General features: G+C 59.8%; 53 protein-coding genes and 1 tRNA gene (1 of these 54 running past the window's edge). 23 read left to right on the top strand and 31 right to left on the bottom strand.

The window, feature by feature from the left end; genetic code table 11:
* From B0E46_RS00285 to B0E46_RS00235, 11 genes are all read left to right on the top strand, one after another.
* On the top strand, nt 1–426 hold the 3' portion of the coding sequence (locus B0E46_RS00285) for a regulatory protein RecX (RefSeq protein ID WP_254424983.1). Its footprint begins 75 nt before the window's first position; only the last 426 of its 501 coding nucleotides appear in the window; the start codon falls outside the window, past its left edge; its stop codon occupies nt 424–426.
* An 85-nt stretch (nt 427–511) separates the two neighbouring features.
* Entirely contained in the window at nt 512–3,139 is a 2,628-nt protein-coding gene (gene alaS, locus B0E46_RS00280) for an alanine--tRNA ligase (protein WP_077553716.1), read from the top strand.
* Nucleotides 3,140–3,405: 266 nt separating this feature from the next.
* Entirely contained in the window at nt 3,406–3,609 is a 204-nt protein-coding gene (gene csrA, locus B0E46_RS00275; protein ID WP_077553715.1) for a carbon storage regulator CsrA, read from the top strand.
* Between the two features lie 77 nt (nt 3,610–3,686).
* Nucleotides 3,687–3,779: transfer RNA gene (locus B0E46_RS00270), tRNA-Ser, on the top strand.
* A gap of 181 nt (nt 3,780–3,960) precedes the next feature.
* On the top strand, nt 3,961–4,695 hold the full coding sequence (locus tag B0E46_RS00265) for a nitrous oxide reductase accessory protein NosL (RefSeq protein WP_077439592.1): 735 nt from the start codon (nt 3,961–3,963) through the stop codon (nt 4,693–4,695).
* Between the two features lie 1,100 nt (nt 4,696–5,795).
* Nucleotides 5,796–7,784: a pyridoxal-dependent decarboxylase gene (locus B0E46_RS00260; protein ID WP_077445415.1), complete on the top strand. Its 1,989-nt coding sequence runs from the start codon at nt 5,796–5,798 to the stop codon at nt 7,782–7,784.
* Nucleotides 7,777–8,895: a PLP-dependent cysteine synthase family protein gene (locus B0E46_RS00255; protein ID WP_077439594.1), complete on the top strand. Its 1,119-nt coding sequence runs from the start codon at nt 7,777–7,779 to the stop codon at nt 8,893–8,895. Before B0E46_RS00260 ends, B0E46_RS00255 begins: the two co-directional genes overlap by 8 nt.
* A gap of 67 nt (nt 8,896–8,962) precedes the next feature.
* Entirely contained in the window at nt 8,963–9,211 is a 249-nt protein-coding gene (locus tag B0E46_RS00250) for a hypothetical protein (RefSeq protein WP_139350364.1), read from the top strand.
* The gene (locus B0E46_RS00245; RefSeq protein ID WP_077439596.1) at nt 9,208–10,689 is read left to right on the top strand and encodes a UbiD family decarboxylase; all 1,482 of its coding nucleotides are present in this window, start codon (nt 9,208–9,210) and stop codon (nt 10,687–10,689) included. The genes B0E46_RS00250 and B0E46_RS00245 overlap by 4 nt, the downstream gene beginning before the upstream one ends.
* Nucleotides 10,690–10,968: 279 nt before the next feature.
* Nucleotides 10,969–11,967: a peptidase U32 family protein gene (locus B0E46_RS00240; protein ID WP_077445413.1), complete on the top strand. Its 999-nt coding sequence runs from the start codon at nt 10,969–10,971 to the stop codon at nt 11,965–11,967.
* Nucleotides 11,968–11,971: 4 nt separating this feature from the next.
* On the top strand, nt 11,972–12,862 hold the full coding sequence (locus B0E46_RS00235; RefSeq protein ID WP_077439598.1) for a U32 family peptidase: 891 nt from the start codon (nt 11,972–11,974) through the stop codon (nt 12,860–12,862).
* A gap of 36 nt (nt 12,863–12,898) precedes the next feature.
* On the opposite strand, the gene B0E46_RS00230 is transcribed toward B0E46_RS00235, so the two are convergent.
* The 9 genes from B0E46_RS00230 to B0E46_RS00190 form a co-directional block, all read right to left on the bottom strand.
* Nucleotides 12,899–13,558, bottom strand: coding sequence for a hemolysin III family protein (locus B0E46_RS00230; protein ID WP_077439599.1), 660 nt, complete (start codon nt 13,556–13,558; stop codon nt 12,899–12,901).
* Nucleotides 13,559–13,786: 228 nt separating this feature from the next.
* Nucleotides 13,787–14,995: a beta-ketoacyl synthase N-terminal-like domain-containing protein gene (locus B0E46_RS00225; RefSeq protein ID WP_077553713.1), complete on the bottom strand. Its 1,209-nt coding sequence runs from the start codon at nt 14,993–14,995 to the stop codon at nt 13,787–13,789.
* Nucleotides 14,995–15,510: a 3-hydroxyacyl-[acyl-carrier-protein] dehydratase FabA gene (gene fabA, locus B0E46_RS00220; protein WP_077445554.1), complete on the bottom strand. Its 516-nt coding sequence runs from the start codon at nt 15,508–15,510 to the stop codon at nt 14,995–14,997. The genes B0E46_RS00225 and fabA overlap by 1 nt, the downstream gene beginning before the upstream one ends.
* A gap of 124 nt (nt 15,511–15,634) precedes the next feature.
* Entirely contained in the window at nt 15,635–17,086 is a 1,452-nt protein-coding gene (locus tag B0E46_RS00215; protein WP_077553712.1) for an FAD-dependent oxidoreductase, read from the bottom strand.
* Nucleotides 17,083–18,108, bottom strand: coding sequence for a quinolinate synthase NadA (gene nadA / locus B0E46_RS00210; RefSeq protein ID WP_077439603.1), 1,026 nt, complete (start codon nt 18,106–18,108; stop codon nt 17,083–17,085). Before nadA ends, B0E46_RS00215 begins: the two co-directional genes overlap by 4 nt.
* A 48-nt stretch (nt 18,109–18,156) precedes the next feature.
* Nucleotides 18,157–19,017 (bottom strand): chorismate mutase, encoded by an 861-nt coding sequence (locus B0E46_RS00205; RefSeq protein WP_077553711.1) that lies wholly within the window; start codon nt 19,015–19,017, stop codon nt 18,157–18,159.
* On the bottom strand, nt 18,998–19,414 hold the full coding sequence (locus B0E46_RS00200; protein WP_077439605.1) for a putative zinc-binding protein: 417 nt from the start codon (nt 19,412–19,414) through the stop codon (nt 18,998–19,000). Before B0E46_RS00200 ends, B0E46_RS00205 begins: the two co-directional genes overlap by 20 nt.
* Entirely contained in the window at nt 19,411–20,667 is a 1,257-nt protein-coding gene (locus B0E46_RS00195; RefSeq protein WP_077439606.1) for a hypothetical protein, read from the bottom strand. Before B0E46_RS00195 ends, B0E46_RS00200 begins: the two co-directional genes overlap by 4 nt.
* A complete protein-coding gene (locus B0E46_RS00190; protein ID WP_077439607.1) occupies nt 20,648–20,932 on the bottom strand; it encodes a DUF2249 domain-containing protein in 285 nt (94 codons plus the stop codon). Before B0E46_RS00190 ends, B0E46_RS00195 begins: the two co-directional genes overlap by 20 nt.
* A gap of 899 nt (nt 20,933–21,831) precedes the next feature.
* Here B0E46_RS00190 and tatA point away from each other — a divergent pair.
* The 5 genes from tatA (at nt 21,832) to B0E46_RS00160 (ending at nt 24,999) form a co-directional block, all read left to right on the top strand.
* A complete protein-coding gene (tatA, locus tag B0E46_RS00180) occupies nt 21,832–21,999 on the top strand; it encodes a twin-arginine translocase TatA/TatE family subunit (protein WP_077553710.1) in 168 nt (55 codons plus the stop codon).
* A gap of 27 nt (nt 22,000–22,026) precedes the next feature.
* Nucleotides 22,027–23,174 (top strand): IS3 family transposase gene (locus B0E46_RS00175; RefSeq protein ID WP_168171101.1). Its coding sequence is split into 2 segments (ribosomal slippage): nt 22,027–22,270 and nt 22,270–23,174, totalling 1,149 coding nucleotides; the frame shifts between segments, so codons are not numbered across the junction.
* Nucleotides 23,175–23,303: 129 nt separating this feature from the next.
* The gene (gene tatB / locus B0E46_RS00170) at nt 23,304–23,888 is read left to right on the top strand and encodes a Sec-independent protein translocase protein TatB (RefSeq protein WP_168170403.1); all 585 of its coding nucleotides are present in this window, start codon (nt 23,304–23,306) and stop codon (nt 23,886–23,888) included.
* Nucleotides 23,885–24,646, top strand: a complete 762-nt coding sequence (gene tatC / locus B0E46_RS00165) for a twin-arginine translocase subunit TatC (protein ID WP_077439611.1) — start codon at nt 23,885–23,887, stop codon at nt 24,644–24,646. The genes tatB and tatC overlap by 4 nt, the downstream gene beginning before the upstream one ends.
* A gap of 86 nt (nt 24,647–24,732) precedes the next feature.
* On the top strand, nt 24,733–24,999 hold the full coding sequence (locus B0E46_RS00160; protein ID WP_077439612.1) for a DUF2249 domain-containing protein: 267 nt from the start codon (nt 24,733–24,735) through the stop codon (nt 24,997–24,999).
* Between the two features lie 206 nt (nt 25,000–25,205).
* Here B0E46_RS00160 and fdxA read toward each other — a convergent pair whose 3' ends face one another.
* The 11 genes from fdxA to hemN form a co-directional block, all read right to left on the bottom strand.
* Nucleotides 25,206–25,529 carry a ferredoxin FdxA gene (fdxA, locus tag B0E46_RS00155; protein WP_077439613.1) on the bottom strand — a complete coding sequence of 108 codons (324 nt, stop codon included), beginning with the start codon at nt 25,527–25,529 and terminating at the stop codon, nt 25,206–25,208.
* A gap of 241 nt (nt 25,530–25,770) precedes the next feature.
* On the bottom strand, nt 25,771–27,075 hold the full coding sequence (locus tag B0E46_RS00150) for a divalent metal cation transporter (RefSeq protein WP_254424017.1): 1,305 nt from the start codon (nt 27,073–27,075) through the stop codon (nt 25,771–25,773).
* A gap of 446 nt (nt 27,076–27,521) precedes the next feature.
* Nucleotides 27,522–28,508, bottom strand: coding sequence for a lipoyl synthase (lipA, locus tag B0E46_RS00145; protein ID WP_077439614.1), 987 nt, complete (start codon nt 28,506–28,508; stop codon nt 27,522–27,524).
* A 230-nt stretch (nt 28,509–28,738) separates the two neighbouring features.
* The gene (locus B0E46_RS00140) at nt 28,739–31,069 is read right to left on the bottom strand and encodes a cbb3-type cytochrome c oxidase subunit I (RefSeq protein ID WP_077439615.1); all 2,331 of its coding nucleotides are present in this window, start codon (nt 31,067–31,069) and stop codon (nt 28,739–28,741) included.
* Between the two features lie 609 nt (nt 31,070–31,678).
* Nucleotides 31,679–33,004 carry a hypothetical protein gene (locus B0E46_RS00135; protein WP_077445404.1) on the bottom strand — a complete coding sequence of 442 codons (1,326 nt, stop codon included), beginning with the start codon at nt 33,002–33,004 and terminating at the stop codon, nt 31,679–31,681.
* A gap of 392 nt (nt 33,005–33,396) precedes the next feature.
* Complete coding sequence (ubiM, locus tag B0E46_RS00130; RefSeq protein WP_077439617.1) at nt 33,397–34,632, bottom strand: 5-demethoxyubiquinol-8 5-hydroxylase UbiM; 1,236 nt, start codon at nt 34,630–34,632, stop codon at nt 33,397–33,399.
* 152 nt (nt 34,633–34,784) lie between these two features.
* Nucleotides 34,785–35,369, bottom strand: coding sequence for an SCO family protein (locus tag B0E46_RS00125; protein WP_168170404.1), 585 nt, complete (start codon nt 35,367–35,369; stop codon nt 34,785–34,787).
* 2 nt (nt 35,370–35,371) lie between these two features.
* Entirely contained in the window at nt 35,372–36,145 is a 774-nt protein-coding gene (locus tag B0E46_RS00120; protein WP_254424018.1) for a formylglycine-generating enzyme family protein, read from the bottom strand.
* 62 nt (nt 36,146–36,207) lie between these two features.
* Nucleotides 36,208–37,671 (bottom strand): copper-containing nitrite reductase, encoded by a 1,464-nt coding sequence (gene nirK, locus B0E46_RS00115; RefSeq protein ID WP_077553709.1) that lies wholly within the window; start codon nt 37,669–37,671, stop codon nt 36,208–36,210.
* 426 nt (nt 37,672–38,097) lie between these two features.
* A complete protein-coding gene (locus B0E46_RS00110) occupies nt 38,098–38,859 on the bottom strand; it encodes a helix-turn-helix domain-containing protein (RefSeq protein WP_077439620.1) in 762 nt (253 codons plus the stop codon).
* Nucleotides 38,860–38,888: 29 nt separating this feature from the next.
* Nucleotides 38,889–40,286, bottom strand: coding sequence for an oxygen-independent coproporphyrinogen III oxidase (hemN, locus tag B0E46_RS00105; protein WP_077439621.1), 1,398 nt, complete (start codon nt 40,284–40,286; stop codon nt 38,889–38,891).
* 408 nt (nt 40,287–40,694) lie between these two features.
* Here hemN and B0E46_RS00100 point away from each other — a divergent pair, with 408 nt between their 5' ends.
* Nucleotides 40,695–41,942: an NnrS family protein gene (locus tag B0E46_RS00100; RefSeq protein ID WP_077553708.1), complete on the top strand. Its 1,248-nt coding sequence runs from the start codon at nt 40,695–40,697 to the stop codon at nt 41,940–41,942.
* A 113-nt stretch (nt 41,943–42,055) separates the two neighbouring features.
* Entirely contained in the window at nt 42,056–42,493 is a 438-nt protein-coding gene (locus tag B0E46_RS00095; protein WP_077439623.1) for a hypothetical protein, read from the top strand.
* A gap of 264 nt (nt 42,494–42,757) precedes the next feature.
* On the opposite strand, the gene B0E46_RS00090 is transcribed toward B0E46_RS00095, so the two are convergent.
* The 9 genes from B0E46_RS00090 to ccoN all read right to left on the bottom strand — a co-directional run bounded on the left by B0E46_RS00090 (nt 42,758) and on the right by ccoN (nt 49,658).
* Nucleotides 42,758–43,165: a group III truncated hemoglobin gene (locus B0E46_RS00090; RefSeq protein ID WP_077439624.1), complete on the bottom strand. Its 408-nt coding sequence runs from the start codon at nt 43,163–43,165 to the stop codon at nt 42,758–42,760.
* Between the two features lie 98 nt (nt 43,166–43,263).
* Nucleotides 43,264–43,710, bottom strand: coding sequence for an azurin (gene azu, locus B0E46_RS00085; protein ID WP_077439625.1), 447 nt, complete (start codon nt 43,708–43,710; stop codon nt 43,264–43,266).
* 67 nt (nt 43,711–43,777) lie between these two features.
* Nucleotides 43,778–43,993 carry a cbb3-type cytochrome oxidase assembly protein CcoS gene (gene ccoS / locus B0E46_RS00080; RefSeq protein WP_077439626.1) on the bottom strand — a complete coding sequence of 72 codons (216 nt, stop codon included), beginning with the start codon at nt 43,991–43,993 and terminating at the stop codon, nt 43,778–43,780.
* Nucleotides 43,990–46,236, bottom strand: coding sequence for a heavy metal translocating P-type ATPase (locus B0E46_RS00075; RefSeq protein WP_077553707.1), 2,247 nt, complete (start codon nt 46,234–46,236; stop codon nt 43,990–43,992). Before B0E46_RS00075 ends, ccoS begins: the two co-directional genes overlap by 4 nt.
* Entirely contained in the window at nt 46,233–46,448 is a 216-nt protein-coding gene (locus B0E46_RS00070) for a hypothetical protein (protein ID WP_077439895.1), read from the bottom strand. Before B0E46_RS00070 ends, B0E46_RS00075 begins: the two co-directional genes overlap by 4 nt.
* A complete protein-coding gene (gene ccoP / locus B0E46_RS00065) occupies nt 46,435–47,340 on the bottom strand; it encodes a cytochrome-c oxidase, cbb3-type subunit III (RefSeq protein WP_077439628.1) in 906 nt (301 codons plus the stop codon). Before ccoP ends, B0E46_RS00070 begins: the two co-directional genes overlap by 14 nt.
* The gene (locus B0E46_RS00060) at nt 47,337–47,531 is read right to left on the bottom strand and encodes a cbb3-type cytochrome c oxidase subunit 3 (protein WP_077439629.1); all 195 of its coding nucleotides are present in this window, start codon (nt 47,529–47,531) and stop codon (nt 47,337–47,339) included. Before B0E46_RS00060 ends, ccoP begins: the two co-directional genes overlap by 4 nt.
* On the bottom strand, nt 47,528–48,181 hold the full coding sequence (gene ccoO, locus B0E46_RS00055; protein ID WP_077445398.1) for a cytochrome-c oxidase, cbb3-type subunit II: 654 nt from the start codon (nt 48,179–48,181) through the stop codon (nt 47,528–47,530). The genes B0E46_RS00060 and ccoO overlap by 4 nt, the downstream gene beginning before the upstream one ends.
* A gap of 10 nt (nt 48,182–48,191) precedes the next feature.
* Entirely contained in the window at nt 48,192–49,658 is a 1,467-nt protein-coding gene (ccoN, locus tag B0E46_RS00050; RefSeq protein WP_077439631.1) for a cytochrome-c oxidase, cbb3-type subunit I, read from the bottom strand.
* A gap of 227 nt (nt 49,659–49,885) precedes the next feature.
* Between ccoN and B0E46_RS00045 the strand changes: the two genes are divergently transcribed.
* Nucleotides 49,886–50,620 carry a YoaK family protein gene (locus tag B0E46_RS00045; RefSeq protein ID WP_077439632.1) on the top strand — a complete coding sequence of 245 codons (735 nt, stop codon included), beginning with the start codon at nt 49,886–49,888 and terminating at the stop codon, nt 50,618–50,620.
* A 92-nt stretch (nt 50,621–50,712) separates the two neighbouring features.
* Here the strand turns inward: B0E46_RS00045 and B0E46_RS00040 are convergent, their stop codons facing one another.
* Nucleotides 50,713–51,969 carry a site-specific integrase gene (locus B0E46_RS00040; protein WP_077439633.1) on the bottom strand — a complete coding sequence of 419 codons (1,257 nt, stop codon included), beginning with the start codon at nt 51,967–51,969 and terminating at the stop codon, nt 50,713–50,715.
* 524 nt (nt 51,970–52,493) lie between these two features.
* Between B0E46_RS00040 and B0E46_RS00035 the strand changes: the two genes are divergently transcribed.
* Nucleotides 52,494–53,423: an acyltransferase gene (locus tag B0E46_RS00035; RefSeq protein ID WP_077553706.1), complete on the top strand. Its 930-nt coding sequence runs from the start codon at nt 52,494–52,496 to the stop codon at nt 53,421–53,423.
* Nucleotides 53,411–54,346, top strand: a complete 936-nt coding sequence (panE, locus tag B0E46_RS00030) for a 2-dehydropantoate 2-reductase (RefSeq protein ID WP_077553705.1) — start codon at nt 53,411–53,413, stop codon at nt 54,344–54,346. The genes B0E46_RS00035 and panE overlap by 13 nt, the downstream gene beginning before the upstream one ends.
* A 102-nt stretch (nt 54,347–54,448) precedes the next feature.
* Here the strand turns inward: panE and B0E46_RS00025 are convergent, their stop codons facing one another.
* Nucleotides 54,449–56,485 (bottom strand): M13 family metallopeptidase, encoded by a 2,037-nt coding sequence (locus B0E46_RS00025; RefSeq protein ID WP_077553704.1) that lies wholly within the window; start codon nt 56,483–56,485, stop codon nt 54,449–54,451.
* A 174-nt stretch (nt 56,486–56,659) separates the two neighbouring features.
* Between B0E46_RS00025 and B0E46_RS00020 the strand changes: the two genes are divergently transcribed.
* Entirely contained in the window at nt 56,660–57,208 is a 549-nt protein-coding gene (locus B0E46_RS00020) for an N-acetyltransferase (protein ID WP_077553703.1), read from the top strand.
* Nucleotides 57,205–57,519 carry a non-heme iron oxygenase ferredoxin subunit gene (locus B0E46_RS00015; protein ID WP_077553702.1) on the top strand — a complete coding sequence of 105 codons (315 nt, stop codon included), beginning with the start codon at nt 57,205–57,207 and terminating at the stop codon, nt 57,517–57,519. The genes B0E46_RS00020 and B0E46_RS00015 overlap by 4 nt, the downstream gene beginning before the upstream one ends.
* The last annotated feature ends 152 nt before the right edge of the window (nt 57,520–57,671 follow it).

Genomic DNA, 57,671 nt, shown 5'->3' with positions numbered 1-57,671 from the left:
GCCCGTCGCGAGCATTCGCGGCGCGAGCTGAAGACCAAACTCCGCCAGGGTGGCTATGAGGGCGAGGAAACCGGCGCCGCGCTGGACCGGCTAGGCGAGCAGAAGTACCAGGACGACGACCGTTTCGCCGAGGTGCTGCTGCGCAACCGGATTGCGCAGGGTTACGGCCCGATGCGCCTGCGCGTGGAGCTGAAAAGCCATGGACTGGCCGATGCCCGGATCCGCGAGTTGCTCGACGCGGCCGAGGTCGACTGGGACGCTTCGGCCGCCACCCAGCTGCGGCGTCGCTACGGCGGTGCGGGCACGACGGACCCCGTCGAACGCACCCGTCGGGCGCAATTCCTCTTGCGCCGCGGCTTTCCGGCCGCCACAGTACGGCGTGTTACCCACGCCGACGTGGACGACGCTACCGACGATATCTCCTGAAATCCATCCTCCGCGGAGGATGGATGGACTGAACGCGGCGGTGCGGCCATGGCGTGGCCTTCTACCGTTTGCCGCCATGACTCGCATGAAAACTGCCGAAATCCGTTCTGCCTTCCTCGATTATTTCCGTTCCAAGGACCACACCATCGTGCCGTCCAGCTCGCTGGTGCCGTCCAGCGACCCGACCCTGTTGTTCACCAACTCGGGCATGGTGCAGTTCAAGAACGTGTTCCTCGGCAGCGAAAAACCTGGATACGTCCGGGCAGCGGACGTGCAGCGCTGCCTGCGCGCCGGCGGCAAGCACAACGACCTGGATGCCGTGGGTTACACGGCGCGTCATCACACCTTCTTCGAGATGCTGGGCAACTGGTCGTTCGGCGACTACTTCAAGCGTGACGCGATTCTGTATGCATGGGAATTGTTGACGAGCGTGTTCAAGCTGCCTGCCGAGAAGCTGTGGGTCACCGTCTATCACACGGACGACGAAGCGTTCGACATCTGGAACAAGGAAGTCGGCGTGCCGGCCGAGCGCATCGTGCGCATCGGCGACAACAAGGGTGCGCCGTTCGCCTCGGACAATTTCTGGCAGATGGCCGACACCGGTCCCTGCGGCCCGTGCACCGAGATCTTCTTCGACCATGGTGCCGAGATCGCCGGTGGGCCGCCGGGTTCGCCCGACGAGGACGGCGACCGCTATATCGAGATCTGGAACCTGGTGTTCATGCAGTTCGACCGCGCGCCGGACGGCACGCTGAGTCCGCTGCCGGCACCGTGCGTGGACACCGGCATGGGCCTGGAGCGCCTGGCCGCCGTGTTGCAGCACGTGCATTCCAACTACGAGATCGACCTGTTCGCGCACCTGATCGGCGTGGCCGGCGAACTCACCGGCACCAAGGATCTGGCCAACAAGTCGCTGCGCGTGATCGCCGATCACATCCGTGCCTGCTCGTTCCTGATCGTCGACGGCGTGCTGCCGTCCAACGAAGGCCGTGGCTATGTGTTGCGCCGGATCATCCGGCGCGCCCTGCGGCATGGCTGGATGCTCGGCGTGCGCGGCGACTTCTTCTGGAAGATGGTGCAGCCGCTGGTCGAGGAAATGGGCGAGGCTTATCCCGAGCTGCCGGCGAAGCAGGCGTTCGTGGAAGATGCGCTGCGCACCGAGGAACAGCGCTTCGGCGAGACGCTGGAGCACGGCATGCGCCTGTTCGATGAAGTCGCAACCAAGTCCGGCAAGACCATTCCGGGTGCCGACGCGTTCCGCTTGTACGACACCTACGGCTTTCCGGTCGACCTCACCGCCGATATCGCGCGCGAGCGTGGCCTCGAGGTGGACATGGCCGGTTTCGAGCAGGCCATGAACGAGCAGCGCGAGCGTGCCCGCGCCGCCGGTCGCTTCGAAGCCAAGGGCCTGATGCCGGCCGAACTGGCTAGCCAGCTCAAGCCCACGGTTTTCCTCGGTTACGAGGCGCTGCATGGCCAGGACGGCAAGGTGCTCGGCATCGTGCGTGGCGGCAAGCAGGTAGAGCAGCTGGGCGAAGGCGAGGAAGGTCTGTTGATTCTGGACCGCACGCCGTTCTACGCCGAGTCGGGCGGCCAGGTCGGCGATACCGGCGAGCTGCGTCATGCTGCCGGTCGTTTCGATGTCGGCGATACGTTGAAAATGGGCGGCGTGTTCTTCGGCCATGCCGGCCGCTGGCATGGGACGCAACCGTTGCGCACTGGCGATGTGGTCGAGGCCCGCGTGGATGCCGCCCGGCGCCAGGCGATCGTGCTCAACCATTCGGCGACACATCTGCTGCACGCGGCCTTGCGCGAGGTGCTGGGCGACCACGTCAGCCAGAAGGGTTCGCTGGTGGCGCCGGAGCGCCTGCGCTTCGACTTCGCGCACTTCAAGCCGATGAGCCATGACGAGCTGGCCCGGGTGGAGGAGATGGTCAATGCCGAGGTGCGCCGCAATGTGGCCGCCGAAGTGCACAACATGGGCTACGACCAGGCGATCGAGTTCGGCGCGATGGCTTTGTTCGGCGAGAAGTACGGCGACGAAGTGCGCGTGCTGAAGATGGGCGATTTCTCCACGGAGCTGTGCGGCGGCACCCACGTCGGCCGCACCGGCGACATCGGCCTGTTCAAGATCGTCAGCGAGGCTGGCGTGGCCTCCGGTGTGCGTCGCATCGAGGCAGTCACCGGTACCGGTGCGCTGGCTTACGTGGCCGAGGAAGAGCGCCGCCTGGGCGAGCTGTCGCAGTTGCTCTCCAGCAGCGGCGACGATGCCGTGGAGAAGCTGCGCCAGCTGTTCGACAAGCAGAAGAAACTCGAGCGTGAGCTGGATGCGCTGCGCAGCAAGGCCGCTGGTTCGGCTACCGCCGACCTGGCCGGCTCCGCCCAGGATGTCGGCGGCATCAAGGTCGTTGCCGCGCGCCTGGAAGGGTTGGACGCCAAGTCGCTGCGCGACAGCGTGGATCAACTCAAGCAGCAGCTCGGCGACTGCGTGATCCTGTTGGCCGGTGCGGCGGAAGGTCGCGTCTCGCTGATTGCCGGCGTGCATGGCAAGGCGCTTGGCAGGGTCAAGGCCGGCAGTGTGGTGGCACACGTCGCCGCACAGATCGACGGCAAGGGCGGCGGCCGGCCTGACATGGCGCAAGGCGGCGGAACGGATACACCCCAGTTGCCGGCCATCCTGCAGGCATTGCCGGATTGGGTCGCAGGCCAATAGTTGCCGAGATGCAACCTGAACCTGCCATTTCGCACGATTCAGGTAGATTGCGCACGATAATCGCGCTCAGTTAGTATCGGTGCGGTGTTGACGTTGCCTTGGAGCAGCGTCACCAGTCAGGACGCTATGGAGTGTTTTGGCTGTGAGCCGGGAAGGCGGTAGGGCCTTCGGCGGATCAATCGTCGAACTGCGGATGGATGGGCTCAGGGGTGAGATGCCGTCGATCTGCAGGCCTGTGACCAACAGCATTAATGGAGTAGGAAATCATGTTGATTCTGACCCGCAGGGTCGGTGAGACCCTGATGATCGGCGACGAGGTGACCGTTACCGTTCTGGGCGTGAAGGGCAATCAGGTGCGTATCGGCATCAACGCGCCCAAGAACGTGGCCGTCCACCGCGAGGAAATCTATCAGCGGATCAAGGGCGAAAACGAAGGTGGCGGTTCGCCGGAAGGTTCTGCCGAGCACTGATTGCGCAGCAAGTACTTTACCTGGAGCTCGCCGGTCAGTATCCTTCGCGGCTCCGCAGCAATGCGGGAACAAACCCCGGAGAGATGCCCGAGTGGCCGAAGGGGCTCCCCTGCTAAGGGAGTATAGGGTCAAAAGCCTTATCGAGGGTTCGAATCCCTCTCTCTCCGCCAATGAAGTGAGATAAGTTGTTGATTTCAAACAACTTATCTGTGAGACAGGACGGCTGGTATGCCATTGGGTATGCCAGCCGTTATTGTTTGTGGTTCTGTCTCGTTGAGGCTTGTTAGACAGACTATCCGCAGATAGTGCTTCGCGGCGTAGCAAGGGAGCGCGCCTATGAGGCGTGCTTGTATGAAAATGCACACGTCGCGCCCGCGCTGCAAGGGGAAGGGCGGGGCCCTCGAGTTCTTGTTGGTAGCCTTTGTTGTCCTTTCATTGGCTGCTTGTGAGAGCAGGCAAGCGCCAGCACCACAGGTCGCGGTGGACATCCATAAAGGCGATGTCTGCGCGGTCTGTGGGATGTACATCGAGGCCGGCCCCGGGCCGCGTGGGGAGGCCTATGTTCAGGGTGACAAGTTCCCCCTGAAATTCGGCTCAACCCGTGATTTCTTTGCCTATATCCTGCAACCGGAAAACATGACAAGGCTGCAGCATCTGCTGGTGCAAGACAGCGCCCGAATCAATTGGCAGCACCCCTCCAACGAGGCCAATACGTTTGTCGATGCGCGTAAGGCCTACTACGTGGCTTGGCAACCACTGAGTGGCTTGATGGGACCAACGTTTGCATCGTTTGCCTCCAGGCAGGATGCCGAGGCATTCGTTAGCAAGCACGGCGGAGAAGTATTGCGATTTCCCGACGTGACTCCCGAGCTGACCTCGATGCTTGGGTATAGCTGCCCGACTCAAGGCTCACCGGAATTTGCCTTGGCCAAAGCTTGTATTAGGCCACCTCATTCTGCTGATTCGCCGTGGGCTAAGCAGGAAGAACTCCCTGATCTGCTGCGCATGTCGAACTCTGCTCCGCATGAGATTGATTCAGGGCAGCGAAAGAGGCAGCTCCCTCTGCTTGACGGGAAATCGCACTGACATAGAAGGTACCTCTGTTGCGTGCGAACGCTAGGCTGATGCAATGGCGGCAGTATTCTGCCTGGTTACCGTCGGCTCGCTGACGTCAAATGCCTATTAGATTGGCGAGTGGCCTATTCGCGAATTCTTTCAATCTTGAACATTTGGCATCGAATCATCCTTGTAGTCGTGGTTGTGTTGGTTTTTGATGCAAGCAAGTTGAGCCGTATGGGCCGGATTTGGGGTCAGCTATTCGGAGGCTTAAGAAAAACATGAATGGTGAGGAAGGGCGGGATCTTGGGGCGCAAGACCAGTTGGCGGCATAGGCTCTGTCTGAAAGCAGTGTTGGACAAGACAATCGTGGAAGCATCAGCAAGCCTTAGGGGTGTCTGATGTTTGTTGCCAATATTGGCAAACTGATTTTTCTTGTGTTGATTGCGCTGATCGTTCTTGGCCCCGAAAGCGGCCCATCGCAGCGCACGCCGTAGGTGAGGCTATGCGTCGAACGCGGGCGGCTGGAATAGCGTTCGTGCCGAGCCCTGGTGAACCTATTCTAACGAAGCTTCGCCGTACGTTACGCGGATGCAGTTCGAGAAGCACCGGCAAGCCGATCCGACCAAACAAGCCGCCACTGATCACGATTATGAGGTGGAAAATTTAGGAGCAAGGTCAACCAGCAGCAGACCCTAGAGGTACTCGATTCAGCGAAAGTCACTTGGGATCGTTGACCACATCGAGTGCACGTTTGGTCAAGCGGTGTGTTCGCTAGCGACAGTCAGGCGAATCTGACGATCTTCACGCAAGTGAGATGCCGTCGTCAGTCGGTATCGCACAAGTTGCGCTGCGGTTGAAATTCCAAAGATATTGCTGTGGTTTGATCTGCATCAATGGGACTACGCCCTGTGTGGACCAGGATATGCACATTCTCTGAGATGTGCGATGAGCAGTGAAAATGTGAAAATTCACGTCATAGGCCATAGTGTGCTGACAGCGTTGGGTTGGGTTCCGCTCGAGCTATCTCGTGTGGATCGCGCGCGTGCGGATTTGCTCACTCAGCAGAAAGGTAAGGTCACGGTCGAATATTGCGATCTGACTTCTGGCAGGACATGCGAGAGGCTCCTATGAGCGCAGCACAGCCGTTCTCGGCATTGGAGTCACGCGACCACACGCTGGATGCTTGCTTTCTTGGTCCCTATGGTGAGAACGACGCACTTCTGGAAAGGTTGATCGTCGAGTTCCTGCGCGACCACGTGTATTGGCGGCGCAATTTTCATCCGGAGGATCCACCGGCTATTGCCACCGGCGCAGCCCAACACCCCGACTACCTCGCTTTTGAATCGCGCATGCGTCGCGAGCTCCATCTTTTGTCCGCGGCACTGAAGAAATCAGTGCCGTTCCACAGCCCTCGTTACATCGGGCATATGGCTTCGGACCTTCTGTTACCAGGGCTGGCAGCACAGATACTGACGCTGCCGTACAACCCCAATAACGTCAGCGAGGACGCTGCGCCGGTCACGGTTGATATGGAGGTGCAGGTTGGACTTCAACTGGCACGCATGCTCGGTTATCCGCACGATCCGGTGCAGCCGGCCTGTGCCTTCGGGCATCTGACCTCGGGCGGTACGTTGGCGAACTACCAGGCGCTGCGACTCGCACTTGCGCTAAAGGCATTCCCGGTTGCGCTTCGTGCGGCGCGTGTGCCGCAACTTGAATTGCCACCAGATGATTGGAGCGCCTTCAATCTTTCTCATGCTGATGGCATCGCAGTTCTGGAAGCGTGGCAAACCTGGCTGGCGGCGCAGCCGCCGACCGAGCGGGCGCACTGGCTGAAACGAGTGGACGATGAGCGCGTCGAACAACGCGGTCTGGTCGGCTTCTTCGCCGCGCACCCGCAGCTGCGCGTGCCACTAGTGCTGGCGCCGGTAACCGCGCACTACTCATGGAGCAAGGGGCTGAAGCTCCTAGGCCTCGGGCGCGACCAATTGGAGCTTCTGCCGACCCGAGGCATGCGGTTGGATCCTTCTGCATTGCGGGGCACCCTGGAACGCTGCGTCCGCATCCGGCAGCCGGTGCTGATGTGCGTGGCAGTGTTAGGCAGCACAGAGTACGGCACGATTGATCCGATAGATGAGGTTCTAGCTGCACGCACGGAAGCTCAAGCACATGGGCTCGGCTTTTCGGTACATGTGGATGCAGCTTGGGGTGGCTACTTGGCCACGTTGTTCCGTAACGAGAATGGCACCCTGCGCGGGCGAGAAGAGGTAGCCACTGAGTACGTACAGTTCCCAACGCCAGCGGTGCATGCGGCATTTGCCGCACTGGGCGACACTGACTCGGCTACAGTAGATCCGCACAAGCTTGGTTACTTACCCTACGGCACGGGCGCCTTCATTTGCCGTGACCATCGCGCGATGGCGTTGCTGGCCGAGCGCGCTGACTACGTGTTCCATACCAGCACGCCCAGCGACTACCTGGCTCGTTACCGTAGCCTCGGCCAGTTCATTCCAGAAGGTTCCAAGGCTGGCGCGGCGGCGGCCGCGGCGTATGTGACCCACAAGGTACTGCCGCTGGATCACCGCCATTTCGGCCGCTTGCCGCGCGCCACCATACGTGCCGCCGAGGCGTTCTACGCACGTGCGCAGCGGTTTGCACTGGATCTGGCTGACTGCGTGCACGCGCTGGTGCCGTTCGCGCCGGACAGTAACTTGGTCTGTCTTGCGCTCAATCCGCGCGGCAACACATCGCTGGCTGGTGCCAATGCATTCGTCGGTGCGCTGCACGACACCTTGCGCTGTGATCCAGGCCAGCCGCTGCAATTGAAGGAATTCTTCGGCTCGGTAACCAGTCTGCGGCCGGAGGAGCTGGGGCTGGTGGAGACGGCACGCATTCTCAATGCCTTGGGGTTGGATCTGGCTACTCTCAATCATGACGGCGAAAACAGACGCCTGCTGATACTGCGTCATACGCTGATGAACCCGTACCTGATCGATCATGAGAACGGCATCAGTTATATCGATCGCTACTTTGAATTCCTCGGCCGGCGCGTGCAGTCGCTGACCGTTACTGACGCCTCTCGCCCGACGTTGATCAGGAAGGCGGGCATTGGATAGGATCCTGAAATTGGTCAATCCACAACGCGAGTTCGAACGATGCTGGGTGCACAACGCGCTGGCGAAGCTGGCGCAGGAGTCGGCCCGCTCGGCCGACACGCATCTACTCAAGCTTAACTTCCCCGGCTTTCACGGAATCGACTTCTACTTTAAGGACGAAGCCGCGCACCCCTCCGGTAGCCTCAAGCACCGGTTGGCACGCTCGCTGTTCCTGTACGCACTGTGCAATGGCCGACTGTGCGAAGGGCAAACCGTGGTCGATGCCTCCTCTGGCAGCACTGCAATTTCGGAAGCATGGTTCGCGCGATTGCTTGGACTACCGTTCATCGCAGTGATGCCAGAGGGTACTGCGCCAGGCAAGATCCGCGACGTGCATGCGCTCGGAGGCGAGTGCGACCTCGTCAATGACCCGTCGCAGGTACATGAGCGGGCGATTGCGCACGCGAAGCGCGGCGCCTGTCATCTTGACCAGTTCGGCCTGGCCGAGCGGGCTACCGACTGGCGTGGCAACAACAATATCGCAGAATCGATCATCGGCCAGCTCGTTTTGGAGCCCAGACCGGTGCCAGCGTGGATCGTCTGTGGTGCCGGAACTGGTGGTACCTCCGCCACCATCGGGCGCTACCTGCGCTACCGTCGGCTCTATACGCAGCTGTGCGTAGCCGAGCCGACGGGCAGTGGCTTTGTGCATGGCTGGCGCAGCCGGGATCCCAACGTCAGGGCAAGCCAGCCGACGTTGATCGAAGGCATTGGCCGGCCACGGGTAGAGCCAGGATTTTTGTTTGATTTGGTCGATCGGGTGATCGAGGTACCCGATGCCGCCTCGATCGCCGCCGCTTGGCTTCTGGAGGAGCTGTTTGGCCATCGCTACGGAGGCTCGTCCGGTACAAATTTGGTTGCTTGCCTGAAGCTTGCCGCATCGATGAGGGCCCACGGCGAACATGGCAGCATTGTCAGCCTGCTGTGCGACCGTGGTGAACGTTACGCGCAGACGCTGTTCGATCGAAAGTGGCTGGCCGCACGTGGTATCGATATTTCGACGTGGGACGCCGCACTGCGCTCTACCCTGCAAGATGGCCGCTGGCGCATCCCGGGCAATGGCGCGATATGAAACGCAATCAATACGTCTACATGCTGCCTGCCGTCATATGCCGCCGCGCCGATTCGAGAAAGCCGACATGTCGTTAGCCAACTTAGGCTTTGGCCGCTTCGGCAGGACCCTGTGCGATCTGCTCATCTACGATGTGCAGGATGGGCGTGCCTATGATTCCTGTATGGCGCTGCCTGCTAGGCCTGCCGAGGCCTCCGCAGCCGAGGAGGAGCGCGTGCGCTTGCTGGCCGAGCTGGAATTGATCCATCAGCAACTCATAGATCATGCCAGTGATGAGAGTCTGGCCATTCCCCAGCCACCGCAGGCATCGCCGTGAGCTTTCACAACCTGCGTAGCTTTCTCTCGCGACTGGAGGGAGATCGACAGCTAATCCGTGTGAATGAAGCGATTGATCCGTACCTGGAATCAACCGCGCTTAGCGAGCGCGCACTACGCGAAGGTGGCCCGGCATTGTTGATGGAGCGGCCGCTGGGTGCTTCGCACGCGCTGCTTGGCAATCTGTTTGGCCATCGCTCAAGGATCGAGACAGCGTTGGCCGGAAGGCCATTAGCATCCCTGCGTGAATTGGGGCAGCTTCTGGCTTCGATCAAGGAGCCGCGCTGGCCATCCAGTCTGCGCCAAGCCCTGGCGACATGGCCGGAGCTGGCGCAACTAGCCCACGTCGCACCTCAGTACGTGCATGAGGCTGCCTTCGAGTACGAAGGTGTAGAAGGCGGCGACATCGACCTCTCGCGCCTGCCAATCCAGCATTGCTGGCCCGGGGATGCAGGGAAGCTGATCACGTTCGGCCTAGTGGTCACCCGTGGCACGCGCAAGGCACGGCAGAATGTGGCGATCTACCGGCAGCAGGCGATCGGAACGAATCGAGTAATCATGCGTTGGCTGCCGCATCGTGGGGGTGCGCTGGACTATGCCGACTGGGTTGCCTCGCATCCGGAGCGCCCATTCCCTGTGCTGGTGGCGGTCGGGGCTGATCCGGCGACAATGCTGGCGGCGGTGGCGCCGGTGCCAGACACGTTGTCTGAATTCGAATTCGCCGGTTTGCTACGTGGCCAGCGCACCCGCGTATGGCGCAGCGAGCTGACCGGCCTTGATGCGCCGGCCGGTGCCGAAATACTGTTGGAGGGTTTCATCTACCCGGGCGACACCGCGTTGGAGGGGCCGTTCGGTGACCACACGGGCTACTACAACGCGCAAGATCACTTTCCCGTATTCACGATCGAACGCATGCGCTTGCGCCGGGACGCGATCTACCATGGTAGTTATATGGGACGCGCGCCGTACGATGAGCCATCTGTGCTATCGATGGCGTTGAACGATATCTTCGTGCCGATTCTGCAGAAGGTATTTCCGGAGATCGTCGATTTCTTCCTGCCGCCGGAAGCATGTTCCTATCGCATCGCGGTGGTCAGCATCCGCAAACAGTACGCTGGTCACGCACGGCGAGTGATGATGGGCGTGTGGTCCTATCTGCGCCAGTTTACGTATACCAAGTTCGTGATCATCACTGACGACGACATCGACGTACGCGACTGGTCGGCCGTGATCTGGGCAATTTCCACCCGTGTCGATCCAGCACGCGACACGATGCTGGTCGAGAATACTCCGATCGACTATCTGGATTTTTCGAGCCCTTCCGCCGGCATCGGCTCGAAACTCGGTCTCGATGCGACCAACAAATGGCCGTCCGAAACGGTGCGTACATGGAGTAGGCCGATCGTGCCGGATGCCGCCGTTGCACAGCGCATTGACGTGATGTGGGCCGCAATGCAGGCCACCCGCGTGGCCGGTTAGGCGTCGCAGGCTTCCAGCTCAAGGGCTCGCAGTGGGCGTAGCGGTCCGCGAGCTCGACCTGCATTGTGCGGTAGGGTGCTTCCACTGGCCATGGCGGAGTGCCAACCATGCCCACTGTGAAAGTACCGACTGTGCCGAACCGCAGCGATGTCGGCGAGCATGAGTTTCACCAAGCCAACTACCCTATCTGATGACCATGCCCGATTTGACGCACATCAAGGCAACTGCTACCTGCACGCGCCATGATGCGGTCTGTTCGATTTCCCAAGGTGCGTGCGTATGCAACTGGTCTGTCCCGCAGGCAATTTGCCGGCATTGCAGGCGGCAATTGATGCCGGTGCGGATGCGGTCTACGCGGGCTTTCGCGATCAGACCAACGCGCGTGCCTTCCCTGGTCTCAATTTTAGTGACGAAGAGCTGAGTGCAGGGATCGACTACGCGCATGCGCGTAGTCGCAAGGTCTATCTGGCGCTCAACACCTATCCAGATAGCGTACGGCTGGCGCACTGGCAGGCGGCTGTGGACAAGGCGGCGGAATTTGGTTGCGATGCGATCATTGCGGCTGAGATGGCGGTGCTCGACTACGCCACACGTACCCATCCAGGGCTGGCGCGACATCTATCGGTGCAGGGTTCGGCTACCACTGCGCCCGCGTTGCACTACATGTACGAGCGCTTTGGCATCAGTCGTGCCGTATTGCCACGGGTACTTTCTATCCAGCAGGTGGAGCGACTGTGCATGAATTCGCCGGTGCCTTTGGAAGTCTTCGGATTCGGCAGTCTATGCATCATGGTTGAGGGGCGCTGTCAGCTGTCGAGCTATGTCACTGGTGCTTCGCCGAACCGTCACGGCGTGTGTTCGCCGGCCAGCTTTGTACGCTGGGAGGAGGAGCAAGACGGCCGACGCAGTGTCCGCCTGAACAAGGTGCTGATTGACCGATTTGAGCCCGCGGAGCCAGCGGGCTACCCCACAGTGTGCAAAGGACGCTTTGACGTCGGCGGTGAGGTATTTCACGCACTTGAGGAGCCGACCAGTCTCAATACCTTGGAGTTGCTTCCTCGGCTCGCTCAGGCAGGGGTGACGGCTCTGAAGATCGAGGGCCGCCAACGCGGTGTGGCCTACGTGAGTTCGGTCACTCGCACTTGGCGTGATGCACTGGATCGTTACCACAGATCACCGCAGGACTGGCAGCTGCAAGCGGACTGGCAACGCTCGCTGTCAGCACATGCCGAGGGTCACCAGACCACGCTCGGCCCCTATCACCGTCATTGGCACTGAACCGATGAATACGATGAAACTAAGCTTGGGACCATTACAGTATTTTTGGCCCCGCGAGCGCACTTTGGCCTTTTACCGTGAGGCAGCGCAATGGCCCATTGATATCATCTATCTCGGTGAGACCGTATGTAGCAAACGGCGAGAGATGAGCACTGGGGGCTGGATCGCACTGGCTGCGGAACTTAGCGAGAGCGGTAAGCAAGTCGTGTTGTCATCATTGGCACTGATCGAAGCCGAATCTGAACTCGGCGCACTAAAACGGTTGGTCAGTGACGGTAACTGCTGGATCGAGGCGAACGATCTCTCCGCAGTGCAGTTGTGCCGCGAGCGTGGCGTGCCCTTCGTTGCCGGTCCATCGCTCAATGTCTACAACCATCGAGCACTCGCATTACTGATGGAAGATGGTCTGCATCGCTGGGTTCCTGGCGTGGAGCAGGGCGAAGTGCTGTTGCGTGAGCTTCGCGCGGCGATGCTCGCTGAGAACCTCACGATGCCGGAACTTGAGGTGATAGCGTTTGGTCGACTGCCACTGGCTTACTCAGCGCGCTGCTTCACCGCGCGTGCCCTAGATGTTGGCAAAGATCAATGCGATTTTCGTTGTATTGAATACCCCGATGGCATGCCGCTTGCCACTCGCGAGGGTAGACCGTTCCTACGCATCAACGGCATCCAGATCCAGGGCGAGGAAGTCACCGATCTCGGTCCCCAGTTGCCTGCACTTCGCGAACTTGGCGTCGACGTGCTTCGTTTATATCCGCAAGTTAGTGGCATGGCCGATGTCGTGGCGCACTTTCACCTTGCGCGTCGCTCGCCAGTGGCGCCGCCGCGGATCGGTATACGCAACGGCTACTGGCACGGCGAGCCGGGAATGCAGATGCTCCACACCGCTGTCTGAGGGCAGCGGTGTGGGCAGGCGCAATCTTCTCGTCGATCAAAACGCGTAAAGCAGCACTGCAAAGAAATGGCATGTTGTGCCGGCAAGGACAAACAGATGCCAGATGAAATGGCTGTATCGAATCCTACCGTCTAGCACGAAGAACACCACGCCCAGGGTATAAGCCAAACCGCCAGCTCCGAGCCAAAGCAGTCCATTTGCCGACATGTGTAGCCACAGCGGCCGGATGGCGATCATCACCACCCATCCCATGGCGACGTACATAAGGGTGGACACGCGTGGAAATCGCGGACCTACCATGGCCTTGAACACCAGCCCCGCCAGAGCCAGGCTCCAGATTACGCCGAGCATGGTCCAACCCCAGCCTCCGTGAAGCACGCCCAAGGTGATTGGCGTATAGGTTCCAGCGATCAGCAAATAGATGGCTGCGTGATCCAGCGCTCGGAAGATGGCCTTGAGCCGTTGGTGTGAGATTGCGTGGTAGAGGGTTGAAGCAAGATAGAGCAGGACGGCGCTGCTGCCGAATATCGCCGCTCCCACGATCGCCGAGATGCCACCCACGTGCTGCGCATGAATGACCAGGATGGGTAGGGCGGCGATAGCCAGCAACAAGCCAAATCCGTGACTGAGACTGTTGGCGATTTCCTCGCCGAGGGTTTGGTGCCGCGTGATGGCGCTGACTGACGTTCGTGGCATGTGATATTGGCCCTTGCTATGAATTTCAAAATGAATCTATTTGTGCGGCACGGAAGGGACAGATCTGATATCAGAGTCCCTGTCATCAGCCGGGTTTGGAGCGCAGCTCATCGGCTCGACTGAGCTGCCGCCACCGTAGCGATCGCCAGATTTCAGCAAATGCAAATGGTAGGGATAGTCTTGCAAGGGGTGACACGTGGGTGCCCCCGCCCAGGCAGCTGATAGCTGTCAAACCCGCGCAAATACCAAGCTAGCGTTGGTGCCACCGAAGCCGAAGCTGTTGGACATCACGGTGTTCAACGTCGCCTGACGCGTCTCTCGCAGGATGGGAAATCCCTCGACGCGCGGATCAAGCTCGACGATGTTGGCGGACCCTGCCATAAAGCCATCCCTGAGCATCAATAGGCTGTAAATTGCCTCATGCACGCTCGCCGCGCCGAGCGAGTGCCCCGTCAAAGCCTTGGTTGAGGAGATTGCCGGTACGGATTCTCCGAATACCTCGCGGACAGCCCTCAATTCCACAATGTCGCCCATCTGGGTGGCGGTGCCGTGGGTGTTGAGGTAGTCGATTGGCAACGTCACGCCCTGCATTGCCATCCTCATGCAACGCACTGCGCCTTCGCCTGATGGCGACACCATATCGGCTCCGTCCGAGGTCACCCCATAGCCGACCAGTTCGGCATGGATGCATGCTCCCCGCGCCTTTGCATGCTCGTATTCCTCCAGCACCAGCATGCCGCCACCGCTGGCGATGACGAAGCCGTCGCGACCCGCATCGTAGGGGCGCGATGCGGTTTGCGGCTCGTCGTTATAGTTACTGGACAAAGCGCCCATCGCATCGAACTGCGCGGTCATACCCCAGTTCAGTTCTTCGCCGCCACCAGCAAACATTACATCCTGCGCACCATGACGGATCAGGTCTGCTGCCGCGCCAATGCAATGGCCCGAGGTGGCACATGCCGCGGCGATCGAGTAGCTCAGGCCGAGAATGCCGAAAGCGGTGGCGAGTGTTGCTGACACTGTGGAACACATCGTGCGGGGTACCATGTATGGACCGATCTTACGTACACCCTTCTCGCGCAGAAGGTCAGCAGTCTCAATCTGCCACTGTGCTGAGCCACCGCCGGAGCCGGCGATCACACCGCTGCGCGGATGGCATATCTGTTCGATGGCAAGACCAGCATCGGCAATGGCCGCTCGCATCGCCACGTACGCATTGGCCGCTGCATCACCCATGAAGCGTTTCAACTTACGGCCTATCACCGCATTGAGATCGATCTGCGGCACGCCGGCGATTTGGCTGCGTAAGCCGCGAACGGCATATTCTGGAACGGCGCGAATTCCGCTGCGTGCTTCGCTCAGTGCGCAAGAGACAGCATCCGCGGCGTTGCCAAGGCAAGACACGATGCCCATGCCGGTTACCACTACGCGGCGCATCAGAAGCCCTCCGTCGACTGGAACAGGCCAACTCGCATGTCGGTGGCTACGTATATAAGCCGGTCATCGACATACGTTTTGCCATCTGCAATCACCATGGACAGCTTTCCACGTAGCACTCGGCGGATATCGATCTCATAGCGGATTAACTTTGCACTCGGCAATACCTGTCCGGAAAACTTCACTTGGCCCACGCCAAGCGCCCGACCGCGACCGGGCTCACCCAGCCATGGCAGGAAGAACCCACTGAGTTGCCACATCGCGTCCAAGCCAAGACAGCCTGGCATCACAGGGTCACCGTCGAAATGGCAGCCGAAAAACCACAGGTCAGGCCGGACATCCAGCTCTGCAAGGATGACGCCCTTGCCGGAAGCGCCACCATGTTCATCAATACGGGTGATGCGGTCGAACATCAGCATGGGTGGCGACGGTAGACGAGCGTTGCCGGGACCAAAAAATTCACCGCGGGCACAGGCAAGCAGTTGAGCGTAGTCGAACGAAGAAGGTCGGTTCATGGCCATGTTTGCAGAGGAAGACCTAACCAGTCTGCGAGGCTTTCCACCCGGGCACCATGACGCTGGTCAAGGGGGTGCAAACATACGCCAGCGTCTGTTTTAGGCGTGCGGCACAATCGCGCAGTCAAGCTGGCATGACGGCATCGGTGCGATAGTGAGCCCCGAGACTGTGAGTGCGCGATAGGGCTGCCTCAAGCACCCGTTGTGCGAGGCGAGCCTGCCAACCTTCATCGGCCCAAGCCAGACATGCCTTCAGCGCGTTCTGCAAGCCAGTTGCCTCACGTTCCGGTCCTGCGGTCTGCCATAGCAACATGCGCAGAGCTTCCAGCCGCGACTGTGGCAGGCTCGCGGCACGCCCAACCCAGCGATATGGACCGCTGCTTGCTGCTCGCAAATCCATGGTGGCCAACATCAAACCCAGGCGTTGACCACACAGCACGCCTTCGAGCAGCGAGTTGCTGGCCAGTCGGTTAGCGCCATGCACGCCGCTGCAGGCTACCTCACCGACGGCATACAAACCGGGCACACCTGTACGGCCATCTGCATCTGCCGCAATTCCGCCCATATGGAAATGAGCCACTGGCGTCACCGGTATCGGCTGCAGTCGTGGATCGATGCCTTCGGCAAGACATGCCGCCAAGACGGTGGGAAAGCGCCGCTCCCACTCACCATCCACTTCGCGTGCATCCAACCATGCGGAGCCGTCATCGCGGCATGCCTGCCACACGCGACGGGCCACCACATCGCGCGGTGCCAAATCACCCAGCGGATGTTGATCGGCCATCAACAGCTGACCGGTAGCGCCGTACAGACGCGCGCCGGCACCGCGCAGGGCCTCGGTGATCAGCGGCAAACAATGGACGCCCGCAACGTTAAGCGCGGTCGGATGAAATTGAACGAACTCGAGGTCGCGAGTTCGCGCGCCGGCGGACATGCCTAGCGCCAAACCGCTGCCGTCTGCACCGGGAGGATTACTGGTGCGCGCATACAACGCACCGATACCACCGGTGGCCAGCACAACTGCGGCGGCCTCCATTTCATGCCGATGGCCGCGCGTATCGTGGGTACACACGCCGCAGACAGCATCGCCGCGCAGCAGTAGTCCATCCACGTCCATATCGCCGCGCCACTGGATATGGGATGACTGTTGCGCGCGTTGACGTAACGCCTGAACTAGCGCCACACCACTGGCATCACCGCCTGCATGCACGATCCGTGCGGCAAGATGTCCGCCTTCGCGGCCAAGGTGCAGATGTCCGTCCGCATCTCGGTCGAATGCAACGCCCTGCGCCTGCAGCCAGCCGATGGCCGCCGGTGCCTGCGAGCAAAGCCACTGCACCATCGCAGCATTATTGTGGTGCGCCCCGGCGGTGAGTGTGTCGAGGGCATGCATGGCGGGGCTGTCACTTGGATCAAGAGCGGCAGCGATACCGCCTTGCGCCAGCGCGCTGGCCGTGCCGCTGCCATCATGTGCGCGGCAAAGCAGGCGTACCGGCGTTGGCGCCAACGCCAGCGCTGTGGTCAGTCCGGCTGCACCACCACCCACCACCACTACAGGTGGCCTTGCGCGCGTCATATCGTTTCCTGCCGGCCTATCGCAAGCATCCGCATCAGTGCCGTCCTGGCCCGTACAGCGATGTCAGTGGGCACCCTGACCTCATGCCGCAGGTCGCGCAGACAGGTGTAGATTTTCTGCAGGGTGATTCGCTGCATGTGCGGGCAGAGGTTGCATGGCTTGATGAATTCGGTGGCTGGGAACTGTGCACGCAAGTTGTCCGCCATTGAACATTCAGTGATCAGTGCCACGCGTTCCGGCCTTTCCTTAGCCAGCCAGCGAACCATCGCGCTGGTAGAGCCGACGAAATCGGCCTCAGCCCATACCTCTGGGGGGCACTCGGGGTGTGCTATCAGTTTGGCGTGGAAGTATTCGCGTGCGTGCCGAGCCTGTTGTGCAGTAAATTTTTCGTGTACCTCGCAGCGGCCGGTCCACAGCAACAGCTCCACCTTGGTCTTGCTCGCGACGTAATTTCCAAGGAAGCGGTCGGGCAGGAAGATCACCTGGTTCGTTCCCATCGCCTCTACTACTTCAACCGCATTGGCCGAAGTGCAGCAGGCATCAGACTCAGCCTTCACTTCAGCCGAAGTGTTGACATAGCTAACTACGGGTACTCCAGGATATTTCGCTCGCAAGGCGCGCACGTCAGCAGCGGTGATCGACGCAGCTAGTGAACAACCGGCCTCTAGATCAGGTATCAAGACCGTCTTTTCCGGGGCCAGGATCTTTGCGCTCTCAGCCATGAAATGGACTCCGCACAGCACAATCAGGCGGCCCTCACAGTCCGCCGCCGCCTGTGCCAGTGCGAGCGAGTCGCCGGTGACGTCTGCCACGCCGTGAAAGATCTCAGCTGACTGATAGCTGTGCGCCATGATCACGGCGCCACGCTGTTTCTTCAGCCGGTTGATAGCCTCGATCCAGGGTAGGTGAAATGGCCATTCAAGGCAGGGCACCAAGTGTTCGAGGCGTGCACCGAGTTCGGCATATTCATGCTCAAGTGCGTCACGCCAGATAGGCAATGGCAACGTGTCGGGGTCGGTCATGGCGATCCGCAGAGGGAATGTAGGAGAAACACGTGCCGCAGCAACCTGTCAGGCTTCCTCACGTCGATGCGCCGCCCGGGCGGCGCGCGTGAAGCGGGCGCTCCGGTTCAGCAAAATGCGCAGGCCGAGCGGTATCGCCTCCCACGGTAGCCGGTCGAGCATATTGCGCGCCGTAAGACCAAGCTCCGTGTCGCCAGTGAGTACCAGCCGGCGTTGGAAGAAGAGCGTGTCGGCGTCTTCCAGCCGGCAGGCCAGTAACAACAAGTCCGCGACGCTACCGCGCACACTGGCCTCTGGCGCGTCATTGGTCACACGCAAACGTCCTTCACGTAACTCCAGCACCCAGCGGATACGCAGGTCGCTCACCTCGATGGCTAGTCGTCGTCCAAGCATGAAGTCGAGTGCGCCCACGCGCAAAGGAGTGGCAAGTACATGCGCCATCCCTGCCTCGAGTAAAGTGTGCTGCCAGCGCGATGGCGCGACATGCAGCAGCGGAGCTATCCTCTGTGGTGGCGGCAACAGGCGCAGCAGACGTGGAACAAGGGAGGATAAATGTGGGGGGCTAGGCATAGTGGACGCCATTATTGAAGCAGAGTCGCGAGCACCGCTCTGATCCACGTCAACAATCAATCCTTGCTGGCGACAAGCATCGCCGATGGCCAGGTCCAGTAGATCCTCTGCGGTGGACGATGGCAGATTGAGTCGCGCTGCTAGTTTCTGCGCACGGTCGCGTACCCGACGCTCCCGCGCCGGATCGCGCAGTGGTACTCCCGCACGTGGCTTGAGAGCCGCCACCACGTGCACCATCCGACGGCGTGCGGCCAGCAGAAGAATTAAGCCGTCATCGACACGATCAATCACGGCGCGCGCCCGCGACAGGGCGAAATGCTCAGGAAGATGTCGATACATCGACCGTCTCCCCGGTGGCGGCCGCTGGCAGCGCTAACAGCGCTCGTGCTGCCGGAAGCACCTTGTCCAGATAGACGCGTCGTGCTTCGGTGGCATCGAAATCGGCATGCTGGCGTTTCTTTACGCCATAGTCGGACAGAACTAGATGTGTGTCGGCCACCACGCCCGCGTTGGTCAGACAGGCCGAGGCACATTTTAGTATGCAGCCGTCGAGCGCGAGGATGCGTCGCCCGCTTTGTGCGGTGCGGACCAGTCCAGTCACGCCGCCACCAACGCCGGCGATGCACGACATCTCCGCGACGCCTGCGCGGTCCAGTTGCAGTGCGAGGTGATTGGCCATCTGTGCCGCACTGGAACAGCCAGAGCAGGAATAGACGAGCGGCGGCCTACCAGTCATGGATGATCCTCCATATTAAGCAGAAAGCGGTTTGCGCGTCGGCGCACGCCATCAAGAGTTAGCCAAAGGCAAAGCCATGCCAGTAGCATCGCCAGCCCGGCTGAACGCGCCAGCCAAAGGCGTGGCCACAACACAGCCGCTGGTAGCAGAAATGCCTGCGGCAGTTGCGCCAGCAGCACACGGGCCTTGTCCAATTCAGGCAGAAGCCGTTGTATGCCGGGTATCCGCACGCCACGACTGACACGACGGTGTAAGGCGATCCAGCCGAGAAAGGCCACAATCTCCAGCAACATACCGTTCACCAGCAATGGCAGGGCGATACACAGCCCCAATGCGCCAGCCAATAATTCGTTCCGTGTATCCCAGAGAAGGATAAGCGCGGTAATCGCTAGTGCGCCCAGTCCGGCCTGCCAACTCCAAAGCAAGGGTCCTCGCCGTGACCGCGGCGCCCGCCATTGCAGCCACAGTGCAGAGCAAGTAAACAGCAGTGCATGGATAGCTAGTGCTAAGCGTAGCCATGAGGCATCGTCGCGTAGCAGCCGTAGCCACGCCCCAGCGAGCAACGCCAACAGCAGGCTCATCAGCCATGCAGCTTGTGCCGCCGCCGGTACCACGGAAGTTCCCTGGAACATGGGCATCACTACGCGCGCCACGCTGGCGATCAGCAGTACGGTCCACCCCAGTAATCCCCAGCTTGCATGCACGTCGACCAGCGCAGCTAGCGGTATCTCCAACCAGCCACCAAGACCCAGTGCCAGGCAACCGCCAAGCAATGCTGTAGACAAAGCAAACACCAGTGATACGCCAATACCTGCCCGCAAAAGACGTTGGCCAACAGCCGAGAGCGTGCCCGGCAAAGTCATCGCGCATAGCAGCACGAATGTTGTCGGAAGCAGCACGCCAGCAGCCAGAAGGCCGAGGCGCCAACCAGCAAGCAGTCCCGTCATCAGCAGGGCTAGGCCGAGATTGAACAGTACGTGCAACCAAGGCCCGAGCGATGTACTGCCACGCACGTGTACGCCAGCCGCTGCCGGCAGGAATTGCAACACGCTGCCGAACATCGCATTGCCGAGAACACCGAGAGTAAATGCGTGCACCAGCGCTAGAGTTTCCGGCAGCCAACGCGTGCGCAGAAGTGCATCACCGTCGACGACTAGAAGTATGCCTGCGAACATTCCCCACAGCGGTACGCTGAGCAGGAAACGGCGCGGCAACGCCGTCGGCGGTGCCTTCTCAAGCGCCAGCTGTACCATCGTGATCGGGTCGGGAAATCAACACACGCATGCCACCGGAAGCCAGTGCGTACACTCTGGTCTGAAGGCCGCGTGCGTCCAGAACTTCAAGCAGTGGCGTTGGCCACAGTGGGGTGAGTACACACACGCTCTCCCCCGGCTCCAACGCGTCGGAAAATTCGAGTGCACGTTGCATCGGTTCGGGGCAGGGACGCCCTCTCAGGTCGTATTCAGGCCACTTCACGTCAGTGGCAACCTGCTGAATGGGACGGCTAACGTGATGCATAATCGGTATTGCAGCACACGTATCACGTTGACGCGCTGATCTGGATCAAACGACATCCAATTGTCGTGTCGACGAGACGTTCGACCTTCGGTCAGAGAGCGTTATCCAGTACTCCCTAACCACGCCATTCGGCTCAGTGCGAAACTTTGTAGTATCAATCGGGGCTGACGATTTGCGTATTTGGGCCCAGCGAGATCCAGGAGCCTTGGGCGCCTGTGACACTTTGCCATTCGTGCCGGTGCGTGCCAGTTGACAAAGGTCAATATGATTGATTACGTCAAGGCCTAGCATGAGCGCCATGGAAGGCTTGTCTTGGCAGGTTCACGTGATTCTCGGCGACGATAAGCGTTGACCTTCCATTTTTCGCCACAGGGAAGTGTGAAGTTCGACGTGAAGGCCGCTATTGCAAGATGTACGAGCCTCGCGTTCGTCTTCCTTCTCGTCGGCTGTGGGGACCATCAATCCCTACCACCCCAGAGGCCCGTGGCCATTTTGAAAGATGACGTTTGCGAGATATGCGGAATGTATATCGAAGCATCATCCGGACCTCGCAGTGAGGCCTGTTTGAAGAGCAGCGATAAACCATTGAAGTTTGATTCGACGCGATATTTCCCTGCCTATGTGCTACGGCCGGGAAATGAACTGCGACTGGAGCACTTTTTTTGCAGGAGAGTGAGGGTATTGACTGGAATCATCCGTCGAACGCCACCGAGGGGAAAAGTGATGCAGCTGTCAACGGCCTGTAGCGGGTTCCATATCACGTGGATAAAGTTACAGACCGCGCTGTCATGTTGCTAAAAAGTGGATTGATGGACCTCCCATCGGGGTGAACGCAGTCTCGTCGAAGTATTGAAATCAACCGCATCGCGCATTTAGCGCTGCAAGTTGTGAGGTGATCTATGTTTGGTCTTGATAGTATCTGGCACTGGGTGTTGGTGCTTGTCATCGTCCTGGTGTTCTTTGGCACCGGAAAGTTACGCAATGCTGGCGGCGATCTTGGCGCGGCCATTCGTGATTTCAAAAAAGGTATGAAGGGTTGGTACGCCCCCGATTCCGTAGACACCTGATAGTGTCTATTGAGGATCGGAGGATCTATGACCAGCAAGCGTTTCACTGACGAGTTCAAGGCTGAAGCGGTTAAACAGGTTAGCGAGCGTGGCTACCCCGTTACGGAGGTGGCCGAGCGACTCGGTATGTCATCGCACAGTCTCTATGCATGGCTTCGTGAGCGCGGCGTCAGCCGCGATGCACGCAAAGCGCAGAAGGAAGTCGACCTGGTGCAAGAGAACGCCAGGCTGCGTGCTGAGCTACGTCGCGCTGAAGAGGAGCGCGACATTTTAAAAAAGGCCGCCGCGTACTTTGCCAAGGGGTAAGGGCGAAGTACGCCTTCATGCAGGCCTATAGTCAGCAGTTTCGCGTCGCCACGATGTGTCGCGTGCTCAAGGCCGAGCGCAGCGGCTACTACGCATGGCTGAAGCAACCGCTGTCAGAACGCGCGAAGGAAGACGCACGCTTAATGGTGCACATCGAGGAGTCGTACCTCGCCTCAGGTGGCGTGTATGGCAGCCGCAACGTGCATCGTGACTTGACCGAGGCCGGCGAACACATCAGTCGCAAGCGCGTGGAGCGTCTGATGCGAAAACACGGCCTTCGTTCCGTGCGCTCACCGCTTCGTCGTCGTTACAAGGGCGGCAAGCCGGCAGTCGTCGCACCCAATCGACTGCAACGCCAGTTCAACGTCGAGCACCCTGATCGGGCATGGGTCACTGACATCACGTACCTGCGCACGGCCGAAGGTTGGCTGTATCTGGCCGTGGTCATCGACTTGTATTCGCGCGCAGTCATCGGTTGGTCGATGAAATCGAGCCTGGCGCGCGAGTTGGCCATGGATGCGTTGTTGATGGCGATTTGGCGGCGACGTCCCGAAGCCGGCGTGGTGATTCACTCCGACCAGGGCGTGCAATACGGCAGCGATGACTGGCGTCGCTTCTGTCGCGAACACGGCCTGGAGGTCAGCATGAGTCGACGTGGCAACTGCTGGGATAACTCCGTGGCGGAGTCGTTCTTCAGCAGCCTAAAGAAGGAGCGCGTGCGAGGCCGCGTCTACGGCAGTCGCGAGGAAGCACGCAGCGATGTGTTCGATTACATCGAGGTTTTCTACAACCGGCAACGCCGACATGGACATCTGGGTGGCCTTGCGCCAATGATGTTCGAGGCGGCTAACTCAAAATCCAGCAGCTAACCGTCTACGAAAGCGGGGGCGTACCAGGTGGTGTTGAAACCGGCCCGTCCGAGCAGCTAAAGGCCGACCCTCCTGTAGATACCTCCGCGCAAGTCAAGAACGCCGAACGCGAACGCGTGTCGTAGCCTTGTGTTTGGAATCGGCTTCAATGAGCTTCTTCTGATTGCCGTGCTGGCGTTGATCGTGCTTGGTCCCGAGCGTCTGCCGGGAGTTGCACGCACCGTCGGTGCGATGGCGCGGCGTGCCCGTTCCGTCTGGGCCGACGTTCAGGCCGATGTCACGCGCGAGCTTGAAATGCAATCGATCAGGGATGACATTGCCAATGTGGCTACCGGTGTCCAGGCGACGGTGACACCACTCGTCGAAGATATTCAGTCGACGGTTGAAAATGTTCGTGCATCGAACACGGTTTTTTGGAATGAGGCCAGCGATATGTCACAAGCCTGGCAGAGCGCGGCAACGGCCAAACTCGCTGCCACCGAGAATGTTATGTCCCCGGTGGTTAAGGATGATGGCATGGCGAAGGAGTATCGCGAGGCTCCGACGGAGCTGGCGCAGGCCTTACGTGAACTTGCCTTCGCCGCGGACGGTATTCGAAATACAACGGTGGACGCCTGCGATGAACTACGTGCAGCCGTGGCTGACGTCCGTTCTGCGGCCATGCGCATCGAATCCCTCAATAGCGCTATCACTGTCCCGGCGACGATCCGATGATCGCCGCATCGCCAATTGGAACCAAGGGCAGGGATGGGTTGATGGCTCACTTGCTAGATCTGCGTGGGCGGCTGCTGAAAGCGATCCTGAGCGTGCTGTTCGTGCTGTTGGTTGTTCTGCCGTTTTCCAAGCACTTGTACGACTGGCTTGCACAACCACTGATGGAACGTCTTCCACATGGTTCGCACATGATTGCGATCGAGGTGGCCAGTGCGTTTCTCACCCCACTTAAATTGGCATTTGTCGTCGCGCTGTTCATGGCAATGCCAGCCGTGCTTTATCAGCTGTGGGCCTTCGTCAGTCCGGGGTTATACCGTCACGAGAAGCGTCTCGCTCTGCCGCTGTTGGCGTCCGCTGTACTGCTCTTTTATGCGGGCTGCGCATTCGCCTATTTCCTGATTCTTCCCGCAGCATTCCACTTCTTAACCATGAGCACTCCGACAGGGGTGTCGATGATGACAGATATTGGGAAGTACCTCGATTTTGTGCTGACCATGTTTTTCGCCTTTGGTCTTTGCTTCGAGGTTCCCGTCGCAGTTGTGCTGCTGGCAGCGTTAGGCATCGTGACACCCGCTAAGCTGCGAGCTGTACGGCGCTACGTCTTCGTCGGTACTTTTGTAGTCGCTGCGGTGCTGGCGCCACCCGACATGTTGTCGATGATCATGCTGGCCATTCCGATGATTCTGTTGTACGAGATTGGCGTTTTCGTCTCGACAGCACTGGTACGTAATCGTGAGGAGAGGCGCCAGCTGAAGTAACCGATGGATCGTTTGATCTAAATCAGTGGTACCGAGCGGGCGGCGGCGTATGTTGAGGTAACTTTCCTCAGTAGGGTGTCAACATCATGTCCTTCGAAGCCTCCACGAATGCTAACGTTCATACTTTTGATGCCCGCGGTGTTGCACGCCGTTTTCGTCACTCGGCGATCTTTGGTGCTATCGGCGTTTTACGTTCCGGTGAAACAATGCGTTTCGTGAACGATCACGATCCGCTCCCGCTCATCGCCCAATTGCGCGAGCGCCTTGGCGATAATTTGACGGTCACCTATCGGCAAAGTAATCCCGATATCACGGTGATTGATTTCGGCATTACCGGTCTGCCGATCGAGTGAGGCGGCAGGCCCACGAACTATCGGCGTTTTGCGGCTAGGAGCCAAAGGCGGTTACTTCGTCTGGGATCTTTGCTATTCAACAATGCCTGTGTTCCTTATTGACGGATCGAGCGGGCGCTCTCCGCGCGTACACTTTATTAGCTAGCTCGCCGAGGTCGTTGCCCATATCAAGTGACTGCAAAGCCGTTCGCTTTTCTTTTGACCGTTCAGCGCTTGAGTAGGGGTAGTTTGTCCGGCACGCCGTCCCATTCGGCGGCATCCTCCATGGCAGCAATCTTGCTGGTGAGTACCGGCCATTCGCGTGCTAGTTCAGCATTGATCGCGAGAAAGCCTCCCTGTCCGGAAGGCATGTCAAATTCAGGAAAGATCGCACCAACCGGGCATTCGTCCACACACAGGGTGCAGTCGATGCATTCGTCGGGATCAATCACCAGAAAATTGGGCCCCTCGTGGAAGCAGTCCACCGGACACACCTCAACGCAATCGGTATGTTTGCAGTTGATACAATTCTCGGTGACAACATGGGTCACGAATTTGGTCCTCGCGGGCTGAAACCCGTTGGTCGGATAGCATCATGCGTGTGATGTGCTGTGGGATAACTGGTGTGATGTAGACGAACAGACCCCCGGCTCGCCATGAGTACCGCACCGAGCCGTCGAGCATGAGCAACCATGGGTCATGGTGTGCAGTTTGCCAAGTGGACTTGAGAGGCGCCTTGATTGAAGTCAAGCATTGAGACGTGTGTAAGGGCCCTCTGGAAACCCATCGAACTCAAGTCAGCGTCCCGATGATGCCTGCGTATAGACCAAGTCCGGCGGTCATCGCCATCATGATGCCCACCACAACGGCATAAGCCCCCTTGAGGCGATATGGTTCCGGTAGTGCCCGTCGGGCCAACGTATAAAGGAAGCCGAGGACGATAGGCAGCAGCAGCGCATTCATGACCTGTACCCCAACGCTGAGTTTTACCAGGTCAACGCCAGAGGTCACTAGAAGGCCTCCCAGGACCAAGGTCACCGTGTACACGCCATAGAACCACCGAGCCTCTTGCGGGCGCTGGGCGAGCGAGTGTTTGTAGCCCATGATTTCGCCGAGGGTGCGCGCTGCCGTAAGGGTGACGACGATGGTCGCGACGAGCGCCGCGCCGATCATGCCTAGCGCAAATAACAGTGTTCCTGTCCGTTCGCCGAGAAAGGGCGTGATCGCCTGCACAATCTTCTGAACTGTATCCAGAGAGTGTCCGGGGTCAACGCGCCCGATGGTTGCAGCGACTGCCACTAGCACGGCAGCCATGATGAGCTGAGTGACAACTGATCCGATCGCTGTATCCCAGCGCGCCGCGGGGAGGTCGGCAGCAACCAGTCCCTTCTCGGCCACTGCTGACTGCTGGTAGAACACCATCCAGGGCATGATCACCGCGCCGATATTTGCGGCGATCAGGTAGAGGTATCGGCTATTGGTGAGCGGCATCTTCAACGCTTCCGTGAGGGCTGCGGTGATATCAGGTTTTGCCTGCCACGCGACATACAAAAACACACATTCAAACAGGCCGACCGCTAGCGCAATGCGTTCCACCGACAGGTACGAGCCGCTATAGGCCATCGACGTGAGTCCGATGATCACAATGGTCATGCTGAGCCAGTTCGGAATGCCTATGAGCGCTCCTACACCAGCGATGCCACTCAATTCAGTGATCAATGCACCGAGACAGGCAAGCAACAGTGTTGAAACTGAAATCCATGCCCAGATGGGCCCGAAGTGTTGCCTGATCGCGTGGCCATGGCCCTGACCGGTGAAGATACCCAGGCGGATCGTGAGTTCCTGTACTACAAACAGGATGGGGATCATGACTGCCTGCAACAGCAGCAACCGATATCCAGATTCCGCACCGCTTTGCGCGGCGGTGATGATGCTCCCCGCGTCGGTATCCGCCAGCATCACGACAATGCCGGGACCTGCCACAACGGCAAAGCGGGTCCAGCGCGATTTCGGACGAATCAGGGCTTCGACGGCTGTAGCTGACATATACGGGACTTCTTCGAGAGGGAAGTTCTGCGCAGAGACGTCGGTGATCACGATGGTTTCGTACCATTGAGTCGTGATATCGATTCGGACTAGCGCACTTCAATACAAATGAGAATCATTATAATTTCAGTATACTCCTTTCCGTTGGGGGTGGAGCTAATCAATGTGATGGCGAGGGAAGGCAAGGGCAGGGATGGTGGCGCGTTGACGATGGTGCGGTCGGTCATCGCGAGAGCGGCCGAGTGTCGACGTCGGCTCATCACTTGCTGTTCTGGATATCGACTAATCAGCCCATTCCGGGACTCGTGGATTCGCTGTGGATCCAAGGCGTTACCTACCTCAGCTGAACATCTATTCCTGAGGTCCACTGCCTGGAGCGGTTGTAGAAGCAGTTGGCGACGCAGGCATGTCAGCTTCGATTTGGCGTCCGGAAAAGGTGAACGTCCATGTCGATACTCCTGGGAAAACCCGACATGCCTCCGGCAGCAGATGCTGCTTCATAAGCCGAGATTGTTGTGCTCCAACACGCGTTCGGCGCGATAGCTCGAGCGCACCAAGGGCCCCGCAACCGCCTCCAAAAAGCCCTTGCTCAGCGCCAACTCGCGATACTGGAGGAACTGCTCTGGTGTGACGAAACGCTGCACCGGCAAGTGATGTGGACTTGGCCGCATGTATTGGCCCAGCGTGACTACATCGACATGAGCGTCTCGAACATCGTCCAGCGTGCGTTCGATCTCGGCGTCTGTTTCACCCAATCCAAGCATCAAACTGGTCTTGGTCAGAGTATTCGGCGCATGACGCTTGGCAAATGCCAGTACACCCAGCGTCTGGTTATAGCCGGCGCGTTGGTCACGCACTGGATGGGTCAACCGCTCCACCGTCTCTAGGTTTTGCGCGTAGGTGATGAGGCCTGCGTCCAGTACAGTAGCGACTGCACCAAGGTTGCCGGCAAAATCTGGCGTCAGCGCTTCGACGGCCGTCTGAGATGAGTGCTCATGAATCGCCCGTATGCACGCGGCGTAATGCGCAGCTCCACCATCGGCAAGATCATCGCGGTCTACCGAAGTCAGCACGACGTACTCGAGTTTCATCAGCGCAACAGCTTCGGCCACATGTATCGGCTCCAGTGGATCGAGCCAGCCGTGGGGATTGCCGGTACTGACCGCGCAGAACTTGCAAGCGCGCGTGCACACAGATCCCATCAGCATCAGAGTGGCAGTGCCGCGGCCCCAGCATTCAGCTATGTTCGGACATTTCGACTCCGCACATACGGTGTTCAACTTGTTTGTGTGTACGATCTGGCGCACGTCTTCGTAGCGTGCCCCAGCCGGCAGTTTGACGCGTAGCCATGGCGGTTTGCGATCGGCATCCGGCATCGCGCTGGCGGCGTTCGGTTTGATACCGCCCTTGACCGCGGGCGTGCCTTGCGGACTTAGAAACTTGCTGCCATCGGGAATATGTGTGCCCGGTTCAGTGCTCGACATGAGATGGATGGAGCCACGGTGGATGAGCAGTCAGTCTGCACCTCTACCCGCCTCGTCAACACTGATGCATATCAAGCCGCGATCGACAAATGACTCTTCCGAATATTGGATACCACCATCCTGTGGTCATGAGCAAATGACGAAAACGACATGGAGTGATCCACCATGGACGCATCACAAAAGAGGGCCCGCTATTGCGGGCCCTCTTTTGTGGGCGATTCACTCTTACATCAATGATTCTTGATGGCTTTGCCCGCGCTTGATGGCAAGACAGCTAGCTTTCCCGCAGTACGCTGCGCCCACAATTTGGCCATGAAGTCCCAAGCCATCAGCACGGCGCCCATGGCGAATACGACGTCACCAGGCATGCGCATCCATTGCCAGAAGGTAGTCGTGTTGTAGAACTGCATGCTGCGTGCGTAAGCGTAGCCGTGGGTGTAGACAGCTTCCAGCTGTGGCCAGCCGATCGGGTAGAAGTTCAGCACGATCCACATCACCACGCCGATGTTGTAGAGCCAGAACGCCCACACGCCGATTCGATCGCTCCACGGCCGGTCACCGTTGAGATAGCGCAGCACCATGTAGATCAGGCCGATCGCCAACAGGCCGAAGGCGCCGAACATGGATGTGTGTGCATGATTGAGGGTAAGGAAAGTGCCGTGCTCGTAGTAGTTGACCAGTGGTGCATTCAGCGTGCCTCCTCCAAACACGCCGGCACCAACGAAGTTCCAGAACGAAGAGCCGAGGATGTAGAGATAGGCGAGCTTGTACGGAAAGTCCTTTTTCTGCTTGATGTGAAGTTGCTGCTCGATGGCCTCCAGTACCAACAAGACCAGTGGCAGCACCTCGATGAAGGAGAACATGCTGCCGACACCGACCCAGAGTCCAGGCTCGCCAGCCCAATACAGGTGATGACCGGTACCGAGTACACCGCCGATCACGATGAGGACCCACTCGAACAGTACGGCACGCTCGACCATCTGACGCGACACCAAGCCCAGCGCCATCAGGAAATAGCCGGTAACCGCGGCGGTGAATAGTTCAAACGCGAGCTCCACCCAGAGGTGAACCACCCACCAACGCCAGAAGTCGGTGATCGAAAACGAGGGATTGGGTGAGCCCAGCGGAATCATGCCGAACACATAGAACACTGCAACAGTAAGCGTGCTTATCCACAGCAGGTGTTCGATACGGAATAGGCCGTACAGCGAGCCACCGCTCTGCCTAGACAGCGATTTGAGGGTAGGCCAGAACGCGCGCAGCAATACGATGCACCAGACGGCCAAGCCGACGAAGAACAGGATTTGCCAGAAGCGGCCCAACTCCAGATATGAGAGACCCTGGTTGCCGAACCAGAACCAGTTCTTGTCTAGCAGCCCCATGATGCCCAGATAGTCCCCGATCAGGGCGCCAGCCACGATCGTTAACAAGACCCAGAAGATCAGGTTGACGAGCAGTCGCTGCCCCTTGGGCTCGCGTTTGCCGATCAGCGGCGCCAGGAACAGCCCGGCGCCAATCCAGCTCACACCGATCCAGATGATCGGTGCTTGCAGATGCACGCTGCGCAGGAATGCGAACGGCAGCCATTTGCCAACATTGAACCCGTAAAAGCTGGCGCGATCAGTGTAGTAGTGCGCCATGATCGAGCCGGCAAGGATTTGCACCAGAAGAACGCCTGCTACGACCAGGAAGTACTTCCATAGCGCCTTCTGGCTAGGCGTGGGTGCCATGAAAGTGTGCAGGACCGGTTCAAAGGTTTCGTTTGGGGCTTTTGGCTGGATCCACAGACGGAAGATCACCAGCGCCGCGCCGATGGCGAAGAACACCATCGTGAAGGATGCCCACGTCCAAACGAAGGTCGCTGACGTGGGGGCATTGCCGACCAGCGGTTCTGCCGGCCAGTTGGTAGTCCATGAATAATCCTTGCCGGGACGACGTGCGACCGTGGTTAACGACGAATAGAGTAGGAACTTTGCGGTCTGATCGGCGCTGGATGGGTTCAGCGCGCGCGCACCCGTGTAGCCTTTGGCGAAATCATCAGTGAGCAGCGCCGTGGCGATGCGTGGATGCAGCGTGCCAATCGCCGCGGCCACAGCATCCGGAAGGACGACTTGCTGCTGGCTCAGGTCGATGCCTTGCAACTGCCTGCGCATGGCGTGGGTGATGCCCTCCTGCTCGTCGGCGTCGACGGCATCGAAAGGCTTGCCATAACGCGTCAGGGCGAGGTTGTTCCGGACTTCTTTCGCTAACTGCACCAGATACTCGGCGGTGTAGTCTTCGCCAAAGGCGGAGCCCATGCCATACAGGCTGCCGTAATCCATCAGGTCGGCTTTCTGGAAGCCCGATTTGCCGCCAACGATGTCGGCATAGTCCATGACCGACGTACCATCGCTGGTAACCATTTGCTGAGGTAGTGGAGCGGCCTGCTGATACGTGCTGCGGGTCGCTGCGGCCATGCCCAGCAAGCAGGCAACGGTAACGAACAGCAGCACCCAGATCAGTACCTTGCTGGTACGGTCCTGTGGACCCGCTTGGCCATATGGGAGATTAGTTGTACTCATCGATGCATTCCTGTTTGCGGAAAGGGGCTACGCAAATGCTATGCAACTTGCCTTGGCGCCCAGCTGATCTGGATCAGGAATGGCAACGAAACTGCGTGACTCGTCGCCGCAAATGTCGCAGCGCTTGCCTAGGTACACCGTTACTGACAGGTCGACCAACGCCTTAATGGGTCTCGGGTGGCCGATGGCTATGCATCGAGGTCACGGAGCAATGCAGCCTCTTCAGTCGATTGATCACCCCGATTCCGGGCAGGTGACGCGACCATTCAAGGCATAGCGCTAAGTGTTCGAGGCGAAGGCTGAGTTAAGTGCATTCGGACTTGAATTCGTCACACCACGTGGCGAGGGGAATATGCCGGTGTCGATCGTTGCGCTCCCCGGAATTGCGTGCAGTCAAGGTTTAGCGAGTCCTTTGCATGGGCAGTACGCAATGGTGGGAACGAAAAGCGGCGAGCATTACCCGCCGTTTTCCTTTCCTGGACCGAACTCTCTTGTCACAACCGTTGATCGGAGCCGTCTCGATGGACGCAGCCCGCTACGACCACATGGCGCTTTCAGAGCGTGGTTATTGCAAGTCTTCCATCTTTCTCGACACCGCGGCGGTCATGATCAGAACTTGTAGCTGAGCATCACGCGGTTGTAGGTGAACGACCCATTGCCGGGATTCAGGTTGCCCGTACCGCCGGAAGAGAGTTCCCACCGATCGCGCAGCTGGAGGCCTTTGAGGTAGCCGTCGAAGTTGTAGATGATGTCGAAATAGGTATCGTGGCTGTCGCCGAAGAGATCAGTCGTGTACTTGGCGTAAGCGGCAACCAGTTGCAGTTTGCTTCCAAAAAAATCATACGCCGCCTTGGCCTTCCATGCGTGCCCAGGACCCGCTTCCCCCAGGCCGCGGATCATCGAGGTGGTGTAGAGCGGATCGGTGGACCAACCCACTGTATACGGCGAGATGATGGCGCCATCGCCAACGGCATCGTCCTCCTGCGACAGCTTGTTGTAGTACACATCAAAGCGGCCGTTCGGTATGACCAGGCCGAGATCGGCACCCCAAGCACGGCTCTTCACGTCATCGCCGGCTACACCCAGCAATTTGGCCTGGGTATCCACCAGCGTGTTGTCCGATCCACCTGTTTCGGTCAACAGCTGAGCGCCGATAACGGGATTGAAACCGGTGCCGGTATTGAACACATAGCTGCCGTCGGCATAACCCATGTGCGCGAAATCCATGAAGTCGTAGTACCAGCCCTGTACCTTCAGCCCACCGTTGACGTAGGTGGAGCCCAACGCCCAAGTACCAGGAGCCGAAGGTGCCGTGGCCGGCAGCGGTGCGTTACCGGCGTACAGGGAGTCGCCATGATAGGTGGTGGGGTAGTAGAGGTTGTCATCGAAATAATTGTCCGACGTACGGCTCTTCCAGCCGAAGGTGCGCAGCGCAACGATGTCCCAGCCTGCGAGAGGCTTGAAGTCAGCGGTCAATGCGTCATACGAGGCAGGAATCACTCGCCCATCCATACTGCCCAGCCACGGCGTATCGATGTACTGATAGCCACCTTTCAGCAGCACCCAGCTGTTCTGGTACTGCAGATAGGCCTGACTCAGCGCGGTGAGGGAGTTGCCGGGACCCATCAGCGTGCTATCGATTTTTTTCACGTTGTCCGATTGCGTCTCGAACGAATTGGCGCTCACCAGCGAAGCGCCGAGACTGAAACCGTACAACGAGGCAGTCTTCGCGTTGAGCAGGATCGCAGCGGAAAATGCCTGGGCATTCGGCTTCGCTGCGGTCTGCACGCCGTAGTCGCGATTGAAATCATATACGCGAAGTTGGCCGTCCACCGTGCCTTGAGTAAACAGATCGCTGAGGGTATCGGCGTGCGCGCCGAAACTGAGTGTGCAGAAAAGGGCTGCGATAGTTGCGGTGGCGAGTTTGTTGCGCATGATGATGGGCTCTCGTGATGGGTGTGCGCAGTTTCGTAGCGCGCAGTGGCACGCGATCTGATTCGCGTCAAGTTCGGGCAATCTGGGTATCAACTGTGACAATGTGTCCTGCGTAGGGCATCAATCGGCAGGCACAGACACGCTAGCCCGGCACTAGAAGGCGGCTGCAAACCGGGTTCTCCAACGTACGGCTATCCACGCATCGTCTGCGACAGCGATATGCCTTCCGATGATCAGCGGTATAAGAAACAGCCATGCACCAAACCAGCTAATTCAGTTCAGCTGATCGGTACCCGCAAATGAGCGCTGAGCAGGAAGGCGAGCGGCTACCACTTATCGACGTCGATGTCGTAGAAACCAGCGCGTCGAAAGGGCCCTCGCAATGTCTGAGCTTATGCCGGTCGCATTCGCTGTAGCAGACTCCGTATCCGAGTCATAGGCGATTGACTTCCGTCGCGGTCGCCGGTCAGACCGCTCATCACCATGCGCTTGAACGGCCCAAGGCATGCGCTACCATCCAGCGCCAGTTTGCGCAGCGCCCGTGCCGGGCGGCGATCGTCGGTGTACAACTTGGCCAGCAGTTGCGTCGCCAGATACAGCGGGCGGGTAGCACGACGGTGCTCGCGTTCGTAGCTCTGCAGCAGCTGAGGGTTCCAGATCGGCTCACTGGCGGCTCTCGCCGCACGTAGTTTCCGAGACAGAGTCTCTTGCCCGAGCAATCCGAAGTTGAAGCCATGAGCCGTGACCGGGTGCATTCCGACCGCAGCATCGCCGATCACTGCAAAACGGTCAGCGACGAAGTGTCGAGCGTACACGCCCACCAGTGGGTAAGCGCAGCGCGGGCCGGTCACGTTCATTGCGCCCATGCGTTGTTGGAATCGCGCGGCCATCTCGACGCCCAGTGCGGCATCATCCAGCGCAAGCAGTGCTTGCATTTGCTGTGGTGGTAGCGTCACTACCACGGAGGATGTGTGAGCATCATGCAATGGTAGCAGCGCTAAAGTCTGGCCGAAGGCAAACCACTCCCACGCCGTCTGATCATGCACCCGCTCGTGACGCATTTTGCATACCAGCATGACCTTGCCGAAATCGTGCATGCCGGCAGCGATGCCCGCCTCCCGACGCAAGCTGGAAAATCGACTGTCGGCGGCCACTACTAGCTGTGCTCGCAAGATTTCGCCATTGTCGAGAACGACATCGGCGCCATCGCTGCCGTTGCGTACTGTGGTTACGCTCACGCCAGTTACGATTCGCACCTCAGGCAACTCCGCCGCCGCGGCGTAGGCTGCGCGACGAATCGCATGGTTGGGCAGCAGCCAGCCCATCAGCGATTTCCCCGCTTCTTCGTGGCTGAAAAACAACCCGTCGTGATCATCCCCGTTGAGTACCTTGGCGTCACGTAAGGCGCTGAGCTCCTCCTCGCTCAGCCGTGACCAGAGACCTAATTCAATCAATAGCCGCCGCGAATGATGGGTAATTGCGATTTCGCGACCGTCGTCCAGTGGCGCCCTCAAGGATGCCTCGTCCTGGCGTTCGACCAGCGCGATGCGCAAGCCGCTGCCAGCAAGTGAGCGTACGAAGCACAGCCCGACAGGACCCGCACCCACCACCACGACATCAAACGACATGACTGTCTCTCAATTGCTCAGTGATGCCGTCAAGTTACGCTTCAGCATGCATATGGGCATTGACGTAAATCAAGCCTGCCTGGCTACTGTGACGCAACCGTAACCGAACTAGGTTTAGTCAACGCGGCAGGCGCCGAACGGCCCTCAAGGCGTTAGCGTTTTGCTTCCAAGTCGACAATCGCTCTCACGAAAGCTGGGTCAGGTGCTCCGGAGGCGTCGGTCGTGGCAATTACGCGGCCCTCCGCGTCGAGCAGGGCCACCACCACGTTATGGCTGAAGCCACCACTTGGCAACGGCCGGTAGGCAATGCCCAATACCCCTGCCAGCATGCCTTCATCACCTTCTTCAGGGCGGGCCAGTCGGAACTGCGGCGTTTGCACATGATGTTCGTCCGCCACTTGCCGAAGCATCGCAACGTCGTCGACCGTGGGGTCGAACGTCACCAGTAACACCGGTATTGGTCTTTTCTGCGCGATCGCATGCTCGATGCGTTTCAATGTTTCGATTTCGAGCGGACAGGCCATTTTGCACGAGCCGTAGAACATACCAACGAGACGCGGCTCCCCACGTAGTGAGGCAAACGAGAAGACATCGTTTTGCTGATCTCGCAGTATCAGGGTGGGAATTCCATATATCGAGTCTTTCGGTAGTGGTGTGGCAGCGGGGGGCGAAGCGAATGCCAGCGGTGGAGCAAGCACCAGCCCCATCAGCAGCAGTACATGTAGAGGGAAGCGCATGGTCATTTTCCAGGCAAGTCACGAACACAACGGAAGCCAACGCGCGGTGCGTCATCGGCGGGTTTGAGTGCAGTCAGGGCGGCAACACGCATCATTAGCGCGTATTGGTTCTTGTCTTCAAAGGCCAACGCCGAGCCGCCGCATAGTGCCAATAGGGCGCCGCCGCCAGCAACCCGCGAATCGGCGTTGGGAAACATCGCGGCGTAATCGCCGGTCCACTCCCACAGCAGTTGGTTGAGATCACGTAACCCATAGAAATTGGCGTGATGCTGACCGATCACACCAGGGCGCTCACCGTTACTGGCCAGGATGGCCGACAGCAACGTCTGGTTGCGAGCCTGATCCTGTCTGGCATCACGATGGGTGCCATCAGCGGCACTCACGTATTCCCATTCGTACCAGCTAGGCAGTCGCGCGTGCTCGTTGGCGCAGAAAGCTCGCGCGGCGAACCAACTGACATTGGTCACCGGTTGTTGTTGTGCCGCGGCGCCTAGGATCAGTGGTCCCTGCCACGCTGCTAGGTATTGCGGTCCGGCAAACAGGGGCGACACTCTGCCTCGCTGCCATTGTGGATATTTGCTCACGAAGGTCAGATATTCGGCGTTAGTCACCGGCTCGGCCCGCATCGTGAATGGCTTAATCGCGATACGCGAGGCGCTGCCGTCTATGGCCAAGGCACTTACAAACCGGCCAGCGGGAATGGCCACATAGTCTGCAGCTGTTGCTGCTGGCGATATCGCCAGCAGCAACAGGCATCCGGCGAGCCGGTTTGACACGGATATAGCCTCCTTGGGACGACAGCCGATGGCATCGACACGGTGGTGCGATCGACTCGACCTCAGTTTGGTTTGCCGCCTGCACGGACGGCCTTGACTTCGGCCGGACTGATGCTTCCACCCTTGTTGTTGAAGTTGTTCAACACATAGGTCAATACGTTGGCGATCTCTTCATCGTTGAGGTTCGGACCCTGGGCTGGCATTACCGACTCGTAGCCGGTGCTGTTGACGGTTATCTTTCCACTGAGGCCGTTGAGCACAATGCCGATCGCTCGTTTTGGATCCGCATTGAGGTAATCGGACATCGCCAGTGGCGGGAAAGCCCCAGGCAGACCCATTGCGTTGCCCTGATGGCAGGCGGAGCAGATCTGAGTAAACACACGCTTGCCATCGGCCATGGCCGAGTTTGCATTGGAGACTTCGGCGACTACGGCAACGGGTTCCGCCGCGCCGCTTACCGGACCGCTGGATACTTTATTGTAGATCGCCGGTTGTGGCGGCCCGCTCACCTTGATTTCGCCCAGTGCTCCCTGCATGAAGGCACGAGCAATCGAGTGGTCGACCAGCAGCAGGGTCCCCGGTACCGGCGTGCTTAGTTCGACCATAGTGGTGCCACCCGCTGGAACCAGGGTGGTCTGCACGTTATGGTTGATCAAGGTGCCGCCCTCGACATTGGCATTGTCGAAAATGCCGCCGATGACATGGAAGCTAGACACTAAGTTCGGGCCTCCGTTGCCGACAAACAGGCGCACCGTATCGCCCACGTTTGAGGTGAGCGCGTTGGCGCCCGTCAAGGAGCCTTCGCGACCGTTGAACAAAACGTAGGTCGGTTGCTCCAACAGCATTTTCTGCATGTCAAACGATTGCAAGCCGGGTTCGTGGTAGGTGCCAGTGGTATAGAAGTCGCCTTGCGTCACGTAATATTCGTGATCAACCTTGGGCAAACCTTCTGGTGGCTCGACTTCGATCACACCATACATGCCGTTGGCGATGTGCATCGGTACGGGTGCTGTCGCGCAGTGATAGATGAAGGTGCCGGAGCGCAGCGCTTTAAAAGTAAATACGCTCTCATGTCCCGGTGGTGTGACGGTGGAGGCTGCGCCACCACCTGGTCCCATCACGGCATGAAGGTCGATGTTGTGCGCCATGTGCGAATTGGGATCGTTCTTCAGATGCAGCTCCACGGTATCGCCCTGCCGCACGCGGATCAGCGGCCCTGGCGTAGTGCCGTTGAAAGTCCAGAAGTTATAACGCACGCCATCGGCAATTTCCTTGACCACTTCTTGCGTTTCAAGGCGAACGATCACGCGTGCAGGATGATCACGATGAATCGGTGCCGGTACGCCCGGGGGAGCGACCAGCTTCTCCTCGATGGGCGGTCCTTGGGGAGGTCCGAAATCCCCTGTGACTGTTGTGGACCCATTGATCGATCCAACGGAGTGTGCCGCGTAAGCGGATGAACCGATGTAAGCAGTGATCGCCAACAGGCCAGCGGCAGCCAGTAAAGAGGGCAGCAATCGTGACATAAGGTCTCTCCTTTGTGAGTCCTGGCTTAAGCCTAAATCACTATCTTTTTGCCTACTTGATTTGGATCAGTTTCGAAAGCGACAAATGCTTTCTGCGTCAAGCTGCCGCATAATGCTAGCTCGAAAAACGATCGCCGAAATGGCCGTTCACATGTGGAACCAGGTGGCTCCAGTGCGAGAGTAGTGCCAATTTATGACACCACTAGCCTCAGGGCTTTGGGTTTAAGCGCGGATCAAAGAGGCTGGCGCGCTGGGGAAAAATTGCAGATGACGGCATTGCCGCCTGCATGGCCAATTGCTTCAACAGAGAAAGACTGGATGAAGCTTGGGAGCCATCCATGCCATAGCCTGTTTGTCGAATGCGACAGGCTCTTGGTTCGGGCGCACGGTCACCTGAATTTGGACTCGCTCTCTGCGACACCTAGCTCAGTTAGGTAGCAGACTCTGACCTATCCTGCGCAGCTCGGCTGGATTGTTTAGCACCAGTTCGCGCCCTTCGATTTCAATTAACCCGAGGCTGCGGAAGCGACTAAGAACTCGGCTCACTGTCTCGGCGGCTAGACGGAGATAGTTGGCGATATCGCCGCGTGACATGCTTAGTTGAAAGTGAGTGCCAGAAAAGCCTCGCGTGGCATAACGCTCACCTAGATCCACGAGAAACGCTGCCATGCGTTCGTCGGCGCTATGGTCACCCGCGAGTAGGCTGGCGGCACCCAGCTCCTTGCTGAGCATGCGGAAAAGGTGTTGCTGTACGGCTGGGATACGAGCGGCCAACGCGCTCATGGCCGGGAATGAGAAGCGACAGAAATGTCCGTTCTCCAGCACGATTGCATCGCACGGAAAATGATCCGGATAGATGGCGTTTAGGCCGATTACTTCGCCGGGTAGGTAGAAGCCAAGCACCTGTTCGCGCCCGTCGCGATCAACCATGCTGGTCTTTACTGTGCCAGCACGCACCGCAAAGATTGCGCGAAATGGGTCTCCGTTGTGGAAGACATATTCACCGGCTCGAAACGGTCCTACGTGCTCGACCAGACAATGCAGTGCACTTAGGTCGGACTTGCCATAGCCCACTGCGAGACAAACGCTGGCAAACGCACAGGTACGACAGAAATGGTTTTCATCACCATCATCAGCGATCGGACTGGGTGGTTGGGGCAGGCGGCCTATCTGATCGCTGGAACGCATCTGGGAAGCATCTTTGGTGATCGTGCCATTCATATGGTACGCGAGTAGCGTGCCGTGCTCTCTCGGCCGAGATACGCATCAAAGCACATCGCGATACTACGCAACAACAGCTGTCCACGCGACGTTACACGGATGATACGTGAGTCTAAGGTCACCAATTGGTCATCGGCAAGCAATTGCAGCCGGGCCAGTTCAGTAGCGAAATATTCCCCGAAGATTAGACGATGACGCGCACCAAAAGCATACATGTCCAGCTTACCATGGCACATCAGCTCACTTATCGCTTCGCGACGAATCTCATCGTCCTCGTCCAGCAGCAGCCCACGAACAATAGGCAGGCGGGCATTGTCCAGGGCACTGTAGTAGCCGGTTAGATCCCGGGCATTCTGGCTGTAGCTGTTGCCAATACGGCTGATCGCACTCACACCCAAGCCTACGATGTCGCAGTCGCCATGGGTGGAGTAACCCTGAAAATTTCGTTGCAGTGTGCCCGCCCTTTGTGCGCGTACCAGCTCGTCGTCGGGGCGTGCAAAGTGATCCATGCCGACGTAGACGTAGCCGGCCGAACAGAGCCGCTGCAGCGCTTGACCAAATAAGGCTAGCCGCGTCGCCGGATCGGGCAGTTCGGCCGTGTCGATCTGCTGTTGCGCCTTGAACAGGTGCGGCATATGCGCGTAACCGTATACGGCTACACGGTCTGGTTCCAATCCGATCACTTCCGAGAGTGTATGGTCAAATCCCTGCATCGTTTGCCGTGGCAGACCGTATATCAGGTCTACACTGGCCGACACGAAGCCTGCGGCCCGCCCAGCCTGCAATACCTCACGTGTCTGCTCCACACTCTGAATACGATTGACAGCCTGCTGCACCTCCGGATCGAAATCCTGGATGCCTACCGACAGTCGGTTGAAGCCAAGCTCCGCCAGGCCGTGGATGTAGTTGCCATCGGCAAAGCGCGGATCAATCTCGATGCCGTACTCACGCCGGCTCTCGTGTATGAAGCTGAAGTGCTGGGCCAACGACTCCATCAGCTCGGCCATCCGCGGTAGATCGAGAAAGTTCGGCGTGCCACCACCAAAATGTAGTTGACGCACTGGCCGATCACGGTCGAACAGTGGTGCCAAAAGTTCAATCTCGCGGTACAGCCGTTCCAAGTAGCGGTCGGCCTTGCCGATATCGCGGGTAATTACGCGGTTGCATCCACAGTAGAAGCACGGACTGAGGCAAAAGGGTACGTGAACGTAGAGCGACAACGAACGCGGGATTGGCTCTTCGTTGGACGCGCGGATCACTTCGCGTAGCGTGGCTTCGACGAAATCGCGTCGGAACTGCGGTGCTGTGGGATAGCTGGTATAGCGCGGTCCGTCCGTGTCATAGCGGGCGATTGTCGCCGGATCGAATTCAGGTGCAGTGATGGCTCGGCTCATGTGCTTAGTTTGTGCAGCGCGAGTAGTTCGTGCATTGATTCAGGTCAAAAACCGCGACGAAATGCTGCGTTGCTCCTATCCAAGGCGAGCACCACCATCGGAAATCCAGCTTTACGTCGGTTGGAGAGCATCGCGTGCTATTTGTCAGGCCAATCGCTCCGCAAGCTATCCTGTCTAAGCCTAAGAGGGCAAAACATGAGGTTGGGAATCCCATCCACACTTTACGAGGCCGATGATGTGCACCTCCTTGGAGCAACTAGGCAAGAAGTCATACGCCCTTCGACCCGGTCGCGAACCGCAGCCATGATTGCCGATCAATCGGTACGGCCTCCATATGACACAGATCAAGAATGTCGCCCCGAATGGCGGTCAACATGACAGGTCGTTCTCACTTGAGTTGACGCCGTCATGGCTGAATCTCCATCTTCAAGAGTCAAGCCCGCTATGTTCGCGGAGTTGCCAGCCCTGCTGGCGTCGGCGCCGCATCGGCTGCTGTTTCTGGCCGGCACGGTTGCAGTGCTGCTCAGTATGCTTTGGTGGGCGCTGGAACTAACCTGGATGCGCTTCGGGCTGGGTGGCTGGCCGCAGCCATCGATAGCCCCCGGCTGGGCGCATGCAATGCTGATCCAATACGGTTTGTTTCCGCTATTCATCTTTGGCTTTTTACTGACAGTTTTTCCGCGCTGGCTGAATCGACCGGCGTTGCCGCGCGGGCGGTATGTACCGGTCGCTGGCTGCGTATTCGGCGGTTATGTGCTGGCGAACGTGGGGCTGCTCGACTTGCCGTGGCTGCTCAAGCTCGGCTTCATCGTGATGCTGGCGGGTTACGTGATCGGCTTCTGGACACTAGCGACGATGTTGCATGCGTCGGGTGAGCGCGACAACCATGCGCGTTCGTGTCTTCTGGCGGTGGGTTTGGGCACGCTAGGGCTTCTCGCGTTCCTGGTCTCTCTGTTCGGCGGTCCGTTCGAGTGCGCTACGCTGGCGATCCGGCTGGGGACATTTGGTCTGCTCCTGCCCATTTTCTTTACGGTAACGCACCGAATGCTACCGTTCTTTAGCGGCAATGTGGCAGCCGACTACAGGGTGATCCGTCCGCGCTGGAGCCTTCCGGTTGTGTGGGTGTTGCTGCTAGTACATGCGCTGTTGGATTGGCGCAATGCGTTGGGCTGGCTGTGGCTAACTGATGTTCCGCTGGCGCTGGTGTTCGCTTGGCACGCGCTGGCGTGGCAACCTTGGAAGGCGATGCGGCCAGGTCTGCTTGCTGTGTTGCATCTGGCATTCGCTTGGCTGCCGTTGGCATTCGTGCTGTATGCGCTGCAGGACGTGATTTACGCGGCCAGCGGTCATCTGCTGCTCGGACGTGCACCTCTGCATGCATTGGCGATTGGTTACTTCGGCTCGATGCTGGTCGCAATGGTGACGCGGGTGACCCAAGGCCATTCCGGTCGGCCGCTGCAGATGGGCGCGGTAGCGTGGCTGTGCTTCGGACTGCTGCAGATCGTCGTGTTGCTGCGCATCCGCGCGGAATTGGGCGGCGATATGTACCTATGGCTGGTGGTCGCTGCGTACGGCTGGCTACTGGCTTTTCTGCCATGGGTGCTGCGTTCGGCATGGATCTACCTGACCCCGCGGGTGGACAACAAGCCGGGTTAAGGTGGCGCCGCCGTCGTCTTGCCAACAACTCACACAGGCTCTCGCTTGATCCATATCAGCGCGTCCAGGATGGGCTACGCGCAGACTCGTTCACCCAGTATTGGGAGAAAGTGATGGCTGTCTGGTATCCATGGATAGTGTTGATACATTTGTCTTGCGCGATCCTGTTTGTCGGTTCGGTGGCGTTCGAGGTGTTGGTGATCGAGTCCCTACATCGACACTTCGACGGGGCCATAATGCAGCGTATCGAACAGGCGGTGATGGCGCGGGCACGCCGCTTCATGCCGCTGGTAGTGATTCTGCTGTTCGCCAGTGGCGGCATGTTGTTCGACATTCGTTGTGCTGGCATCAGCTGTATTGGCACGCGCTTCGGCAACTTGTTGCTGCTGAAGATGCTGCTGGCGTTCGGCGTACTCGGCGTGTTTGTTAATGCGATGCGGGCTATGCGGAGCGGCAGGATGAACGTGTGCCGGTTCCGGCATACCCATCGCGTGGTACTCGGCCTGATGATTGGCATCGTTTTCTTGGCCAAGATCATGTTCTATCTGTAGACGGCCTTCTTCTAATAAGGCGCATCATCTCTACAGTCGCATTCAATGATCAGTCGATCAGTATCGACGGCCAGTTTTAGGCAGTGAGTACGACGGCACCGGTGTTTCAGTAGGTCGGTAGCGATTTAGGGAGATGTTCAAGCCCTACGACTGTGAAACCTGAAGGCGCTGAATCACTCATGTGTCGGGTACACCCGACCCTGGAGCTGGCTCCGGGTGATTGGTGAAGCATGGCTCGCGGAGTGCCTCGACCGAGCTGGGGAGCTACTCTCTGGTGATGCCGACTACGGGCACGACAAAGTTATGTGCTCGCTCATGCAGGCCGAGCCACAGCTTGAGGCTGCGGCCGATGTGCTGGGCATACTCCAGCATCAGTACGGCGTTCGCTTCGTCCAGCTCTTGGGCGCAGGTTTCACGCCACAGGGTAAGCCAGCGGTCAAAATGCTCGGCGAGGATCGGGTGCGGTCGGTGTGCGGCCATCAGGTTTCCGCGACAGCTTCCGATGCGTAATGCTACTGATGACCAGAAGGAGGCAAGTAAGCGCTTGTGCTCGTCCCAGTCACGCACTGCGGCATTGAATACTGGGCCCAGTTTCCGATCGCATCGCACCCTTTCGTAAAAGCGGTCGACTAGCGTAGCGATCGCGAATTCGTCAAGGAATGGTGAGTTCATGCGGAACGTGGTGCATCAGGAGTCGGAATACACGAAAGTAGGGGCGTTTGCCCACAGCACGTATCCGGTACCAGCCGGAAACGTGCTGTGGGCGCCACTTATTGGCTCAGGTTCAGCGTGCCCTTCATCAGGGTCGCGTGGCCTGGGAAGGTGCAGAAATATGCGTATTGTTCGCCAGTCTTGAGCTTGGCTACGCTGATGGTCGCGGAGTCGGATTCGCCACCACCGATCAGCTTGGTATGCGCAATGATTCGGGCGTCGCCCGGCTTCTCATAGTTGCTGGCAGCACCTGCCTGCATGCCGTCGGCAATAACGCCGGGCTCGTCGGCATTGTGGGCCAGCACCCAGTTATGGCCCATCGCAGTCTTCGGTAGCGTACCGGTGTGTTTCAAGGTCACCGTAAAGGTCTTGCAGGTCTTCGGCACGGTGATGCTTTTTTGATTGTATTGCATAGCATCATTGGCTTCGACAGTGGTTGCACACTCAGTGGCCAGCAGTGGGGTGGACAACAGGCCGAGCAGGGTGATCGCAATTAGTTTTCGCATTAGTAGAAGCTCCAATGAGGAATGGTGGGGAAGAAGAGTGGCTTCATTTTGGCGTGCTCATGCGCAGTCAGCCTTGATCTGGGTCAGTGCCAGCGGCAAAGTCCTCTGCCTGCGTGGCCCTTTCCGGAGGCGCTTCGCCCGGAGCCAAATCTTCAAGCAGTGGTAGAACTCCCGGGCTGTCCAGATCGTCAAACTGCTGGTGATTGACGGCCCAGAAGAAAATGACTGTCGCGATCAGCACCACCAGCAAGGTTACCGGGATCAGTACAAGCAGGATGTTCATACGCGCATCTCGCGTTGCTTCGCCGTGGGTTCGCTGACACTGTCGCGACCCACGCGCAATGCGTTGAGCACGACTGCCAATGAGCTCAGCGACATCCCGATGGCGGCGAGCCACGGCGGCACGAAGCCGAGCGCGGCGAACGGCACGGCACACAAGTTGTAGACGAGTGACCAGCGCCGGCTCTGAGCAACCACGAGAGCTACCTGGCGCGCGATCGAGCGTGCTTGCACGAGGCCGTCCAGACCTCCATCCAGCAAGAGCAGGTCGGCATGCGCCTGTGCCAACTCGGTTCCACTACCCAGCGCGGCGGAGACGTCCGCGCCCGCCAGTACCGGCGCGTCGTTGCTTCCGTCACCGACGGCCAAGGTGACGTGATCACGCTGGCGGGCTGCCTGCAGCCGCTGCAGCTTGTCGGTGGGCGACTGACGGCCGTAAGCGTCGTGGATGTCCAGACGAGCGGCAAGCGCGGCCACGCGCGATTTACTGTCGCCACTGGCGATTACCAGCGCGATGCCGTCGGCACGCAGCGCGTCGAGCGTGCGGCGGGCATCTTTGCGTGGCTGTTCGTCGAGATGGAAGGCAGCGATCGGTCCGTTCTGATCGGCCAGCAGCAGCGCATTTGAGAGGCTTGCCGATACCATATGTCCGCTCGGCGCCAGCGCGAAATCGGCGCGCCCCAAACGCAGTGGGCGACCATCGACTTCCCCGCTGATGCCTGCGCCGGCACTGACCTCAACTGCCTGCGCCCGCTGTGGCAGGCCACGCTGGCGGGCGGTGCTGGCCAGCGCACGCGCCAGCGGATGCGAGCTTTCATGGGCCAGTGCGGCGGCCAGCTGCAGCACGTCATCGGGATCATCGCCGCGGAGCGGTTCGATCGCGGCGGTTGCCAGTTGCGGCACGCTGAGCGTGCCGGTCTTGTCGAACAACGCGTAATCGACCCGCGCCAGCGTGGCCAGCGCGCTGCTGTCGGTGACGAGCACTCCGTGTCCAGCCAACACGCCGAGAGCGCGGGTCAGCGTGGCCGGTCGAGTCAGTGCGAACGAGCATGGACAGGCGACCACCAGCACCGCCACCGCCGCTTCGAACGCGCGCGCTGGGTCCACCAGCATCCAGCCCAGCGCCGTCAACGCGGTCAGCAGCAGTACGCGGCCGATAAAACGGCCGACTTCGCGTTCGCCCCCGGGCGCGGACACCATGCGCGCCTTGCGCGTACGCGTGCTGAGCGCGCTCAATCGGGCGGCAGCTGTCGCCTCGCCGGTGTGTTCCACGAGCAGCTCGGCAGGGCCGACCAGCAGCATGCTGCCGGCAATCAGCCGCTCCCCGCGCTTACGCTGCACGTGGAGCGATTCGCCCGACAGCAAAGCCTCGTCCACCTCGGCCATGGCGCTCTCCAGCACGCCGTCTGCCGGTACCGTGGTGCCCTCGGCGATGTGCACGTGATCGCCAGCAACCAGCTCGATCGCGGCCACCGTTTCCAGGCTGCCGTCTGCATGCCGACGCTCCGCCAGCAGCGGTGCGGCATCGATCACCGCATCGCCAAGAGCACCACTGCGATGCCGCGCGCGCAACTCCACGTAGCGTGCGGCCAGCAGCAGAAACACAAACATGCTGACCGAATCGAAGTAGATGTCGCCGCTGCCGCGCAAGGTGTTGATCGTGCTTGCGAGAAATACCAGCAGCACCGCGAGCGTCACCGACAGGTTGATGCCCAACTGGTGGCGGCGCAGTTCGCGCAGTGCGCCGACATAGAACGGCTTGGCCGAATAGAACACCACGGGCACGGTGGACAACAGACTCAGCCAGCGGAACAGGCCGCGGGTAGTGAAATCGACGAAGTCGACGACGCCGATGTAGATCACGAACGCATAGGTCATCACCTGCATCGCGAACATGCCGGCGACCAGCAGGCGCTTCAATGCGTCATGCGATTCGCGCGAACGGGCGTCGTCGATGCTGTCATGCCGCAGCGGTTGCGCCCTGCAACGTGCGCCAGTGAACGCCTCGAGCAGAACCGGCAGTGATGTGTGCTGCCTGTCCCACACTACCCGTACGCGCTTGGCCGGTGCGTCGATGGCCACCCGCTGCACGCCGGGCAACCCGTGGATGAGTTGCTCCAGTCGCAATACCTGCTGCGCGTTGTGCAGTCCTTCGACCCGCAGAGCGATCTCGCTATGACCATCTCGGCGTGTACGCAATACCTGCGCAGCCAGTTGCGGCTGGACCCATGCCGCATGGGTACTCATGGTGGAGGGCCGTTGCTGCTATGGCTGCTGCTTGGCACCCCGAACACGGTGTGCGACGTGTCCACCGGGATATCGGCGTGACGGGAGCTCACCACGATCAGCCATACGCACCCGGCCATCGATGCGGCGAAGACCACCACACCAAGCCACAGCACCGGCTGGCGATACCAGCTCGATGCGCTGGATAAATCGCGGGCGTCATGGCGTGGCATCATCGCGGTGCGACAGGTGGTAGACATAGGCGGCCAGCACGTGGATCTGGTCGTCACTGAGGCGGCGGCTCCACGCCGGCATATGGCCCTGCCTGCCGCCACCGATGGTGGCTTCGATATCGGCAACGCTGCCACCGTGCAGCCAGATGTGGTCCGTGAGATTGGGTGCGCCAAGCGCCTGGTTGCCCTTGCCATCCGGGCCGTGACAGGCGGCGCAGGTGACAAACAGCGGCTTGCCGGCCGCCGCCTTGGCAGCATCGTACGGTGAGCCGGACAGACTAAGCACATATTGGGCGAGATTTTTCACGTTGTCCTCGCCCAGACTCGCCCACGGCGGCATGACACCGGCACGACCATCGTGGATGCTTGCGGTGATCGACTTACCGTCGCCGCCGTACAACCAGTCGGCGTCAGTGAGATCGGGCGCACCAAGTTTTTGATTGCCCTTGGCGGTGCGCCCATGGCAGGCCGCGCAGTCGTCGCCGAACAATTCCTTGCCCATCTGCTGGGCGGCTGGATCGCCAGCGAGTTGCTCGACTGGGTACAGCTCGAAGCGCTTCATCTCCTCGGCGAACGCGACATTGTTGCTGGCCACGTTGCGCGCCAGTTCGCCATGCGAGGTCCAGCCCAGTAAACCCTTGAAGTTGCCGAAGCCAGGGAACAACGCCAGATACGTGAAGCCGGCGATGAACATGCTGGCCGACATCAGCAACCACCAACGCGGCAGTCGTCGCACACCCTCGCGCAGCGCACCGTGTGCCCAGATGTGGCCACTGGTGCCGTCGGGCAACGTCGGTATTTTTACCCACGGTCCCCACAGGAACAGGAACAATGTAATGCCCAGGTTGAACACCACCAGGAACATGACCCACAACGACCAGCCTGTGCTCATGGACGACTCTCCCGTGTGCCTGCCTGCGTGTCGGCAGGTTGTTCTTCCGTATCTTCCTGCATCGGCAACTGGGCCATCTGGTCAAACACTTTCTTGTGGCGCTTGCGCCAAGCCCAGATCCAGATACCAATGAAGGTGATCATCATGGCCAGGATGAAAGCGCCCGCGATCTGTCCCCATACCGGACTCATGGTTGGCCTCCATCGCTGGCTTCCGCCGAGGTTGTCTTCGTCGGCTCATTTTTAATACCCAAGCCCTGCAGATAGGTAATCAGCGCGTCCATCTCGGTCTTGCCGTTCACCGCCGCTGGCGCGCCGGCGATGTCCGCGTCGCTGTACGGATCGCCCAATCGGCGCAGCGTGCGCATGCTGGCCTGGATCTCCGCCGCATCGAGTTTCTTGTCGGCCAGCCAGGGGAAACCTGGCATGTTTGATGGCGGCACCACCTGCCGGGGGTTCATTAGGTGCATGCGCTGCCAGTCATCCGAGTATTTGCCTCCGACACGAGCTAGATCCGGTCCGATACGTTTGGAACCCCACAGGAACGGTCGGTCGTAGACCGATTCGTCGGCGGTGGAGTAGTGACCGTAGCGCTCCGTCTCGAAACGCAGCGCGCGGATCATCTGCGAATGGCACAGATAACAGCCCTCTCGTACGTAGATGTCCCTGCCAGCCAGGCGCAGCGGGTCGTACGGTTTGACCCCGGACGGCGCCTTGATCGTATGTGCCTCGATGAACAGCGGTGTGATTTCAGCGAGGCCGCCGAGCGAGACCATGATAGCGATCAGGATGCCAAGCAGGCCGACGTTTTTCTCGATGATTTCAAAATGCTTGTATGCCATGTCGTGATCCTCAACCGGCAGCCGGCAAGGGGGCCGGCACCTGATTGGGCACCGGCTCCGGGATCGGCACGGGAATCGGTTTGATCAGTCGGGCACGGGCGTCTGCTGCGGTGTGCCACAGATTCCAGGCCATCACCACCATGCCAGACAGGATCAGCAGGCCACCGGCCCAGCGGATCAAATACATCGGCTTGATCGCAATCAGACTGTCGAGGAAGGAATAAGTGAGCGACCCATCCGGGTTGGTGGCGCGCCACATCATGCCTTCGGTGATGCCGGCGGCCCACATCGAGCAGATGTACATCAGCGTACCCATCATGTGCAGCCAGAAATGCGCTTCCATCGCGCGATGCGAGTGCATGGCGGGTCGACCTAGCGCACGAGGCGCCATCGCGTAAAGCGAGCCGATGGTGATCATCGCGACCCAGCCGAGCGCACCCGAATGTACGTGGGCGATTGTCCAGTCGGTGTAGTGCGACAACGAATTCACCGTCTTGATCGCCATCATCGAACCTTCGAAGGTGGCCGCGGCGTAGAACACCAGCGACATCACCATGAACTTGGCGGCCGGGTCGGTCTTCAGTCGCCACCACGAGCCGTTGAAGGTGAGTAGCCCGTTAGCTGCGGAGCCCCAGCTGGGCATCAACAGGATCAGCGAAAATGCCATACCCACCGACTGCACCCAGTCGGGCAGGGCGGTGTACATAAGGTGGTGCGCGCCTGCCCACATGTAGACCGAGATCAGCGCCCAGAAATTGACGATCGAGAAGCGATAGCTCCACAGCGGCTGCTGGGCCTGCCGCGGGACGAAGTAATACATCATGCCGAGGAAGCCGGCCGTGAGAAAAAACGCTACCGCGTTATGGCCGTACCACCACTCCACCATGGCATCGACCACGCCCGAATAGATCGGGTACGACTTCCACATCGACACCGGCAGCACGAGACCGTTGACGATATGCAACAGGCCGACCGCGATGATGAAGGCGCCGTAGTACCAATTCGCGACATAGATATGGCGGATGCGCCGGCGCGTCAGGCTGGCGAAGAACACCACGCCGAAGCTGACCCATACCACGGCGATGAGAATGGCGACGATCCACTCGGGCTCGGCATATTCCTTGCCGCGGGTCGCGCCCAGCGGCATCGACACCATGGCCAGCACGCAAATCAGTTGCCAACCCCAGAATGTGAACTCGGCAAGCCGGCCCAGCGCCAGCCGCGCCTGACCGGTACGTTGCACCACGTAATAGCAGGTGCCCATCAACGCGCAGCCGCCAAAGCCGAAGATCACCCCGAAGGTGTGGTCAGGACGGATGCGACTGAAGGTCAGCCATGGGATATCAAAATTCAGCGCGGGCCACATCAGCTCCGCGGCGGCGTAGACGCCTACCGACATGCCGATGATTCCCCATACCGCGGCGCCGAGCAGAAACTGGCGCACGACCTTGTCGTTGTAGTACTCGGTATTTGGCATGGCACCCCCTAACTATGGTTGGAGGTATTCTGACAACGCTGTTCAGCCGACTATTGATCTAGATCAAGTCGCTTCGGCTCCCTGTTACGCAGGATCGGAACCAATTCCTCATCATTGTGTTAGGCAACGCTCAATGGGTTCGCCGCACCGCTTCAGATGGCACGCGATTCGTTGACCGTCTACAGTGATGCCATTGCACCAACCTCACGTTGAACGGGGCAGTCTCAATGTTGGTAAGGGAAGGAAACGCGCGAAGCAGCGATGTCGATCGTCGCCTTGCCTGCACCCTGGCCGCGATTGCCGGAGCGCTGAACACGGCTGCTTTTCACGCAGTAGGTTTTTTCTCCGCCAACATGACTGGGAACGTTTCGGCGCTCTCCGATCACGCCGCACTGGGAGAGTGGTTGCTAGGCATGTTCTATTTGTCGATTGTCTTGGCTTTCGTGCTGGGCGCTGCGGTGTCGACCTTGCTTATTAATGCGGGCAAGCGTCGACGCATTCGTAGTATCTACGCTGTCAGCATCCTCGCAGAGGCAGTTTTGATGGCGTTGCTTGGATGTGCCTGTCTCTGGCTTCCTCAGGCTAACCGTGGGCCTACATTGATCCTGGGGTTGAGTTTTCTTATGGGTCTGCAGAATGCGGTCGTCACCACGATTTCTGGTGCGCGTGTGCGAACAACCCATGTTTCCGGTATGTCGACGGATATTGGCATCGAGTTGAGCATGCTGTTCGACATCGCTCGTGGCCGCGAGCTTGGGGTGGATGCTGCGCCCTATCAGCTGAAGCTTCGGCTTCATGCACAGACGGTGCTTTCCTTCCTGGTGGGCGGGATCATCGGTGTAATGGTCTATCAGGCGATCGGCGGACGTCTTCTCTTCGCCACGGCGTCGGTTCTTCTGGCCCTCTCGCTACTAGGTATCTGGCAGGCGCTTCGGGGCGACGTGTCGGTGCCACAAGCCTGATACGACGATCATGCGTGCATGGGATCTCAATGTCGACGCTTACGAGATAGAACCACGATCCGCTGCAAATAGCGGATCGGGGGCATGCAAGACTATGCCGTAGAACGACAATACCGCTCCCAGTCGTTCATCAACTTGGCGCGCCGAGTCAGTAAGTCACCACGTTGATAGGCTGCTTCTGAGGCATCTTTGAGGAGATGCGCCAATGCCTTCTCAATAACCTCGCGCGAGTGCTTCGTAGTCTCTGCTGCCCAGTCACGAAAGCTGGATCGAAAGCCATGGGGTACGCAAGGCCTCTTTTCCCTCGGATCCATGTGTCCGGTGCCTCCCTTGGCAATATCTGAAGCGTGCATGCCTTTTATCAGCTTCTCGCCCGCGGCTGTGGTTAGGGGTTGACCTTTGACGCTAGGGAACACATGGCCGGATGGAACGACCAGCTTGCCCTTCACTTTCGGTATCAACGAACGTAGCAACTCGATTGCTGCAGGTGATAGGGGCACTCGATGTTCCTTTTCCGCCTTCATTCGTTCAGCCGGAATGATCCAAAGGGCTTTTGCTAGGTCGATCTCATCCCATTGCGCACCTGCAGATTCGCCTGGCCGCGTAGCCGTCAGAATTTGCAGCTCCAGCACGCGAGCGGATAACCCTTGGTGCTGGCGAAGCTTTGACATAAATGCAGGAATCTCAGCGTAGGGCAAAGCGGGCCTGGGTTTGACCTTTTGTACTTCACTGCGTTTAGGCAGAAGGTGATCCAGATGGTTACGCCACGCCGCGGGGTTGTCACCGGTTCGGAGTTTGCGAACCGTTGCCCACGCCAGCACCGACTCGATCCGCCCCCGTAATCGGCTTGCTGTCTCGGTCTTTGTTGTCCAAATGGGGTTTAGACAGAGCATAACGAGCTCCGTATCGACCCTATCGACCGGCACATCCCAGATCGGTTTGCAGTAAGTCGCGAGCGTGCTTTCCCACTGAGCAGCATGCTTGGCATTCTTCCAGCCGCTGCGATGCGCTTCGATATACAGACCGGCACAGCGACCGAACGCCACCGTTCGCGCCTCGGTTAGTCGTTTCTGCTGCTGGGCCGATTTGCGATCGTCAATGGGGTCGATGCCATCGGTGACCATCTGCCGGCATTTCATGGCGCGCTTTCTAGCGTCACTCAGCCCAAAAGAATGGAAGGCACCTAAGCCCATCTCTCGGGCGCGACCGTTGATCTGGTAACGAAATACCCATGACTTGGAGAGGGAAGCAGAAATCTGGAGATAGAGGCCGCCGCCATCGCCCAAGTACCCGGGTGTTTTGGCTTTGCGAACCTTCAGGTCGGACAGTTTTTCGAGTGCGCGAGCCATTGGCTACCCCTGTTTCTACCCATGATCATACACTGGATTTGGTTGAACGCCTTTGGGCGTGTTTGGACATATTCACGCTGTAAACGGCTTGGTTAAGCCATTTGTGAGGACTTGTTTGGACAGGACTGGACTACAGGCTGACGGACTCTCTCTCCGCCAGATACGCAAAACGCCCCCAAGTGGGGCGTTTTGCGTATCTGGCGGAGAGAGAAGAGGGTGGTGGACGAACCTTCTCGGGTTACTTGGCACATTCCCGTGCCTCGCCCTTCGGGCCATCGGTTGCGCCGATGTTCGCTCCGGTATGCTGCCTCCGCAGTCGACGAATTCGCCGGGAGCAAATTCGGACAGCCGAGTGGCTGGCCCTGAAGCGCGCAGCGCGGCAGGGGGAGGCCCATGGATGGACCGAACAATCCCCGCACACTTCATGCCGCCGCACTGCATCACACCCGACGAGTCTTTGGCTTCACGCTTACGCCACCGCTCTCACAGCGTTACCCTTCATCATCCCACCCACGATTGCCCCCATGTTCGCCACGCTCCCCGCTCTGCTGCGCATCCCCCTCGTGATGCTGTTGCTTGCCGTCAACATCGTGCTGCACGTGCTGCCGCTGTTTGCGCTGACTTTGGTCAAGCTGGTGCTGCCGATCCGCACGATCCGGCTTGCGTGCTCGCGTGCGCTGATTGTCATCGCGGAAAGCTGGATCGCGGTCAACAGCCGGATGTTCGAATGGTTCACCCGCACGCGCTGGCAACTGGACGGGCTCGCCGACCTGCGCAGCGACGGCAATTATCTGGTGCTGTGCAATCACCAGAGCTGGGTGGATATTCCGGTGCTGCAGAAGATCTTCAACCGGCGCATTCCGTTCCTGCGCTTCTTCCTCAAGAGCCAGCTGATCTGGGTGCCCTTGCTGGGGCCGGCGTGGTGGGCGCTGGATTTCCCGTTCATGAAGCGCTATTCGAAGGAGACCCTTGCCGCCCATCCGGAATGGCAGGGCAAGGACATGGAGGCCACCCGTCGCGCCTGCGAGAAATTCCGCCACATGCCGGTGTCGGTGATGAATTTCGTCGAGGGCACGCGCTTCACCGCCGCCAAGCATGACGCGCAGGCATCGCCTTATAGGCACCTGTTGCGGCCCAAGGCCGGCGGCGTGGCGTTTGTGCTGGATGCCATGGGCGATGCGCTGCATGCCATCCTCGACGTCACCATCGTCTATCCCAACGGCCCATGCACCATGATCGATCTCATCGCCGGCCGCATCCGCGATATCCGCGTTCACGTGCGCGAGCTGCCGATCAATGACGAGTTGCGCGGGGACTATGAAAGCGATGCCGTGTTCCGCGCGCGCTTCCAGACCTGGGTGAATGCGCTTTGGGGCGAGAAAGACCTGCGGATCGGACGCATGCTCGAACAATCCGCCACCCGGCAGCAGGAGCCTCAGCGATGCGTATCCTGATCGTCGGCGCGGGCGCCACCGGCGGCTATTTTGGCGGCCGCCTGCTGCAACATGGACGCGACGTGACGTTCCTGGTGCGCGAAGCGCGCGCCGACATGCTGGCGCGTACCGGCCTGGTGATACGCAGCGCGACCGGCGATGCGAGCCTGCCGGCCCCGCCGACCGCGCTAGCGCGCGACCTCGATGCGCCGTACGACCTCGTGCTGCTCAGTTGCAAGGCCTATGCGCTGGAACAGGTGATGGCGGACATCGCGCCGGCGGTCGGCCCGCACACCGTGATCCTGCCGATGCTGAACGGTATGCGGCACCTGGATCTGCTGGATGCGCGGTTCGGCGCGGAGCGTGTGCTTGGCGGCCAGTGCGTGATCGCCGCCACGCTGGATGCGCAAGGCGTCGTGCAGCATCTCAACCAGTCGCACAGCCTCACCTTCGGCGAACGCGACGGCAGTGCCTCCGAGCGCATGCAATGGATCACGCAGAGTCTGGCGGATGCGGGTTTCGACGCGCGTCCCAGCCACTCGATCCTGCAGGACATGTGGGACAAGTGGGTGTTCCTGGCCGCGCTGGCCGGCATCACCTGCCTGATGCGCGCGCCAATCGGCGACATCGTGGCGGCACCCGGCGGCACGACGATCACGCTGGACCTGCTGGAAGAGTGCCGGGCGGTGGCGGAGCGCTCCGGCCATGCGCCCGGCGACGCGACGCTGCAACGCGCCCGCAGCGTGCTGACCGAGGCGGGGTCGAGCCTGACCGCGTCGATGTTGCGCGACTTGCAGCATGGTCACGCGATCGAAGCGAATCATGTGATCGGCGACATGCTCAGGCGCGCCGATCATCTGCACAACGCGCATGTATTGCTGAGCGTGGTCTACGCGAATCTGAAAGCGTACGAGGCCGGCAGGTTACGCAAAGCACCGGCATGACCGCGATGCGGTTTCAGGGCGGCGAACTTTCGGCGAGCCGATCCAGACAAGAAAGCCGCGGCTGGACAACCGCGGCTCTCCGGATGACTCGGTGGCTGCCGCTTACCAGATCTTCACCTGCGTATCGGGCGAACGCACCATCGCGTCGCCAGCCTTGCACTGGAACGCCTTGGCGAATTCCGGCATGTTCGACGGCGCACCGATCGCGCGGAACTGCGCCGGCGCGTGCGGATCGGTATTGAGCAGGGTCAGCTGCGCTTCGGGGCGGATGCTGCCGCGCCAGACGCGGGCCCAGTTGAGGAAGAAGCGCTGGTCCTGGGTGTAGCCGTCGATCTTTTTCTTCGCTTCGGCCGGGTTTTTCGACAGCGCCATCTGCAACGCGGTGTACGCCGCGTTCAGGCCGCCGAGGTCGCCGATGTTCTCGCCCATGGTCAGCTGGCCGTTGACGTGCTTGCCCGGCAGCGGCTCGTAGCTGTCGAACTGCGCGGCGAGTTTCGCGGTGCGTGCCTCGAACGCCTGGCGATCGGCGTCGGTCCACCAGTTGACGTTGTTGCCCTGGGCGTCGAACTTGCTGCCCTGGTCGTCGTAGCCGTGGCCCATCTCGTGGCCGATCACCGCGCCGATGCCGCCGTAGTTGATCGCGTCGTCCGCCTTGGCGTCGAAGAACGGCGGCTGCAGGATCGCGGCAGGAAACACGATCTCGTTCTGCTGCGGGCTGTAGTAGGCGTTCACCGTCTGCGGCGTCATGCCCCATTCGGTGCGGTCCACCGGCTTGCCGATCTTGGCGACGCGGTAGTCGTAGTTGAACTTGTCGGCGGCGTGCACGTTGGCGAAGTAGTTGTCCGGCACCAGCGTGAGGCCGCTCCAGTCGCGCCACTTGTCGGGATAGCCGATCTTCGGCACGAAGGTCGCCCACTTCTCCAGCGCCTTCCGCTTGGTGGCATCGCTCATCCACGGCAGGTTCTCGATGCGCGTCTTGTAGGCGGCGCGCAGGTTGTCGACCAGCTCCTGCGCGCGCTGCTTGGAATTCGGCGAGAAATTGCCGGCCACGTACAGCTGGCCCAGCGCCATGCCCATGCCCTCGTTGGTGGCGGCCAGCACGCGTTTCCAGCGTGGCTGCATTTCCTTCTGGCCATTGAGGGTCTGCTCCTCGAAGGCGAAGTCTTCCTGCTGGAACGGGGCGGACAGGTAAGGCGCCGCGTTGGCGATCGCGTGGTAGCGGAAGTAGGCCTGCCATTCGGCGAGCGGCACATCGCCGAACATCTTCTGCACCTCGGCGAAGAACTGCGGCTGCGACAGCGAGAAGCCATCTTTCACGTCGGCGCCCTGCGCCTTGAAGAAGGCCGCCCAGTCGAAGCCCGGCGTCACCTTGTCGGCATCGGCGATGCTCACGAAGTGATAGCGGTTCTCCGGCTTGCGCATCTGTGCGGGAAGCAGCGACGCGGCAGCGAGACGAGTCTCGAAAGACATCACGGCCTTGGCCTGCTGCTGCGCATCGCCGGCGCTGACGCCGGTGAGCACGAGCAGCTTCGCGATATGGGCCACATAGGCCGTGCGGATCTTTTCGTAATCCGGCTTGCTGTAGTACTCGGCCGTCGGCAGGCCGAGGCCGCCCTGGTTGGCGTACGCAATGACGCGGCTGGAATCCTTGAAGTCGGCATTGCCGCCGAAGCGAAACAGCACCGGCTGGCCCTGGGCATAGCTGTCGCGGATGTAGCCGACCACGTCGGCGCTGTCCTTCAACCCGTCGATATGCGCCAGCTGCGGCTTGATCGGGTCGAAGCCGGCCTTGTCGACGGCAGCTTCGTCCATGCCCGAAGCGTACAGGTAGCCGATCTTCTGCTCGATCGAGCCGGGCGTGGCCTTGGCGGCATGGTTGGCGGCATCCTCGACGATCTTGTGCTGCACCCTGAGGCTGTCCTCGCGCAGGGCATCGAACGAGCCCCAGCGTGTGCGGTCGGCGGGGATCGGATTCGCCGCGATCCACTTCGCGTTGACGAAGCCGTTGAGGTCGCTGCAGGCGCTGATCTTGCTGTCCAGCTCGTGCACGTTGAACACGCTGGAGGGCGCGGCGATGGCGCCAGTGCACAAGGCGATGCCTACGGCAAACGCCAGCGGTTTCACGAGTCGATGTTTCATGGGTTCTCCTTGGTTCGCGCGATCGCGCATGCATTGCCCGGAGGAGGGCAGGCTGACCCCGCACCGTAGGCAGTGAGGCCATGCGGCAGACAGTGTCGAAGGTCACGGGTGGCTGTCGCCGCGAGTTGCTGCGGATCATGGTGACGCGGGCCGCGCGGGCATTATCATCGACCCATGAACGAGCCTATCTCCCCCGTATTCCGCGCAGCCGGGGCTGCCGACATTCCCGCCATCGTGGCGCTGGTCGAATCCGCCTATCGCGGCGACTCGGGCCGGCGCGGCTGGACCACCGAATCGGAACTGCTCGACGGCCGGCGCACCGATGCGCAAGCGGTCGGCGAACTGGTCAGTCGTCCCGGCAGCTGCATCCTGCTGGCCGAGCGTGGCGGGCAGTTGATCGCCAGCGCGCATGTGGAGCGGCAGGGCGAGTCAGGCTATTTCGGCATGTTCGCGGTCGATCCCGACCAGCAGGGTGGCGGACTCGGCAAGGCGGTGCTGGCCGAAGCCGAACGCATCGCGCGCGAGCAGTGGCAGTGCCGCGCCATGCGCATGACCGTGATCGAACAGCGCGCCGAACTGATCGCCTGGTACGAGCGCCGCGGCTATCGCCGCACCGGCGAATACCAGCCGTTCCCCTATGGCGACGAGCGCTTCGGCATTCCACGTCGCGACGACTTGCGTTTCGAAGTGTTGCTCAAGGATTTCGTCGGGCAGGCGGCATGAATGGCTGGGTGAAGGTCGGTACGCGCGGCGAACTGCTGCCGGGCGAGTTCAAGGTGGTGTGGGACGGCGACACGCCGATCGCGGTCTACAACATCGATGGCGCGCTGTACGCGGTCGAGGACACCTGCACGCATGACGGCGGCGACCTGGCCGGCGGCGAGGTGCATGGCTTCGAGGTGGAGTGCCCGCGGCATGGGGCGCGCTTCGACCTGCGCACGGGTGCGGTGACGAAGCCGCCGGCTTACGAGCCGATCGCGAGTTTTCCAGTGCGCGAAGAAGATGGGGCGATCTGGACGCGGGATGATCGGTGAGAGCATGTGCTGAACTGTCTGTTTCCGGCCAACTCCGGACAGCCGACGCTTGAAGCACATCGCCCCAAAGCAGCCATTCAAAAACGATGAATACAGGTTTGTGTTCACGACGGTTGCTGGAGTCAGGCGGCGCACGTCAGCGTGTCTGCTTG

Origin of the sequence: Rhodanobacter sp. B04 (assembly GCF_002001125.1) — a bacterium.
Taxonomy (GTDB): Bacteria; Pseudomonadota; Gammaproteobacteria; order Xanthomonadales; family Rhodanobacteraceae; genus Rhodanobacter.
The sequence above is the reverse complement of the archived record's forward strand: the minus strand, read 5'-3'. Positions and strand labels throughout refer to the sequence as shown.

Coding starts and splice junctions, on each gene's coding strand:
- alaS (WP_077553716.1), top strand. CDS start 512: ATGAAAACTGCCGAAATCCGTTCTGCCTTCCTCGATTATTTCCGTTCC.
- csrA (WP_077553715.1), top strand. CDS start 3,406: ATGTTGATTCTGACCCGCAGGGTCGGTGAGACCCTGATGATCGGCGAC.
- B0E46_RS00265 (WP_077439592.1), top strand. CDS start 3,961: ATGAAAATGCACACGTCGCGCCCGCGCTGCAAGGGGAAGGGCGGGGCC.
- B0E46_RS00260 (WP_077445415.1), top strand. CDS start 5,796: ATGAGCGCAGCACAGCCGTTCTCGGCATTGGAGTCACGCGACCACACG.
- B0E46_RS00250 (WP_139350364.1), top strand. CDS start 8,963: ATGTCGTTAGCCAACTTAGGCTTTGGCCGCTTCGGCAGGACCCTGTGC.
- B0E46_RS00240 (WP_077445413.1), top strand. CDS start 10,969: ATGCAACTGGTCTGTCCCGCAGGCAATTTGCCGGCATTGCAGGCGGCA.
- B0E46_RS00235 (WP_077439598.1), top strand. CDS start 11,972: ATGAATACGATGAAACTAAGCTTGGGACCATTACAGTATTTTTGGCCC.
- B0E46_RS00230 (WP_077439599.1), bottom strand. CDS start 13,558: ATGCCACGAACGTCAGTCAGCGCCATCACGCGGCACCAAACCCTCGGC.
- B0E46_RS00225 (WP_077553713.1), bottom strand. CDS start 14,995: ATGCGCCGCGTAGTGGTAACCGGCATGGGCATCGTGTCTTGCCTTGGC.
- fabA (WP_077445554.1), bottom strand. CDS start 15,510: ATGAACCGACCTTCTTCGTTCGACTACGCTCAACTGCTTGCCTGTGCC.
- B0E46_RS00215 (WP_077553712.1), bottom strand. CDS start 17,086: ATGACGCGCGCAAGGCCACCTGTAGTGGTGGTGGGTGGTGGTGCAGCC.
- nadA (WP_077439603.1), bottom strand. CDS start 18,108: ATGACCGACCCCGACACGTTGCCATTGCCTATCTGGCGTGACGCACTT.
- B0E46_RS00205 (WP_077553711.1), bottom strand. CDS start 19,017: ATGTATCGACATCTTCCTGAGCATTTCGCCCTGTCGCGGGCGCGCGCC.
- B0E46_RS00200 (WP_077439605.1), bottom strand. CDS start 19,414: ATGACTGGTAGGCCGCCGCTCGTCTATTCCTGCTCTGGCTGTTCCAGT.
- B0E46_RS00195 (WP_077439606.1), bottom strand. CDS start 20,667: ATGGTACAGCTGGCGCTTGAGAAGGCACCGCCGACGGCGTTGCCGCGC.
- B0E46_RS00190 (WP_077439607.1), bottom strand. CDS start 20,932: ATGCATCACGTTAGCCGTCCCATTCAGCAGGTTGCCACTGACGTGAAG.
- tatA (WP_077553710.1), top strand. CDS start 21,832: ATGTTTGGTCTTGATAGTATCTGGCACTGGGTGTTGGTGCTTGTCATC.
- tatC (WP_077439611.1), top strand. CDS start 23,885: ATGATCGCCGCATCGCCAATTGGAACCAAGGGCAGGGATGGGTTGATG.
- B0E46_RS00160 (WP_077439612.1), top strand. CDS start 24,733: ATGTCCTTCGAAGCCTCCACGAATGCTAACGTTCATACTTTTGATGCC.
- lipA (WP_077439614.1), bottom strand. CDS start 28,508: ATGTCGAGCACTGAACCGGGCACACATATTCCCGATGGCAGCAAGTTT.
- B0E46_RS00140 (WP_077439615.1), bottom strand. CDS start 31,069: ATGAGTACAACTAATCTCCCATATGGCCAAGCGGGTCCACAGGACCGT.
- B0E46_RS00135 (WP_077445404.1), bottom strand. CDS start 33,004: ATGCGCAACAAACTCGCCACCGCAACTATCGCAGCCCTTTTCTGCACA.
- ubiM (WP_077439617.1), bottom strand. CDS start 34,632: ATGTCGTTTGATGTCGTGGTGGTGGGTGCGGGTCCTGTCGGGCTGTGC.
- B0E46_RS00125 (WP_168170404.1), bottom strand. CDS start 35,369: ATGCGCTTCCCTCTACATGTACTGCTGCTGATGGGGCTGGTGCTTGCT.
- nirK (WP_077553709.1), bottom strand. CDS start 37,671: ATGTCACGATTGCTGCCCTCTTTACTGGCTGCCGCTGGCCTGTTGGCG.
- B0E46_RS00110 (WP_077439620.1), bottom strand. CDS start 38,859: ATGCGTTCCAGCGATCAGATAGGCCGCCTGCCCCAACCACCCAGTCCG.
- hemN (WP_077439621.1), bottom strand. CDS start 40,286: ATGAGCCGAGCCATCACTGCACCTGAATTCGATCCGGCGACAATCGCC.
- B0E46_RS00100 (WP_077553708.1), top strand. CDS start 40,695: ATGGCTGAATCTCCATCTTCAAGAGTCAAGCCCGCTATGTTCGCGGAG.
- B0E46_RS00095 (WP_077439623.1), top strand. CDS start 42,056: ATGGCTGTCTGGTATCCATGGATAGTGTTGATACATTTGTCTTGCGCG.
- B0E46_RS00090 (WP_077439624.1), bottom strand. CDS start 43,165: ATGAACTCACCATTCCTTGACGAATTCGCGATCGCTACGCTAGTCGAC.
- azu (WP_077439625.1), bottom strand. CDS start 43,710: ATGCGAAAACTAATTGCGATCACCCTGCTCGGCCTGTTGTCCACCCCA.
- ccoS (WP_077439626.1), bottom strand. CDS start 43,993: ATGAACATCCTGCTTGTACTGATCCCGGTAACCTTGCTGGTGGTGCTG.
- B0E46_RS00075 (WP_077553707.1), bottom strand. CDS start 46,236: ATGAGTACCCATGCGGCATGGGTCCAGCCGCAACTGGCTGCGCAGGTA.
- B0E46_RS00070 (WP_077439895.1), bottom strand. CDS start 46,448: ATGCCACGCCATGACGCCCGCGATTTATCCAGCGCATCGAGCTGGTAT.
- ccoP (WP_077439628.1), bottom strand. CDS start 47,340: ATGAGCACAGGCTGGTCGTTGTGGGTCATGTTCCTGGTGGTGTTCAAC.
- B0E46_RS00060 (WP_077439629.1), bottom strand. CDS start 47,531: ATGAGTCCGGTATGGGGACAGATCGCGGGCGCTTTCATCCTGGCCATG.
- ccoO (WP_077445398.1), bottom strand. CDS start 48,181: ATGGCATACAAGCATTTTGAAATCATCGAGAAAAACGTCGGCCTGCTT.
- ccoN (WP_077439631.1), bottom strand. CDS start 49,658: ATGCCAAATACCGAGTACTACAACGACAAGGTCGTGCGCCAGTTTCTG.
- B0E46_RS00045 (WP_077439632.1), top strand. CDS start 49,886: ATGTTGGTAAGGGAAGGAAACGCGCGAAGCAGCGATGTCGATCGTCGC.
- B0E46_RS00040 (WP_077439633.1), bottom strand. CDS start 51,969: ATGGCTCGCGCACTCGAAAAACTGTCCGACCTGAAGGTTCGCAAAGCC.
- B0E46_RS00035 (WP_077553706.1), top strand. CDS start 52,494: ATGTTCGCCACGCTCCCCGCTCTGCTGCGCATCCCCCTCGTGATGCTG.
- panE (WP_077553705.1), top strand. CDS start 53,411: ATGCGTATCCTGATCGTCGGCGCGGGCGCCACCGGCGGCTATTTTGGC.
- B0E46_RS00025 (WP_077553704.1), bottom strand. CDS start 56,485: ATGAAACATCGACTCGTGAAACCGCTGGCGTTTGCCGTAGGCATCGCC.
- B0E46_RS00020 (WP_077553703.1), top strand. CDS start 56,660: ATGAACGAGCCTATCTCCCCCGTATTCCGCGCAGCCGGGGCTGCCGAC.
- B0E46_RS00015 (WP_077553702.1), top strand. CDS start 57,205: ATGAATGGCTGGGTGAAGGTCGGTACGCGCGGCGAACTGCTGCCGGGC.